Below are 57,671 nucleotides of genomic sequence, written 5' to 3' on the forward strand. Positions count from 1 at the left end.
TATTTCAACTGGAATCCTCCAAAGCTATCAAATTCCTGTGTTCTGAATCAGTATAAGTCCAGCCTCACTAACGTTACCTTTTGACGAAAGGTCGCTTTCAGAAATGAACCCCCCTTGATTTATATCACACATCCCTATCTATTCCAGTCTGGCCATTTTATTCCGCTTCGAACAACATAAGAGCAGCCCTGTGGACGCAGGCCATACAAACATGGTCAGACGTCAGCGCACCGGTCTCGGCTACGTAGCAAACCGAACCCGGCCTCCTACCAATAACAATGCCGACCTTGATGTCTTCTTGGGCCAAGCCGTCTCCAAATCCTCCGTGCCTATACGGTTTGATCTTGGAATATCGATCAATTCCTGATATATGATCAAACAATATAGTTGTACTGAGTCGATAAAATTCCCAATAACAGCTTGCAGTTCAGTTCAACTATGCTTCTTACGGTGGGCTTCGCCCCGTAAAAACTGTTATTCGTTAATGTCCCAAAAGGTGGTCGCAAATTGCGACCACCTTGAAAATCTGAAATATTCTAAGGCATTACCATACGCTTTTACCGAGCACGGCGCCATAATGGCCGCCAGCGTTCTAAACACCCCAAGAGCCATCGAAGTGAGCGTCTTTATCGTTCGTGCCTTCATCAAATTGCGCCAATTCATTGCGGGATAGAAGGAGTTGCAGCAGAAAATATCCCAGATCGAGAGGCGATTGACCGATCATGATGAACAAATTATCGAGTTGGTGAACCTTATAAAGCAATTGCTAAATCCAGAACCACCGCCAAAGAAAAGAAGAATCGGATTCTAATTTTCACCTTTTTTACAGACTCGTTAGATTCGTGACCGACTATCCGCTAACCATAGCTCATCAAATCAGGACATGAGCCTTTCCGTCTGTTTCGGACGGAAGCTTTTTCTGTAACGTGACCTTTTGATAAAATGTTAAATTCAAATTTGCTTAAACTTGTCCAAGGGATAGAGCACCACCTGGTGGGCTTGAGCGCACGCGTCACCGGGAAAAGTACGACTGGTGCAGTTATTTTTGTTGACTTACCATCTAAAATAGTATAATCACGATTATACTAATCACGATTATACCGGGCGGACATGGAGCGAACGTTTGTTAACAGGAATACTGAACTAAGGCAGTTGAACGACTGGTACGCGGAGCCATCCTTTTCGTTTATTCCAATCTATGGTCGTCGAAGGGTTGGCAAGACGCGTTTGGTGCAGGAGTTTATCAAAGACAAGCCCGCTGTCTTTTATCTATCGGACGCTCTTGCCGAAAAGGTGCAGCTCAAAAGTATCGGTCAGATCGTGGGAACAGCCTTCGATGACAGTATCCTGCGGGATAATGGATTTAAAGACTGGGAGCAACTTTTCACGTATTTGGCAAAAAGAGTCAAGACTCGGATGGTACTGGTTTTTGACGAATTTCCGTATCTAGTGAACGCCAACAAGGCTATATCCAGTGTTTTTCAAAAGGGAATCGATGAACACCTTAACAATACACCTATTTTTCTGATTCTTCTTGGGTCCAGCATAGGCATGATGGAGAGAGAGGTTCTGCTTCATAAGGCCCCGCTTTACGGGCGGAGAACCGGATCGCTCGAGGTGAAGGAAATGCCGTTTGAGGCCCTGACCGGATTTTTTCCGGAGAAGGCGTTCGACGATCTCGTGTATATATACGCGGTATGCGGCGCAATACCCGCATACCTGGAGAAACTGAATCCTTCCCTCGATATTTTCGGGAACATAGAAACCAATATCCTGCGCAAAGGAACCTTCCTTTATCAGGAAGTGGAATTCCTTGTACGGGAGGAATTGAGAGAGCCGAGAAACTATTTCGCCATACTAAGGGCCTTGTCTGAAGGGAAAAGAAAACCAGGGGAAATAATGGCAGCGTCCGGCTTTGAGAAGAGCATGGTGGCCCGGTATATCGATATCCTGCGCAGCCTCGGTATCGTCGAAAAAGAAGTACCGGTTACGGAGAAAAACCCTGAGAAAAGCAGGCTTGGTCTTTACAAGATAGGGGATCATTTCTTTTCTTTCTGGTTCCGGTATGTCTTTCCCAACCGTAGCCACCTTGAGATAGAGAACGTAAGGCCGGTTATGGAACAGATCAAGAAAGGATTTGGTTCATACCTTGGTTTCGCTTTCGAACGAGTCTGTCGCGAGGCGTGCCAGCGGCTCATGAAAGAAGGTCTCATCGAGTTCAACTCCATTGGCAGGTGGTGGGATAAGAACAACGAGATAGATATCGTAGCACTGGACGATAATAAAGAAACCATATACTTTGGCGAAGTGAAGTGGAATCCGAAGCCGCTGGGGCTCCCGATCCTCGAGAACCTGAAAGAGAAAGCCCCCAGGGTAAAGTGGGGTACACGCGATCGTGTCGAGCGTTTTATGATATTCTCAAAAAGCGGATTTTCTGAAAAGCTTAAAGAGGTGGCAAAGAAAGAAGATGTTATGCTTATCGACGTGGGGACATTTTTCCAGTAGTTTATCAGATCCAACAAATTTTTGAGGCGTGCAGGCCGGGTATAAATTGGCACGCCTCAAAGGCTTACGCTGCTTTTTCATCTTTTCCGTCGGATCCCTTGAGCGCCTTGCGAAGTTCCTCTACTCACAAGGTGTCTGCCGGGGCGGTTCAACGGGTTCTCAGACACAAGAATCTTGCCACAACGGAACGGTATATCAGAGCCTTGAACCGGGATTTAAAAGACACCTCGCGTTTACTTTCCAAAAGAAAAATACCCCAAGGGCATACCCCACAAAAAGAAAAGGACTTAGGGGCAAGCTCCTAAGTCCTTGATTTAATTTGGCGTCCCCAACCGGATTTGAACCGGTGTTGCCGGCGTGAAAGGCCGGTGTCCTGGACCTGACTAGACGATGGGGACGTGTTGCATTCTTCTGTTATTTACTGGTGGGCCGTGCTGGACTCGAACCAGCGACTCTCTGCTTAAAAGGCAGATACTCTACCACCTGAGTTAACGGCCCGCATTTGCAGGAAAGAGGCCGTATAGCTAACATACACAAAGCAACCTTGTCAAGGCCAAAAAAACTACATTACCAGACATTCGTAATTCAATCAACCTTTACTGCGCTTCGAGGCAGGACGCTTTGTGGCTTTTAATGTCCGCTTTTTTCCCTGAAGGCATATTTCTGCAGACATTTGCCCTGGATTCTTAAGAGACGGCTGACCGGTGGACTCAAGAACGCTAAGCCAGAGCCCGCCATTAGGATCAATTTGTTTCCGGCGGGCTATGGCGCTCTTCAGGGGGATATGGACATAGCGGTTGTTCCACAGGCTGACCAGCATGCCTGTTTTTCCCGCCATACCGGCATGGACGGCCATTTGACCCAGGAAGCCGCAGAATATACGGTCATTCACATTCGCCGGAACGCTGCGGATGATATAACTGGGATCAATATATCGTATGTTGACCGGCATTTTAATCCGATTAAAGTAGTCTTTGACCTGGTCGCGTAAGTACTTGCCTATATCACCTAATTTGATGTTACCGGAAGGATCGCGTTTAACCTCTTTATCCATCACATATTTTTGCCCGGCCCCTTCGGCTGCTACAATAACCGCGTGCTTGCGATCGATGAGCCGTTTTTGTAAGACATTCAAGAGGCCGTGTTCACCTTCAATATCAAAATCGATCTCAGGGATGAGCACCAAATTAACCTCTTTCAGGGCCAGGGCGGCATTGGCCGCAATAAATCCGGAGTGCCGGCCCATGAGCTTGACCAGGCCAACTCCGTTCGGCGCACCTATGGCCTCGGTATGCGCCGACCGGATGGCCTGGGCGGCCATTTCCACCGCCGTATCAAATCCGAACGATTTGGACACGAGGAAGATATCATTGTCGATAGTCTTTGGTATGCCGATAATGGATATCTTTTCCCCGCGCCGCGCCACCTCATCCGTTATGGAGGCAGCGGCATGAAGGGTCCCGTCGCCGCCGATGAGGAAGAGCAGGCCGATGTTCAGTCTTTCCAGGGCGTCGACAATTTCTTCTATGTCCTGATGGCCGCGGGAAGAGGCCAGAAACGTCCCTCCCATCTCATGGATATTGGCCACTACGGACGGGGTTAACTCCAGCATCTCATGGCCGTATCGGGGAATAAACCCCTGCAGTCCATAGCGTATGCCATAGATATGGCGTACGCCGTACGTATGGTAGAGAGCGAGGACTATAGAACGAATTACGTCATTGATACCCGGACACAGCCCCCCCGCAGTTACTATGGCGCATCTCAGTTTTTTCGGGTCGAAGTATATTTTCTTTCGCGGCCCGGCCAGCTCCAGCGTGACCGGATCTATTTTCTTTTCCAGGCAGTGGCGAAAGTATCTTTCTCTCTGGTAAAAGAGTATGCGATCGCTATCGGAAGCAAAGTTGATATATTCTCTCCCGATGTCAATATCCGGGATGGGGGAACCTATCTTAGCCGTCCCGAGTGTCTGTATGGCGGTCTCAATTTTTTCTTTGGTGTAATCGCTCTCTTTCATGGGGCGGCCCCTTTTCGTTTTAGTTGAATATGCATAGCGAGCGTATTCCCCCCTGCTTGCCATCCAGGTCCGACACTGGCGGCCTACGGGGAGCTTCAATCTTTGTCCCTGGCCAGCTATATCGGAATTTATGGAGAAGTTCTTAATATTATACCAAAAAATAGACGGGGAGGTTTCTATGCTTACACGAGAAATTTAAACTCGCCTTTCCCCAGCAGATCATGGAGATGGAGTATTCCCTTTATATTTTTTCGGGTGTCAACTATGGGCAACACCGTGATTTCGTGTTGTTGCATTATGCTTAATGCATCGGCGGCCAGCATATCAGCGCCGATGGTTTTAGGGTCAGCGGTCATAATTTCTTCAACCTTCATGCTGTCAAGACGGTCGTACCGTAAGATGACGCGTCTGAGATCACCGTCGGTAATGATACCGGCAAGCTTTTGTCTTTCTCTGGTTATAAGCACCGCCCCTATATTTTTCGTATTCAACTCTTTTATGGCCTCGGGAAGGTGGGCGCCTACGGGCACCACCGGGATCTTCTTACCTTTTAACATGACTTCACCGACCAGGACTTTCAGTCTGTCACCCAGGCTGCCGCCGGGATGGTAGCGATAAAAATCCCGCTCGTTGAAGTTGCGTTTATGGAGGAGGGTTACGGCCAGGGCATCACCCATAGCCAGTATAGCCGTAGTGCTGGCGGTAGGGGCCAGTCCCAGGGGGCAGGCCTCACGTTTTACACCGACGTCTATGGCTATGTCACTTTGTGCGGACAGTGTGGATTTAAGATTTCCGGTTAAGGCCACGACCTTGGCTCCCAGGCGCTTGATCTGCGGGATGAGGGCGGTTAATTCCCTTGTTTCTCCGCTGTTGGAGATGGCAATTACAATATCGTGTTTGCCTACCATGCCCAGATCACCGTGCATGGCCTCTACCGGATGCAGGAAAAGGGCGGCTGTGCCTGTACTACTCAAGGTGGCGGCAATTTTCCGGCCCACGATACCGGACTTGCCGATACCGGTGACAATGACCCTGCCTTTTATCTCGTAGATCAGCTCCACGGCCCTTACAAACTCGTTATCGAGCTTATCTATGAGTTTTAGAATGCCTTCGGCCTCGATCCGAAGGACTTCTTTGGCCCGCGCGAGTGTCATAATTATTTCAAGATTTTCCTTTTTCTAAACAGAACTTAGAGAATTCTTCTTCAAGCGGCAGGGGATAATTGCCGTCAAAGCAGGCCAGACAAAAACGGTTTTGCTCACCATTGACCGACTTCAGAAGTCCCTCCAGGCTAAGATAATGTAAGCTATCCAACCCGAGATAACGACGGATTTCTTCTACAGAGAACCTGGAGGCGATTAATTCTCCCAGATTGGAAAAATCTATGCCGTAATAGCAGGGAAAGCGATGGGGCGGGCAGCTTACCAGCATGTGCACCTCTCTGGCCCCGGCTCCCCTGATGGTGTGTACGCGGGTACGCGATGTCGTGCCCCTTATGATGGAGTCTTCAACGATTATCACACGTTTGTTTTTAAGCAGGCAACGGACCGGGTTCAGTTTTACCTTTACTCCAAAATCACGCATGGTTTGTGACGGCTGAATAAATGTCCGCCCCACATAATGATTGCGTATTACGCCTATCTCAAAGGGTATGCCTGAGGCCTGGGCCGCGCCCACCGCGGCATAATTACCTGAGTCAGGAAAGGGCATAACGAAATCGCCCTGGACTTGCGCCTCCCGGGCCAATAATTCTCCCATGCGTTTACGGGTCATATAAACGTTGGTGCCGAAAATATTGCTGTCCGGCCGGGCAAAATAGATCAACTCAAATATACAGAAAGAGGGCCTTACTTCAGGAAAAGGTTTTATAGAGCGGAGCCCGTTTTGATCGATGATTATTATCTCTCCCGGTTCTACATCGCGTATATATTGCGCTTCAATGAGGTCCAGGGCGCAGGTCTCAGAGGCTAATACGTAGCTCTCATTTAATTTACCCAGACAGAGAGGACGAAAGCCGCGGGGGTCGCGGATAGCGATTAACTTATCTTCCGTCAGCAGGACAATAGAGTAAGCCCCCTTTAACAGAGAAAAGGCGTCTATAACAGCTTCTTCCAGTCCCTTGTGTGCCGACTTGGCAATCAGGTGGAGAACGACCTCGCTGTCCATGGTGGATTGGAATATAGAGCCTTCATTTTCCAGCTTACTGCGGATGCTTCGGGCATTTATCAGATTGCCGTTGTGGGCGAGGGCCAGGGTCTTTCCCTTATGACAGACAGTAAAGGGCTGGGCATTTTTAAGGAGGGAAGAGCCGGTGGTAGAGTAACGCACATGCCCTACTGCCATGTGGCCGGGAAGGTTAGAGAGGATGGCCTCATTAAAGACATCGGGAACCAGCCCCATGGCCTTGTGTTCCCGGACTTTGGATCCATCTGAGGTTACAATACCGGCGCTTTCCTGCCCCCGATGTTGCAGGGCATAGAGACCAAAGTAGGTCAGCTTTGCCGCTTCCGGATGATTATATATGCCAAATACACCGCATTCTTCACGCGGCCGGTTAGGGATACACAGATTCATTTTTTACTCCGGGTTAATTCCTGTGCCGTCCAAACTTTGACTTTTTACGAGTTCATCAGTATTTAATCCGGCATTGCTTTGCAGACCATGATACTCCTGAACAGGGCTTACCCGCAACTTTTTTTGCAGCATGGCCTCAATGGCCGCGGCTATGGCCCTGGCCCCGGCTATGGTAGTAGTATAGGATATGCGGTAATCAAGCGTGGCCCGGCGGATTTTATAGGAATCCCGGGTAGTGCTGGCTCCCAGAGAGGTGTTGATTACCAACTGAATAGCGCCGTTTTTAATGTGATCCACCACATGGGGACGGCCCTCCGACACCTTATGGACAGTTTCGCAGGCAATCCCGTTGGAAGCCAGAAACGCGGCTGTGCCCCGGGTGGCCAGGGTTTTGAATCCAATATCGGCCAGTTTTCGGGCGACAGGGAGGACGGCCATTTTATCTTTGTCACGCACACTGATAAAAACCGTGCCGGATAGGGGGAGATTCTGGCCGGCGGCCAACTGTGATTTGGCAAAGGCCATGCCGAAACTCTCGTCAATGCCCATAACCTCCCCGGTGGACCTCATCTCCGGCCCGAGGAGGGTATCTACCCCTGGAAAGCGGTCAAACGGGAATACGGCCTCTTTCACCGCTATATGCCTTATTTCTTTTTCGGTGGTAAGCCCCAGCTCGCGGAGCGTTTTCCCGAGCATGACCTTTGTGGCCACCTTGGCCAGTGGAATGCCTGTGGCCTTGCTCACAAAAGGCACAGTGCGCGAGGCCCGCGGATTGACCTCCAGCACATAAATATCCTTATCCTTTATGGCGTACTGGACGTTCATGAGGCCGATGACGTTTAGTTCTCTGGCCATGGCCTTTGTGTCCTTTTTTATTCTATCGATTAAATCAGGGCTCAGGGTGTGAGGGGGAAGGACGCAGGCGCTGTCGCCGGAATGGATACCGGCCTCTTCAATATGCTCCATTATCCCGCCGATGATGGTCTCCTGACCATCGGAGACGGCATCTACATCGATCTCGATAGCGTCTTCCAGAAACTTGTCGATAAGCACCGGATGTTCGGAAGAGGCCCTAACCGCGGATTCGATGAAATCCTCCAGTTCCCGGTCATCATAAATAATGCGCATGGCCCGTCCGCCCAGGACGTAAGAAGGACGCATGACCACCGGGTAGCCGATGGACCGGGCCACGGCCAGGGCATCTTCCCTGGCGGTAGCCGTGCCGTTGGGCGGCTGCTTCAGGCCCAGCTTTTGCAGCACGGCCTGGAAACGCCTCCGGTCTTCCGCACGGTCGATACTGTCGGGGGATGTCCCCATTATCCTTACCCCGGTTTGGGACAGAGGTACGGCCAGATTGAGGGGTGTCTGTCCGCCGAATTGTACAATGACGCCCATTGGTTTTTCTTTAGCGATGATATTCAGGATGTCTTCTTTGGTCAGAGGCTCGAAATAGAGCTTATCTGACGTATCATAATCAGTGCTCACGGTCTCCGGGTTGCTGTTGACCATGATGCTCTCATAGCCTTCTTCGCGCAGGGCAAAAGAGGCGTGGACACAGCAGTAATCAAATTCTATCCCCTGGCCGATGCGGTTAGGCCCTCCGCCCAGGATCATCACCCTGGGGCGTTCGGAGAGACGGGATTCGTCCTCGACTTCGTAAGTGGAGTAATAATAAGGGGTATAGGCCTCAAACTCCGCCGCACAGGTGTCCACCAGTTTATAAACCGGTTTTATGCCTGCCTTCTCGCGCCGGCTGCGGATTTCATCCTCAGTCCGGCCGGTAAGGTAGCCCAGTTGATAATCGGAGAACCCTGTTTTCTTGGCCTGATGCAGAAGGTCTTCGGTAAGTTTTTTATCTGCGGACCGGATATTACGTTCCATATCCAGTATCTGCCGCATATTTTCCAGGAACCAGGGGTCTATCCCGGTCAATTCGTGGATTTTTTTGGTATCCAGACCGGCCAGCATGGCATAGCGTATATAGAAGATGCGCTGAGAATTGGGGATGCGGAGCTTTTCTTCTATTTCGGCCATAGGGGGAAGGCTCCGGCTGCGTTCGTAACCATCCTTCCCATCGGCTCCCCATCCGTAACGTCCGATCTCCAGGGAACGGAGCCCTTTTTGCAGGGCTTCCTTGAAGGTGCGTCCGATGGCCATAGTTTCACCCACAGACTTCATGGCCGTGGTAAGGTAGTCCTCAGCGCCCGGAAATTTCTCAAAGGTCCAGCGCGGGATTTTTACTACACAATAGTCGATGGTGGGTTCAAAGGAGGCCATGGTCTCCCTGGTAATATCATTCGGGATTTCATCCAGGGTATAGCCGACGGCCAGTTTGGCGGCAATCTTGGCGATGGGGAAGCCCGTAGCCTTGGAGGCCAAAGCGGAACTGCGTGAGACGCGCGGATTCATCTCAATGACCACCATCTCTCCGTTTTCCGGATTTACGGCGAACTGGATATTGGAACCGCCGGTCTCCACACCTATCTCGCGGATGATAGCGATGGCCGCATCGCGCATTATTTGATATTCCCGGTCGGTCAGGGTCTGGGCCGGGGCCACGGTTATGCTGTCTCCGGTGTGGACGCCCATGGGGTCGAAGTTCTCGATCGAACAGATAATGACCACATTATCTTTAACGTCGCGCATGACCTCAAGCTCGTATTCCTTCCAGCCGATGACCGATTCTTCCAGCATAACCTCATTTATCATGCTGAGATCAAGGCCCGAGGTCGCCATTTTTTCCAGGTCTTCCCGGTTATAGGCCACACCGCCCCCGGTGCCGCCTAGGGTAAAACTGGGCCGGACGATGAGCGGGTAGCCGATCTCAGCGGCAATGCGGCGTACGTCGTCCATATTACGGGCGATGCCGCTTTTGGGTATCCGGAGGCCGATATTGCGCATGGCCTCCCGGAAGAGATCCCGGTCTTCGGCCTTTCTGATTACTGTGGCAGAGGCCGCGATCATTTCTACGCCGAAGCGGTCCAGGACACCCATATCCGCTACTTTGATGGCCACGTTCAGACCCGTCTGCCCGCCCAGGGTGGGCAGTAAGGCATCCGGTCTTTCCTTTTCAATGACCATGGCCACCATCTCCGGGGTAATAGGCTCTATATAGGTGCGGTTGGCCGTCTCCGGGTCGGTCATGATGGTAGCCGGGTTGCTGTTTATCAGAATAACCTCGTAGCCTTCTTCCCTGAGGGCCTTGCAGGCCTGGGTCCCCGAGTAGTCAAACTCACAGGCCTGGCTGATAATGATAGGGCCGGAGCCTATGATCAGTATCTTTTTTATGTCATTTCTTCTGGGCAAGGTATTTAGCCTCTTTCTTTCATCAGGGCCACAAACTGATCGAAGAGATATGCGGCATCATGAGGGCCGGGGGCGTTTTCCGGGTGATATTGTACCGAGAAGACAGGATAATGCCGGTGTCGCATTCCCTCCAGGGTCTGGTCGTTCAGATTGACGTGGGTGACCTCTACCTCTTTTTCATCTAAAGAGCTTACGTCCACACAGAAGCCGTGATTCTGCGCCGTGATCTCTACTCGTCCGGTAAGCAGGTTCTTTACCGGCTGGTTCCCTCCCCGGTGGCCGAACTTGAGTTTATAGGTTTTGCCGCCAAAGGCCAGACCCAATAGCTGGTGGCCCAGACATATGCCAAAGATAGGCTTTTTGCCTATAAGATCGCGTATGGTCCCGACTACACCGGGTATGCCCGCCGGGTCACCCGGGCCATTGGAGAGAAAGATTCCGTCCGGTTCCAGGGCCAGCATATCACGGGCGCTCGCTGTGGCCGGGAGGACTATTACCTCACAGCCGCTGTTTTTCAGGCAGCGCAGGATGTTGAATTTTATGCCGTAATCCAGGGCTACCACCCGAAGGGCGTTTCCTTTTGGCGCGGACGCTCCTTCTACCGGGCAGTCTTCCCAGAGATAGGGGGCGGAGCAGGTAACTTCCCTGACCATATCCCGGCCCACCAGGCCGGGTGAATCTTTGGCTTTTTTTATCAGGGATGCCGGATCAAGGTCTTCCGTGGAAATTACCCCTTTCATGGCCCCGGCCAGCCGTATGTGCCTGGTGAGGGCGCGTGTATCCACGTCTTCGACGCCTAGCACATTATATCTTTCCAGAAAGTCTTTTAAGGTCTGAGCGGACCGCCAGTTACTGGGGACGCCCTGGTATTCTTTGACAATAAAGGCCTCGGTCTGAACTTGGCGCGACTCCATATCTTCGCTGTTTATGCCATAGTTGCCGATCAATGGGTAAGTCATGGTGACTATCTGACCTTTATAGGAGGGGTCGGTCAGGATCTCCTGATAGCCGGTCATGCTGGTATTAAAGACTATCTCGCCACAGACCTCCCCGCGGCCGGCAAAGGCCCGTCCGCTAAAAATCCTGCCGTCTTCGAGTGCGATCAATGCCTTCATGCTGCTTCCTTACGGCCAGCGCCTTCCAGTACTTCTTTGATGAGAAGGGCCTGTCTCTTTGCCGTTCCCTGATTGGCCTCCACGGCCTTTTTCCCTTGCATCCCGCGCGCCTGCAACTCGGCCGGATTTTCTAAAAACCAGACGGCTTTTCCGGCAAGATCGCGGGCATCCTGGACTTCCACGCCGGCCATAACCGATTCGAGAAGGATTTTAGCATCCAGAAAATCCTGCATGGACGGCCCGTAGAAGACCACTTTCCCCCAGATGGCGGCCTCCAGTATATTATGCCCTCCATACGGTATAAGACTGCCGCCGCAGAAGATAATCGTGCCTATGCTATAGAGATGGAACAAATCCCCTATCGAATCCACCAAGATGACGGATTGTCTTGTCTCAGAGGCAAGGTTACTCCATTTGGTATATCCCCATCCATTCTTCTTGAGCAGGGATTCGACTCCGGAGACCCTTTCTATATGCCGTGGGGCGAGGATCAGCAGCATACCCGGATATTTCCTTTGCAGGAATTGATAAGCCTGCAGGATGATCTCCTCTTCACCCGTATGGGTGCTTCCGGCTATAAAGACTATATCATCAGGCGTAATCCCCAGCCGTTTCCGCATAGCATCTTTAACTTCCGGTCCGGCCTGCCGGGATAGAAGGTCATATTTGGCATTGCCCTGGACCACGACCTTATGTCTCTCTGCCCCCAAGGCCAGGATACGTTTGGCATCGTCTTCCCGGATCATGCTTAAGTAATCAAATCTTTCCAGGATAGGCCGCATAAACGACCTGATTTTTTGATAACGGGCCAAGGAACGCGTCGATATACGTCCGTTAACCAGTATAATTTTGCTGCCCTGGCGGTGTGCCCGGTAAATAAAACCCGGCCAAAGCTCTGTTTCCAGGCAGATTACGGCCTCCGGGGAGACTAACCGCAAGGCCCGGCCTACTACCCAGCCGATGTCTATCGGGAAAAAGGTACAGAGGGCCTGATCCCCTAATTTTTCCCTGGCTATTTGTTGTCCCTGCTCAGTAACTGTGGAGAGGACAAATAATAAATCAGGAGGCAATATCTCCCTCAGAGAGGCTATTAAGGCAGCCGCTATCCTTACTTCACCCACGGAGACGGCGTGAATCCACAATCGACGGGGGCTCGCCTGTAGCTTTTTCTTTAAGGAAGCGGGGTAGAATCCCAGGCGTTGCCAAAGGCCCCGGCGGTGTTTGCCGGTAACCAGACTATAAACTAAAAAGAGGGGAAAGAAAGGAATGAAAAGTGCGCTGACTAAGACGTCATAAATTTTATATGCCCAGGGCATCTTTCCCCATAATTACATGCCTGAAATTTGTGAGGTAATATAATCAATCTCAGGCGTTAGTCAAGTCTTTTGCCGTAGTAGCGCAGGGCTTCAGGGAGGTGTTCCTTGATGTTTCGAATACGGGTCTCATCAGCAGGATGGGTGGACAGGAAGGCCGGGATCCTGTCTTTTTCCACCCGAGACAGGCGTTGCCAGAAGGCTATGGCCTCTCCGGGATCATACCCGGCCCGGGCCATCAGGATGAGGCCGATGCGGTCGGCCTCCAGCTCATGCGTGCGGCTGAAGGGCAGGATAAACCCAATCTGCGCCCCTACCCCGTAGGCCATGTTGGCGGCCTGTACGGCTACAGCGCTTTTCTCGCTTATGGCGATATTCATGGCCTCCTGTCCTATCTGGGCGATCAGGGTGGTGGTCATACGTTCGGCCCCGTGGCGGGCAATGGCGTGGGCCACCTCATGGCTTATCACGGTGGCCAGTCCGTTTTCGTCTTTAGTATAGGGCAGTATGCCCGTATAGATGGCGACTTTACCGCCGGGGAGACAGAAGGCATTCGCCGTCTTATCGTCCTCGATGACATTAAATTCCCATTCAAATTCAGGACGGTCTGCGGCCCCGGCAATACGTAGTCCGACACTCCTTACCCGGCTGACTAATTTTTCATCCCGGGATAAGTTAGACTCACTTATTATCTCTCGATAGGATTTAAGGCCGAGGGCCGTATCTTCTCCTTCGCCGATCAATATGAGCTGTGAACGTCCGGTAAACGGAGCGGTCGCGCACGCACAAAGCAGCATACAGAGACAAACATAGCATACGTTTCTCACTTGCCTGGACAGCCATAACTTTTGCACTGGTTTCATAAAAAATCACCCTCCTTCTGAGACCAAGATATGCCACGCCTGTAAGGTTTTTATATACCACAAGTTTCCCTCCTTGGACAACTAATTGTGCCGGCTGTTAAGACTCTTCCCTGTTTTTGGAACCCGGGCGACATCATGTGGCTCAGTTAAATTTTTCCTGTCGCGCGACCCGCATACGATACCACCCCTTTGCTTCATAATGCAACAAAGGGGTTACGACCGTAACATGTACATAGGCTTTTGTTATTACAAACAAAATAGGTTGTTTTCAAAAATCGGTTGCATTTTGTAACAAAAGGTCGCGGGTGAACAATTGAATAACATGTAATAATTACAGCTAGTTATTGCTTAAGCGCGATGTGGCACGGACCTTGCATTATCTTAGTCGATAAAACGGCGAGCGATTTCGCATCAAGCAAGGAGGAATATGGAAATGGGATTGAAGGAGACATTAGAAAAGGTGCTCTTAGCGGTAACATTTGCTGAGGCCGGGGAGTTCGATACGGCGAGGCCGCTTATGCGTAAGGAGAAGTATGTGTGGAATAAATTCCTGCAGAGATGGACGGACCGCGCGTGGAGGCCGTAAGCCCCAAGGAGAACAGTATCGCGCCTGACTATTCTTCAGCGAGGAGATAGGTATGAGTTCATTCGTCTTGAACGTTTTCTCGTGTGAAACGAGTGAATTTCGTAGTGAAATCTTTCCGGGAAGGGAGTGGTGTCTAAGTCCAGGGGAGATTTCATGGGGACAAAGTCGGAGATTACATCACGCTCGATATGCGCGACTCGATGAGGAAGCTATGGGATGGCATGGCTGCGGCCAGTTTTGCCGAAGCCGGAGAATTCGAAACAGCCGGGCAACCCATGGACAAGGAGAGGGATCAGTATAAGAAGGCCATTCTCACGGTTGAGGCCTCGCTGGCTTACCGAGGAGGCATTCACCCGTACAAATAACCTATGTGGCAGATTGAATGCGCTTATCGAGATACGCCACGTCATTGAGCCGGATAGTCCGGTCCTCCAAGGGAAGGCATCTTTCTTTCATCCCCGGCGGTCTCATAAAACAGAGTGTGGGGCCTCTTTCCTGCGTGTACATCCTTTTCTGCATGGCCTGCCTGACGACCTCGTGGCCCTGCTTCTCCAGGACATATTGTAAACTGCTCCAGGCAGTGGCTTCCGCGTCCGCCACTATAACGCGGTACTTTGTCCCGGACCTCAATGTTCGTTCGTACCGCCCCCTTGCATCATTCAAGACCATATTTCTTGAGCTTACGCCAGAGGGATACCCGGTCTATGCCGAGCACTTCTGCCGTTCTGCTTTTGTTGCCGTCCATCTGTTGAAGAATCCATTGAATATATTCTTTTTCCCTCTCTTTTAGAGTCAAGAGTTGGTTTTCACGTCTTCTGAAGGTATGGATTTCCATCTGTTGCAAATCAAAGGGCAGGTCTTTCAACTCGATCGTTTCCTGGCCGGCGAGGGCTACTGCTCGTTCCATGATATTCTCAAGCTCCCGCACGTTTCCCGGATAACTATAGCTAGTCAGGATTTCCAAGACATCAAGAGAGATATCCTTCGCTGCTTTATTACCGGCTCTCGCATATTTGTCCAAAAAATAGTACGTTAAGAGGGGAATATCTTCTTTCCTCTCCATCAAGGTCGGCATCTGCAGGGAGACGACATTCAGACGGTAGTAGAGATCCTGGCGAAAGGCTCCTTCCTCTATCGTTTTTTTGAGGTCCTTATTCGTAGCCGCAATAAACCTCACATCTATAGGGATGGGGTTTGTACCCCCAAGACGTATTACTTCTTTTTCCTGGATGACGCGCATCAGTTTGACCTGCATGGACGGGGGCATATCACCCACTTCGTCGAGGAAAACCGTTCCTCCGTTGGCGGTTTCCAGGAGCCCTATCTTGGTAGAGAGGGCTCCCGTAAAAGCCTCCTTTTCGTGGCCAAAGAGTTCATTGGCCAGGAGCTCTTCAGTGAATGCCCCACAATTGACAGCCACAAATCTCTTTGTGGCCCGCAAACTGTAATGGTGAATAGACTGGGCGACGAGTTCCTTGCCGGTTCCGCTTTCTCCGGTAATGATTACGTTACAATCGGAGGGGGCTATTTGCTGGATGAGACGTTTAATCTCCAGGATGCTCTTGCTTTTCCCGATGATCAAGGGCGCGTTGCCCTGGATGGTCAACTGGTGTTTGAGTTCCCTGTTTTCGTCCTGAAGCCGTTTCTTTTTTACCGCTCTCGCTACAACAAGACGTATCTCATCCAGTTTGAAGGGCTTGGCAACATAGTGGAAGGCTCCCTTTTTCATGGCCTCGATGGCGGAAGAGACCGTAGCGTAACCGGTGATCATGATCACCTCGGTATCCGGGTGGCGCTGTTTGACCTTCTCGAGGATCTCCATGCCGTCTACCTTTTTCATCTTGAGGTCTGTGAGGACCAGATCAAAGGGAGAAGCTTCGAGGTGTTTCAGTGCCTGCACCCCACTGGTCACGGCGGCAACCTCGTATCCCTCCTTTTTGAGGACATGTTCCAGGTTTTCGAGCGTAATCTCCTCGTCGTCGACGATCAGTATTCGGCTCTTGTCAGACAACCGCTTTCTCCATTTTTTTCTGTTCCAGGGGCAGTGCGATGGTGAAGATCGTGCCCTTGCCCTCTTTACTCTTTACCGTAAGGCGGCCCCCATGTTTTTTTACTATACCATAGCTTACCGAAAGGCCAAGTCCGGTACCTTGACCGACTTCCTTGGTGGTGAAAAACGGGTCAAATATCTTATTTAGGTTTTCCGGAGGAATGCCGACCCCCGTATCAGAGATATCAATAAACACCGTACCATCTTCGGTACGGGCCTTAACAGACAATGTTCCGCCGTCGGGCATGGCATGAATGGCATTCAGAATTATATTGAGAAAAGCCTGTTGCAGGCGGCTCCTGTCCACCATGGGATCGGGGATATCATCCGCGATCTGGACGCTGGTCTCCACATTACTGGAGAGATCACTCTGGACAAGCTCAAGGCTGTCTTCCACTAGTTCCCTTAATCGCACGCGATCGACTGCAAATACCTTCTCCCGGGAAAATTCCAGGAGATTCCGGACTAAATCTCTGGCCTTGTCCGCCTGGACACTGATATTCCGCAAGAGTTTGCGGAGATAATCCTTATCCGAAGAATCGAGCTCCTCGATAAGGATTTGACAGGACGTGGAGATGTTGTTTAAGGGATTGTTAATCTCATGGGCCACTCCGGAGGTCAGGGTGCCCAGAGAAGCCAGCTTTTTGGTCTGTACGAGCATGTCCTGGTTTTCCTTAAGCTCTTTGACCATGCGATTAAAGGTTTCTATGCAAGAGCCTACCTCATCGTGTGACTTGATCTCGGGTACAAAACTGAAATCTCCGTTGGCTATCTTGCGGGTTGTTGCCTCGATCTGGCCGAGCGGTTTTACGATGTGACGGCGAACCAGAGAGTAGGATACAGCGGCAAAGAATACAATAAATACTATAGCTCCGAGGGAGAGTTTTTGATATCGTTCCAATAACGAACTGATTTCCAGCCGTTCGAGGCGTGCCATGCCCTTCGTGAATTCATAAAGTCGCCGGCCTGTTGTCCTCAATTCATTAGCCTGCCCATTATTACGGGGATCTTCTCCGAGTAGATTTCCTACAATGTGTTCGTAGCTGTTCAGGTCTTGTTTAAAGGCTATAAACATCTTGTCTCCGGCCAGATCCATAATCTCTTTGCGCAGGTTATAGCTGAGGTCCTTAATACGATGGACATAATCCAGGGCCTCAACAAGACTTGCCTCGTCATGGTACAAAAAGTAATTTTTTTCAACCCTTCGCATCTCAAGTATATTCTTTGTAAGATCATCGGCCATCTCTACAAATTGCAGCCTTTTATCAAACCGCTGGAGGCTCCTGTATGCCGCGATTTCTATAGCAGAGATCATAAATATAATTACTGCCAGGAAACAGACTATCTTCTGACCCAGCTTGAGATTGATATGCACCAGCGGGCTACCTCAGATGGAATAATAGCAAAAACCGTTGGTTCATGCAATGGAGAGGGACCGATTTAATTTTAAGCAAACATTGGCGGGGAAGGGATAACGGCGCAGACTCATCCCCATGGACCCAATCCCATGATATTATAGGCAACGTCACTGGTCATTAGTCATCGGTCATTGGTTAACTGTCGAAGATTGCTCTCTTTTACCAGTGACAAATGACAATTGACTAATGACTCTCACTATCAGATGCCGGGGATTAAGGGATTACCGCACACTTTAGGGGGAAGGATGCTTTTATTCTTTCCAGAAGATACATTGGCCGGGGCAATTATCCATGGCCTCCTGAACCTTCTCTTCGGGGCAGTCAAAACCGGTTACCTCTGCATGTTCCATAGCCCCTTCCTCAAAACGAAAACAATCAGGACACAGCTCCGCACATGATCCGCAGGCCAAGCAGTCCTCGGCCGCAATGTAAAATTCCTTAGCCATCGTTGACCTCCTTTTGATTTTTGTATGCCATATCAGAGGCAAATTACACGCAAATTTTTTATGGCTCTATATCGCTTTTGATAGTCTAGGGACTATTTCAATGTAAAGTCAATAATAAATTTGGGGGTGGTGTAGCTGCTTATCGGCTTCAGTAGTTTTATTTGAGATCCAGGCCGGATGTGGTCATGGTTAATTGACTATGTTTAATGCCTTTAAGGGCGTTAATCTTATCCGCCAGTTGGCGTACCTTCTCCGCCTCACCCCGGACGATGATAACCTCCAGACAGTTATGGTGGTCGAGATGAATATGTTGCGACGAGATGATATGTTCATGGAAATCGTGCTGCAGGTCCGTCAGTTTATTCAGCAATTCCCGTTTGTGGTGGTCATAGACAGAGGTAATGGTTCCGATTACCTGTTTGCCTTTGATCTTCGCAGCCCATTCCCGTTGTACCAGTTTTTCACGTATCAGGTCGCGGATGGCCTCGGAACGGTTTGTATAATGGCGTTCCGCTATAAATTGATCGAAGGAGGCAATCAGATCGGCCGGGATGGATATTCCAAACCGGATGATATCGCTCATATTTGGATCCCTGTATCAGAAATTTTATAAAATAATAGCACGAAGCTATCTGTTGTCAATTGTTATTGATAGGCTGATAGGTATCGGCAGATGTAAGATAGTGCTCATCCGGCCCTAGGCCGACCGTAGGCCGGAAACTGCCGTTTCCGAATGAAAGCTCTCAGCAATCAGCAATCAGCCGTCAGCCGTCAGCAAGAGAATACGAGAAACACCCTCTTAAGCTGAATGCTGAGAGCTGACTGCTTAATTAAACGATGTTTTTTTGTTGGAATCGTTCAGGGAGGGTTTGGATGCCTCGTTAATATCTACTATCTTGATGCCTCCGGGGAACTCTTTGATGATATATCTGGTAATCCTGCTTATTTTTTGTGTCGTTTCAGCCATTTTATGTACTTGTTTGTAGATGGTGTTTATAGTCTGATAGTTTGGATTTTCCGGCGTTATCTTAAGCATTAAGAGTTCCGTTATCCCCAGAAGGGCGGTCATGGGCTGAGCCAGTTCATGGGCAGCAGCCCCGGCCATTTCTATTACAGCCTTTAATTTTTCCTGCTGAATCCTTATCTCTTCTTCTTTTTTTCTATGAGTTATATCTCGTATAATGGCCTGAAAACCGGTCTGGCTGCCATCTTTACATAGACAGCTTAACTTGACCTCGATATTCTGCTCGTTACCTTCTTTTGTCACCGCAACCAGGTTGAGAGGCTTTAAAAGGGTGCCCTGTTTTTTTAGAAGACCCAGACTTTTCAAAAAGTTATCCACGTCATGCACGGAAAACAGGTTCTGTAGGGATAGGGCGGCTATTTCTTCCCTGCTGTAGCCCGACATTTCAAAAAATTTCTTGTTTACTTCCAGCAGCTTTCCACCGGGATCCAGAATGGCTATGGCATCAGAGGCATTTTCAAAGAGTTGCCTGTATTTCTCTTCCGACTCCTGAACCCGGGCCGATTCGATAGCCAGCTTTTCCTGTTCCTGGTGAAGTTTTTTGACTAAGACATCATATTCTATGTTAATCTTTCCGAGCTTAGTATTCGCCTCCTGAAGTATCTGATAATAGTCCCTGATATCAGATGCATTGATCTCAAAAACATCGGCCAGGCCCTTGACCCTGGTTACAAAGGAATTCAGGAGTGAATTTATCTGATCCTGGGTGAACTTAAAGAAGCGGCTTGCTTCCCGGGAGAATTGGGCTGTTCTATGCCCGTTTTCTCCCCTGAATATCTCCAGCATAATATCCGAGAGATAGATGATACGACACAGTTTTTGGGCGTGGATGTGGTCACTGACCATCAGATCCGGATTATGGTGACACCTTATAGTAAGGCTCATGGCAGGAGGGAGGCACCAGTGCTCGGCGATGATTTCTCCCAACTCTGTATGATCGATGCCCAGAATTTCCTGCTCAATAGCCTTCATGGGCTGTCCGGATGCCTCTTTTTTTGCTAAGACCGTATCAAAGAGGTCAGGCTGATAGGTAGCCATGACCAGCACTCCGATATCGTGTAAGAGCCCGAGCACAAAGACCTCTTCCGGTTCCTGGCAACCACATTCGCGGGCAATCATATCTGCGGCTACTGCCGAACAAAAGGCATCGCGACAAAACCTCTTGTGATCAAATCTCCCCTTTTTCTTCAAGGCAAAGGCCTCGACGATGGAAATGCTCAGCACCAGATTACAGACCATCTTGAACCCCAGGAGGGCAATAGCGTGCTGGATGGTGGAAACCTTTTGTGAGAGGCCATAAAAGGGCGAGTTAACAAGGCGCAAGACCTTGGCCGTAAGGGCCGGCGATTCCAGGATGGCCTTGGCTAATTCCTGAGCGGTAGCCCCGTCCACGGCTATTTTCATCACTTTGGTGGCTGTACATGAGAGAACAGGTATGTCCTTTCCTGATTTAAGCCATTCGGTCAGTTGTTTCTTTACCATTATCTGGGACTCCTGTGTGCCGGCATTTGTTATGCTTATCGGCAGGGCGCAGCTTTACTATAGCGAAATTTTTTGCAGCTATCGGTCATCATCGGTCGGCAGTCGATAACCAAAAAAGGTTCGAAACGTTAGAGCGTTCGACACGTTCGAACGGCTCGAAGGCCGAAACCTGAAGTTGTGATGAGAAATGAGTGATAGGTAATGGGTTGCGAGTTGTGGGTTACGGGTTTCGGGTTGCAAGTTTTCTGACCCATTTTCATCCGGAAACTGCCGTTTCCGAATGAAAGCTCTCAGCGGTCAGCTTTCAGCCATCAGCAAAAATAAGACAAACAACATGTTAAGCTGACTGCTGATAGCTGATTGCTGACAGCTTACTTCCTAACCAGGCGCTTAACGGTTCGGGCTATAGAGACCGGATCCAATCCCTGCATACGGTATAAATCGTCCGGAACGCCCGATGCCCCATATCCGGTTACACCTAATTTTGCGAAATGCGCTTTTATACCTTCTTCAGCCAGGACATCTCCTGCGATTTTACCTAAGCCGGTATAGACATTATGGTCTTCTACGGTTACCAGGACCCCGGTTTGTGCAGCCCTGATCACGCTGCGCCGATCAAGGGGCTTGATAGAAGCCATATTGAGCAAGCTGACAGACAGGCCATATTTTTCCTGCAAGATGTCTGTTGCGGCCAGGGCACGGGGGATCATGGCCCCGTAGCTTATAATACAGCCGTCCTTACCCCTGCGCAGCCAGTCGGCCTTTCCCGGTTCAAACTTGTAATCGGGGCCAAAGAACGGTTTGCCCTTTTTATCGGTTATAACCGGTACCTTGGACCGCCCCATCCCGACAAAGTGATTCCCGGGATTAGCCGCCACATACCGGATAATCCGGTCGGTCTGGTTCGGGTCTGCGGGGAGAAAGATAGAAAAGTTAAAGAGATTGTAAAGAAGTCCAATATAATCAATGCACTGGTGGGTAGGCCCGTCTTCACCCACGTCCAGCCCCAGGTGGGTGCATACGAGTTTAAGGGAGGTCTCGTTTATGTCATTTAAGCGATGCTGGTTATATGTCTCTCCCACGCCAAAGACCCCGAAGGTGCTGAAGAAACTGATAAACCCTTCTCTGCTTATAGTCCCGGCAATGGATGCCGCATGGTGCTCCTGGATGCCGGCCTCAAAAAAGGCCTCCGGGCATAGGTCGCGGAACTTATCCATCTTGACCGATCCCTCCAGGTCACAGGAAAAGCCCAGAATTTTTGGGCAGCGGCCGCGGACATTGTTGGTCTTCGCCAGATCCAGTAAGGCGGCTCCATAGGCAGAACGGTTGTCGGTCATCTTCCCGGCCTCATAAGTTATGGGAGTGCTGCTATCAATCGACGGAAGGGGAGGCGTATAGTGGGTTGAGGGGGACAGGATTCGGTTTTTCTTTCTTTTTTCCATCCACAGGGAAGGATCGTCGGCAAAGCCCAGCTCGCCCAAGGCCTTTTGCGCCTCTTCTAATCCCAGAGTTTGTCCGTGGTACTTGCTGCGATTTTCCATAAAGGAGACGCCCTTGCCCATTGTGGTGCGGGCAATAATTGCAGTCGGCAGGTGGGGATTTTCTGTTTCGCTGTTTTTGATCTTCCGTAGTGCGGCAAAGATATCCTCCACATCATGACCGTCTTCCAGGTAAATGACATTCCATCCATTGGCCTTATATTCGGCACGAAGGTTTTGCGGCATGACCTCCTGGGTATCGCCGCCGATTTGTAGCCTGTTACGGTCAACAATAGCGATAAGGTTGGATAGTTGATATTTGAAGGCAAACCGTCTGGCCTCGCAGACCTGGCCCTTTTGTTGCTCACCATCACCCATAAGGCAGAAGACCAGATTGTCCTGCTTTTTGAGTTTAGAGGCCAGGGCCATGGCAGCGGCGGCGGAGAGCCCCTGTCCCAGATTCCCGGTATTCCACTCTATTCCCGGTACGCCTTGTTCCACATGTCCGGCAAAGGGCGACCCGGCTTTGCGGAATTCGAGTAAAAAGCGCTCCTCCGAAAAGTAGCCAAACTCACTTAAGACACTGTAGGCAGCGGGTGATATGTGGCCCATACTGATTACTACGCGATCCCGTTTAGGCCAGCGTGGATCAACGGGTTTATGTCTGATTACGGAATAAAGCATGATTAATAAATGCAGCGAGGAAAGAGACCCGCCCGGGTGTCCGCTGCCGGCCAAGGTTGTGCTCAGGATTATGCGCCGGGCGCAATTTCTCCACATAACTTCTAAAGATTTTTTTTCTTCTACGGTCAAGGCTTCCTTGTTGATATCCAGTTTAAATTTCACGATAACTCCCCCGTAATTGGTTAGTTTTCATCCGGAAACTGCCAAATCCCCCCACACCCCCCTTTGCTAAGGGGGGGAAACATTGGAATCCCCCTTTGGAAAAGGGGGATACAGGGGGATTTTCGGATGAAAACTAGTTATAAAAACTTGCAGTCTAATAACCTATTTTCAAATGGATATGCAAGGGAAAAAATGGGGGTATGACTGGTTAGATATTGTATTTTTTCATCTTGTATTGCAACAGGCTTTTGGTAATTCCCAGCATGGCAGCGGCATGGGCCTGCACATTTCCGGCGCGGGCCAGCGCCCTTTTTATCATCTTGGCCTCCACGTCTTCCAAGGCCTCGTTTAGTTTGACCTGCATGGGGATAAAACGGTCTATGTCCAGGTCGATATTTTCTGCTTCCTGTGATTCTGAAGCCATATCGGCCGGTGTTATCTCGTGGCCGGAGGCCAGAATAACCGCCCGTTCGATGACATGCTCCAGTTCGCGCACATTGCCCGGCCAGGATCTGGCGTAGAGTTGACGCATGGCTGCCGGAAGTATTTCCAGATGACTCTTACCGACTGCCTGACCGTATTTATTCAGGAAATGTGCGGCGAGGAGAGGAATATCACCGGGTCTTTCCCGCAAAGGGGGTAAATGCAGGCGTACCACGTTGAGGCGATAATAGAGATCTTCCCTCAGGTTACCTGTTTCGACCTCTTTTTTGAGGTCTTTGTTGGAGGCGGCAATAACCCGTACATCTATTTTGAGCGTTTTTGTCCCCCCTACGCGTTCAAACTCCATCTCCTGCAGGGCCCTCAGCAGTTTGGCCTGTAAGGCTGCCGGCATCTCGGCTATTTCATCCAGAAAAATAGTGCCTCCGTCCGCCAGTTCAAAACGCCCCTTACGCATCGCGATAGCGCCGGTAAAAGAGCCTTTTTCGTGGCCGAAAAGCTCGCTTTCCAGGAGGGTTTCCGGGATGGCGGCACAGTTTACAGAGACAAAGGCATTATTTTTACGCGGGCTATTATAATGGACAGCCTTGGCTACCAGTTCCTTACCGGTGCCGGTTTCACCGGTGATGAGCACGGTAGCCTTGGTGTCAGCTACCTTTTCAATCATCTCATAGAGTTTAAGCATAGCCGGGCTCTTGCCTATGATATTCCCGAATTGATATTTGCGGCTTACTTCGTGTCTGAGGTTCAGATTCTCGCGTTTCAGCTTATAGAGGTCGATTGCCTTGCGGACGGTTATCTTCAACTCCTCATTCTGAAAAGGCTTGGTGACGTAATCAAACGCCCCTTTCTTCATGGCCTTGACCGCCTTTTCTACCGTGGCATAGGCGGTCATGACAATTACCGGGATTTCGCTGTTAACAGACCGGATGTTTTCCAGGAGTTCTATGCCATCCATGTTGGGCATCTTCATGTCCGTCAGCACCAGATCAAAGTCGGATTCCTTAAATATTTCCAACGCCTGTGGGGCATTTTCGGCGGTTACGACCTCATAATTTTCTTCGGATAGCAGTTCTTTTAGCACAATTAAATAGTTTTTTTCGTCATCCACGATCAGTATGCTTTCCATGGTTTCTCAACTCTCGTCCAGGGCCTGGCGGACCATTTTGGTTAATTCGTCGATCTTGTAAGGCTTCTGGATAAATCCTTTAGCGCCTTTTTGGACTACGGCTTGATAGTGCCCGTCTGAGCTATAACCGCTGGAGACGATAACTTTGACTGCCGGGTTGACGGCTTGAAGCCGTTCAAAGGTCTCGATACCACCCATCCTGGGCATGATCATGTCCAGAATAATCAAGTCAATTTCGTCTTTTTGTTTCTCATAGATACTAACGGCTTCGATGCCGTCAGCCGCCGGTATAACCTTATATCCGTAGCTCTCAAGGACTTCCCTGCCCAGGTCCCTTACTACCTCCTCATCATCTACCAAGAGGATATTTTCATGCCCGCCCCTTGATTCCTTTACTGATGCGGCTGAGTCTGATGGGGCAGCTATGTTAGTTGACGCCGGGATATAGATCTCAAGGGTTGTGCCCTTCATGGGTTCGCTTTTGAGGTTGATGAACCCCCCATGATTTTTGATCACGCCATAGACTACGGATAACCCCAGGCCCGTTCCCTTCCCCTTGTCCTTGGTGCTAAAAAATGGATCGAATATCTTGTGCTGGATATCCCTGGCTATCCCGGTGCCGGTATCGGAAATGGTAATCCTGACGTAATTGCCTGTGGCTGTCTCCGGGTAATCGGCCAGGGGTTCGTCGTTAAGCGTTACATTTTCCGTCTTGATCGTTAGGATGCCCCCGGTGGGCATGGCATCCCGGGCATTTATGCAGATGTTGAGGAGAACCTGTTCCATCTGAGAGGGGTCTGCGTCTATGGCCCATATATCCGGCGAGAATTCCTTATGGATCTGGATGCTTCTATCGATAGTTCTTTCCAGGATTTGAAGGGTTTCCTCGGCAATCTTATTTATATTTACAGGTTCTGTACGGGATTTATCCCCACGACTGAAGGTCAGTAATTGCCGGGTCAAACGGGCGGCCTTGACCGCTGATTGCTCAATGGTATCGGCATATCTATATAAAGAATCTCCCTCCCGGGTCCTGGTTTTAAGGAGCGAGGCATAACCCAGTATCCCGGAGAGCAGGTTATTAAAATCATGGGCAATCCCTCCGGCCAGGACCCCTACGGTTTCCATCTTCTGGGCCTGCAAAAGCTGCTGTTCCAACTGCTTTCTTTCTGTAACATCACGGGAATACTCTACCACCTGTATTATCCGGTCTTCATGGTCGAATATGGGGAAGGTAAATACGTCGGCGCTGACTACCGTCCCGTTGCTTCTGGTCCGCTCCCGTGTTTTAAAGTATGTTTTGCCAGTTTTAAAGGTCTCCTCAACCACACAACCCTCGCACGGCTTTTGACGTTTGTAGAAGATTTCGTAACACTTGCGCCCAATCATGTCCTGCACGGGTATGCCACGCTGTCTGGCCATGCCTTCATTGGCCTTGATAACGTTGTAATCTCTGTCCACGACGTCTATGCCATCGGTGATGCTGTTAAAGAGCACCTGAAGTTCATCCCTGGTGCGGGACACATCCTCTTCCAGTTTCCTTCGTTCGGTCACATCCCTGGCGATGCCCAGTATCCCGGCGCCGGCCTTGCCTTCCTTCAGTACGGAAATATGCATTTCTATGATTTTTTCGGTACGGGTCTTATCTATTAAGCGGAAAGCGATTCCCACTGTTGCGGCCTTACCGGCAATGACTCTTTCGATCTTATTCCTTACCAGATCGCGTTCATCGGGATGGACGATGTCCAGGAGATGCATTTTTCCTGTCATATCTTCCCGGGAATATCCGGTTAGATTTTCTCCGTAGCTGTTGATAGAGGTAAAGATATAATTTCTGTCTATCGTGAAAAAGGCGTCATTGGCTATCTCGAAGAGGTTAGTATAGCGCATCTCTGTAGCCAGAAGCCGTTCGGTCCGTTCTTTAACCAACTCTTCCAGATTTTTGGAGTAATTATAGAGACTCTTCTGCGCCTCATTCAGGGCCTCAGTCTTGGCCTGGATACTTTCCGTCATACGATTGAAAGAGGAGGCCAGCATCCCGACTTCGTCCGGACTTTCTATGATAGCCCGTCTGGTGTAGTCGCCTTCGGCAATTTTCTCTGTAGCAACAGCAAGTTCTTTTATGGGTCGTACTATCTTCTTGGAGACAAATATAGAGATCAGCACCCCAAAGGGGGTAATACCTATGACGAAGAGAACGATCTGGGTAAATAGCTCATCCTTTAACCCGACGTAAGGCGATTCCAGCGTCCCTACGTAGAGTACGCCGATGATCTTTTTATCAAGGTCATAGATAGGCTCATAGGCTGTGATGTACCAATCTTGGACTACAAAGGCCCGGCCGATCCAGCGCTCACCTTTTTCCAGGCAGGCCTCGCCGACCTCGGCCGATATACAGGTGCCGATGGCCCGCCGGCCATCCCTTGTCTGGACATTGGTCGAAATCCTCACTTCGCCCTGGAAGATAGTCGAGGTGCCCACCATGCGGCCCTTATAGAGCCGATCCCGGTAAACCGTATCTCTGGTTTTATCAACAATGTCAAAATTGTGATTAAGGAGTTGTGCAGTATAGAGCGTTCCTGCTACCTTGCCGTCGGCCATAACCGGTTGAGCCGCCGCCAGCACCATGCCGCTGCCGAGGCGCTTTGGTCTGGACTTCGGTTTGGCCCGTGGTGTGGGAATTATCTCAATGCAAGCCCGTTCTGCCAGGTCTCCTCTCTCCCGGGCCAGTCTTTCTAAGGGGAGGAGGTCTGTGGCATAAACACACTGTCCCTTCAGCGCCCTTGATATCAGTTTATCTGTGGAGAGGTCATCACCCTGTACCTCTGAGATTCCAGCCCGGGCCACTACCCGTCCTTTATTGTCGGTGGCCAGGAGGATATCAACCTTTTCCAGGTCCTTTAACTTATCCAGTTCCTTTTTCAAGGGTCCCGGTTTGCCGCTAAATATTTCATTAGTTATGGAAGTCCGCAGGGATTGATAGAGTATTAACCTGGACAGGTGATAAAGCTCGCCGTTATAAATAACGCGGGCAGAATTGAGGTCAAACTCCACTTTTTCCTGGGCCTGTTTTAGCGCGGTCTTATCAATAAAGTTCAGGCTCCAGGGGATGAAGATAAGGACAGAAAGGGCCGGGACTGTCAATATACCCAGAAGGATCCGGTTACGTATGGACTTTTTGAAAAAGCCTGTTTTCACGTGAAAATACCTCTTATCTGTCATTCCGTGCCTGACCCCGTATCAAGTACGGGGCAGGCTACGGAATATAGGGTTTCCGGATGAGCACTAAACTACCTCTATTACCTTTCGGCATAACGGTAATTTTTGTTTATAGCATAGATCGAGGATGGATTAAAACTTTTTTCACAAGTGAAATTTTTTGTAATTGTGAGGGATTGTTAACTATTGGCCTCCCCTAACCGTGACAAATAGCCATTAACAAGTAGCACTTATTTTCTACCGGCTTTCCGGGGGCCTGTGCAACCTTGCTCCCAGAATGTGGCCCAGAATAAAAAATACGGTAACGGCCGGCAAGTAGTAAAGTGAGAGTCCCATCGCCCTCCGTATGAGATAAAGAGCGGGGATGGGGATGTGAATGGAGAGGAACCAGGCCAGAGAATATTTACGGGTTTTATCCCGCCAATAACCAAATGGTGCGCTGATTAAGAGGGTCAGGGTAATTAGCTGGATGAATTTGATGGTCAATTAGAAACCTACAGGCTGCGGGTTACGAGTTGCGGGTTGCGAGTTAGACAGGACCCGCAACTCGTAACAAAACACAATTACTTTACCTCTTCGAACTCTGCTTCCACCACCTCTTCTTCACCCTTTTTGGCCTGCTCTTCGCCGCTCGCAGCCCCCGGGCCGCCGGCGCCGGCCGCTTCAGCCTGAGCTGTTTTGGCATAGAGCGCCTCGGCCAGCTTATGGGAGGCCTTGGTCAACTCCTCTGAAAGGCGCTTAATCTCTTCTGCGTCGTTCCCTTCCATGGCCTTTTTCAGACGGGTAACGGCATCCTCGACATTGCTCCTGGTGGTTGCATCAACTTTATCCCCTAAATCGGCCATAGATTTCTCAGTGGCGTATATAAGAGTGTCGGCGTGGTTTCGCGCCTCAGCCAGGGCCTTTTTCTTATGGTCCTCTTCGGCATGGGCCTCTGCATCCCGGACCATTTTCCTGATCTCTTCCTCGGACAGGCCGCTTGAGGCAGTAATTTTTATGGACTGCTCGCGTCCTGTCCCTAAATCCTTGGCGGAGACATGAAGGATACCGTTGGCGTCAATGTCAAAGGCAACCTCAACCTGGGGCACTCCGCGCGGGGCCGGGGGGATGCCGACGAGTTCAAAACGGCCGATGGTCTTATTATCTGCCGCCATATCACGTTCGCCCTGCAGGACGTGGATAGATACGGCCGGCTGACTATCTGCGGCGGTGGAAAAAATCTGGCTCCGCCGGGTAGGGATGGTAGTATTCTTCTCGATGAGCTTTGTAAGCACCCCCCCGAGCGTCTCAATCCCCAGGGAGAGCGGAGTCACGTCCAGGAGCAGGACGTCCTTTACCTCGCCTTTAAGGACACCGGCCTGAATGGCGGCTCCCACGGCCACTACCTCGTCCGGATTGACGCCCTTATGCGGCTCTTTCTCGAAGATCTCCCGTACCTTTTGCTGCACACTGGGCATACGCGTCATGCCGCCGACCAGGATTGCCTCATTTATATCCGAAGGCTTAAGCCCGGCGTCTTTCAGGGCCATCCGGCATGGTCCTTCCACTTTATTGATAAGGTCTTCCACTAATGATTCCAGCTTGGCGCGGGTAAGTTTCATGCCCAGATGTTTGGGGCCGCTGGCGTCAGCCGTGATGAAGGGAAGATTTATATCCGTCTCCAGGGAGGTGGAAAGTTCCATCTTGGCCTTTTCTGCGGCCTCTTTCAGCCTCTGTAAGGCCATCTTGTCCTGCCTGAGATCAATTCCCTGATCCTTTTTAAATTCATCGGCCAGGTAATGAACGACGCGCAGATCGAAATCTTCACCACCCAGAAAGGTATCCCCGTTGGTGGATTTAACCTCAAAGACGCCTTCGCCTATTTCCAGGATGGAGATATCAAAGGTACCGCCCCCGAGGTCAAAGACGGCGATCTTTTCTTCCTTTTTCTTGTCCAGGCCGTAGGCCAGCGAGGCCGCTGTCGGCTCGTTTATGATCCGGAGGACATTCAGGCCTGCAATGCGGCCGGCATCCTTGGTGGCCTGGCGCTGACTGTCATTAAAATATGCCGGGACTGTAACTACAGCGTCGGTGACCTTTTCCCCGAGATATTCTTCCGCAGTCTGCTTCATCTTCTGCAGGATCATGGCCGATATTTCTGCCGGGCTATAGTCCTTATCCTTGATCTGTACGTAGGCGTCTCCATCTGTTCCTTCCACGATTTTGTATGGGAGGACCTTAATAGCCTTCTGGACCTCCGCGTCCCTATATTTGCGGCCTATGAGTCGCTTAATGGCAAAAACAGTGTTAGTCGGATTAGTAATAGACTGCCTTTTGGCAATCTGGCCGGCCAATCGCTCACCGCTTTCCGTAAAAGCCACTATAGATGGAGTGGTTCGACCGCCTTCAACGTTAGCTATTACTTTAGGCTCGTTTCCCTCCATGATAGCTACACAAGAGTTGGTCGTTCCCAAATCGATACCAATAACTTTACCCATTTTATCCTCCTTATATAAATAGACGTATTATCGGGATATTAACCACAGAGGACACAGAGTTTTAAAAATTTAAAATTATTTTTCCCCATGTTCTCTGTGATAAAATTCTTTTGCCTTTTTCTCAAAATCGTCTCAGAAACTGCTTTGGAAAACACAGAGATTACAACAGCACCTGTATTGGTTATTGGTTATTCGATTAACGATTAACAAATAACTGCCTTCCTTGAACAATATTTAGTTTTCTCTGTGTTCTCTGTGGTTAATTGTGTCGATGTTAAACATTTTCCGGGGTACTAACCGGCCGTCTGGAAACCACCACCATAGCCGGCCTTAAGAGGCGATCTTTAAATATATACCCCTTTTGAAGCTCATTAAGTATGGTATTGTCCTCTACGCTATCATTTTCTTCTACCATAACCGCTTCATGATATTGCGGGTCAAAGACCTGGCCACAAGCATCTACAGCCTTGAGGCCAGACTTTTCCATTACATTAATAAATTCCATCAAGACCATCTCTACGCCGGCCAGAAGGGCCTGCTTATCCGTATCATCATTTTTAGCGTGCTCCACCGCCCGTTCCAGATTGTCGAGTATGGACAGGAGTTCCTTGGCAAGGGACTCATTTGCATACTTAATATGCTCTGCTTTTTCCCTCTCCGCCCTTTTTTTGTAATTTTCCAGTTCCGCTGCCATACGCAACATCCGGTCATAATGGGCGATGGCCTCTTGTTCTTTTTCTTTAATCAGGGCTGCTAATTCTTCAACACTTTTTTCCGTAAGAGGTCTTTTCTGTGTTTCCAAGGCCTCTTTGCTTATTTCAACCTTAACATCTTCCGTTTTATTTTCAGTCGCTTTATCGTCAATTGACATGACCCGTCCTTTATCGGAGCTTAAGGTTGATGAATTCGCAAAAAAGCTTTTTCACCGCTGAGCACGCAGAGTCCGCAGAGAAAAACTGTAAGCTATTAAATATGTTATCTCAGCGTTCTCTGCGGTAAAAATTTACTTTTTACGAAGCCATCAAGGTTGAGATTCCAGATTTCGGCTTTCAGCTTATCCGGAACGCTCTTTAATCAATTCACCCAGGAGGTCAGCGGTGTATCTGACTAACGGGATGAGCCTTGCGTAATTCATGCGCATCGGACCAATTACCCCCAGGGCTCCCAGTACATTTCCCCCGGTGACGTAAGGTGAGGCCACAATGCTGCATCCTTCCATGGCATTATATTCACTCTCTGAGCCGATAAAGATTTGCACTCCCTGCGCGGTTATACATTTGTCCAATAGCTTGATGAGGATACCCTTTTCCTCGAAGGTCTCGAAAATAGCCTTCATTTTATCAATTTCGCAGAGCTCCGGGTATCTTAAGATGTTGGTCTTGCCTTCGATATATACCGCTTCTTCGCCATCCGGAAGATTTTTTTCACTCATCTCCAGGGCGCTGGAGAGCAACCGGTTAAACAGGTCCTTTTCCGCCTGCATCTCACGCAAGATTTTTTTCTTTGCCTCTTCTATGGTCATTTCGCTTAGCAATTCAGTCAGATAGCGGGACAATCTATCCAGCCTGGCCTGGTCAAGGTTTTCTTCCACTTCTATGATCTTGTTTTGAACGATGCCGGCGGGAGAAACACAAATTACAAGCACAACACCTTTACGCAGCCGGATGAATTCAATATGCTTGAATACCGCTTGTGTGAAACGGGGAGCGGATACAATAGCTGTATGGCCGGAAATGGATGATAAGGCCCGTGAAGTATCCTTTAGTACCTCCCCGGCAGGCAACTTTCTTTTGAGGCTGCCGGCGACCAAGGCCTTTTCCGCTTCAGAAAGAGGGGTGACCTCCAGTATGCTGTCTATATAAAAGCGCCACCCGCTTTCGGTCGGTATGCGGCCGGCCGAGGCGTGGGGTTGAAACAGAAACCCCATTTCTTCCATATCGGCCATAATATTGCGGACGGTGGCCGGGCTTACGTCAAAACTGTATTTGTGACAGACGCGACGTGAGCCTACCGGTTCTGCTGTCGCGATATACTCCTGAATTACAGCTTGCAGGACTTTGCGCTGCCTTTGTATATCAGATTTTACCATTGGCTTAACCTGTTAGCACTCTTGGCGTTACATTGCTAACGATAATAATCGTGGGGATATTTGTCAAGAGACAAACCGGGGTTACGGTGGAGATAGCCGAAATGCACTTAACAAGTGCTCAAGGCTCAAGACGCAAGTGAATGTCAAAGCTCAAAACGTCACTCGTCACTGGTCATTGGTTAAGTTGGGGGAAAGATAGACCCCTTTTACCAGTGACAAATGACTATTGACTAATGACTTCTACTTTAGTTATTTGGATTTCATTTGTACTTTGGATTTTGTAATTTGAACCCTTGCCCCTGGGGTCTATTTTACCATTTTCAAGATTTTTGTCTTTTGTTCTTCAAATGATTTCTGCCCTTCCTCTATGGCCCCAAGCAATTTTTTCTTCACATCTTCGGTCAGGTCCTTCCCGTGGCCGACGACATCGGACAATAATTCGCCTACGTCATAAATCACGTTCTTGACCGTATGGGCCGCATCTTCGGCCACATCTTCCGCCCGACGTTTGGCCTTGGTAGCAATGCGGGCGATATCTTCCCGCGTCCTTTTGCCTGATTGAGGGGCAAGCAAAAGGGCCAGACCGGCGCCAACAATTCCGCCCAGCAAAAAGGCGCCAATTATTTTTATGTCTTCTTTTTCGTTAGGCATAAGTTTTTAACCTCCCTGCACACTCAGCATCTATTAAATAAAATTGTCATGTTTTAAGGTGGAAAAGTCAATACAAATCTGGTCCAAGCCTCCTATTTTTTGTTTGACTTTTGGGGTTTGTAGTGTATAAATTCACAGAATGAATGGCCATTCATTGGCTTGGCGTTTGACGGCAAATCAAATGAAGGAGGTGGTTATGTCTGGAATACACAAGAAAAAAACTGGAACAAGGAGGTTATGCACAATCCGATTCATGTCGCTGGTGACTTTTTGGGTCATAAGCACCCTTATGTCGAGTGTCCCGGCCCTGGCTGAGGAACCCAAGCTTTCGGACCTATTACTTGAGGTCAAAAAGCTGCGCGAAGAGGTGCAGGAACTGCGAGGAAAAGTGGCCGAGTTTGAGAAGAAAGAGGTCACGACCCAGGAAAAGGTAACACAGGTTGAGAAGAAGGCCGAGGCGGCCAAAGAGGTCAGCGACAAGGTGGCCAAAAAAGTCGGTCGTGACCGGATCAACTGGGGCGGTGAGTTTCGGGTGCGTATGGTATCCGAGCGGGCGGAGACGACGCAGGGTTTTTACGGAGCCGGACAGCCTACCAGCGACAAAAAATACAAGAATGAGACCGGGTTTCCGATGCGTCTGCGTCTGAATTTTGATGCCCAGGTGGTACCGGATATGGTGGACCTTTACGGCCGTCTGACTATCAACAAAAGGTTCGGCACTTACGCCACGTGGCCGGATCAGGACCCCCTGGACAGCGTCAATTCCTTCCATTCCGGTATCGGCAGCGATGTATCCACGCGTGTAGAACATATCTACGCGAAGTTTAACGTCCCCAAAATAAACTCCAATTTCTATGCCGGGCGTCTGGCCGGTATGGATGGCCCACCATCACGCCAGAATGCCCCGTTCCCCCGTGTTTTTATAGATTCTGAAGTAGATGGGGTCATGTGGGAGTACAAACTTCCCGACACCACCTTGGACAAATGTTACTCGCCTCTGGCTATACCGTCAGAGGGGACAGAGAAATTTCCGGTGGGCAAGGGACCTCTGGGCTCCTATGGAAAGAAAGTCAAGGAAGGTAACAGCCTGATTTTGTCCTATGCGAAGTATCGTGACATGGGTTTTACAAATCCCAAGGGTTCAAGCACCGGGAGAGATCTGCTCGGTTTGGAAGGGCAGGGGCCGGATACGGATGTTTATATCGCCCAAGGGCAGTTAAAACTGGCCAGGGATACTGTGGTTGTAGTCAGCGGTCTCTATATGCCTGACTGGTATATGCCGAGGTATTCCTTTGACACCGCCGGTTCTTATAAATGGAGTGAGACCTATACCAGTTCCGACGGGCTAAAAAGGTTATTTATCCCTTATTTTACTACCTATTATTCCCTGGCCGGCGCTTATCTGGATACCCAGATCTGGAAGTTTCAGGTCTATGGGGCGACTTACTTTAATGAATTTAGTTGTCCGCCTCACTCCTGGCGGACACAGACGAAAGATCCGGCTACGGACGTCTGGACAACTACGGCAACGAATTACTATTCAGGCGAGAAATTTAACGGCTATGCCTGGTGGGTAGGGATGAATACCGGCGATGCCATTGCCCCCAACCAGCAGTTATGCGTGGAATTTTTCCGGGGTGATGACAACTGGATCAACCCCTTAAACTACAGGGGATTCAGACGTAAGGGGTCCGTTAACAACGCGGCCAACAATTACTATTACAATCCATCTTTTATGACAGATACAGTGGTCGTGGGCTTCTACCCTGTAAATGCCCGGATATGGGATATCTATTATGATTACTACCTGACCACTAATTGCCGGTTCCGTCTGGGTTATATGGACTTTAAATTCGACACCCCCGACAAGACTTCACCTATCGGAGCCTCGGGCTATGAACGCCATTATTGGCCGTACATCGAAGTTAATTTAAGTTTTTAGATCTGAACATGCATAGAGCGCATTCCCCGCTGTTGGCAGCGGGGGGTTAGCGAGCGAATACGATACATTTTACCTTGCATACGGAGATTCCCCGCAGCAAGCTGCGGGGAGCTTCACTCACCCATAGTTCTCTTAACGAACCGCTCCGCCTGTCCCGGCCGGGCGGTTCTTTTTTGTGGCGGTCGTTGATAAATTTCCCTTTTGGTGTTATGTAGAAAATCCGACTCGTAACTTTATTCAGCCACTAAGACACAAAGGCCCTAAGATCACAAAATAGTTTTCTTAATACTGAAACTCTTTTCAGCAATAAATTAACATTCTTCCTTCGTGTCTTGGTGACTTTGTGGCTGAATATCTACAAAAAGTGAGGAATTTTTGCGTATGCATTTATCTGTAGCCGAGAAGATCGTAAAACGTCACCTGGTAGATGGGGACTTGACGCCAGGGGAGGAGATAAGCCTGCGTATCGACCAGACACTGACCCAGGACTCCACCGGAACTATGGCCTATCTACAGTTTGAGGCCATTGGCCTCCCCAGGGTCAAAACGGAACTTTCCGTAAGTTATGTCGATCATAACACCCTGCAGGTCGGTTTTGAGAATGCCGATGATCATCGCTTCCTGCAGAGCATAGCGGCCCGGTATGGTTTGTACTTCTCGCGGCCCGGCAACGGCATCTGCCATCAAGTCCATCTGGAACGCTTTGGCGTACCCGGAAAGACGCTCCTCGGTTCGGACAGTCACACGCCGACCGGCGGCGGTCTGGGGATGCTGGCTATCGGCGCGGGCGGCCTGGATGTGGCCCTGGCCATGGCCGGATATCCCTTTCACCTGGTTATGCCCCGGGTTGTACTGGTCAGACTGACCGGGGAAATGGCTCCGTGGGTCACAGCCAAAGATATTGTCCTGGAATTGCTCCGGCGGGTCACGGTCAAGGGCGGCGTGGGAAGGATATTCGAATACGGCGGTGACGGCATAGCACAGCTATCCGTACCGGAACGGGCCACGATCACCAATATGGGCGCAGAGACCGGGGCTACTACCTCCGTCTTCCCAAGTGATGAAGTCACCCGGACGTTTCTGAGGGCGCAGGGGAGGGGCGGTTCCTTTGCTCCGCTGGTAGCTGATGAAGGCGCAGTCTATGATGAGGTCGTAGAGATAGACTTAAGCCGGCTGGTTCCTTTAGTGGCCCGGCCGCACATGCCGGATCAGGTGTGCCCGGTTTCAGATTTGCAGGGACTGAAAGTTGACCAGGTGGCCATCGGCAGTTGCACCAATTCATCTTATAAAGACCTGGCCACGGCGGCAGCAATATTAAAGGGTAAAACCATCCATCCAAACGTAAGTCTGGTCATCTCGCCGGGCTCCCGGCAGGTCTTGGCCATACTGGCCAGGAAGGGCTATTTGAGTGACCTTATTGCCTCCGGCGCCCGGATTCTGGAGAATACCTGTGGCCCCTGCATCGGTATGGGACAGGCCCCGCCCACCGGTGGGGTAAGCCTTCGCACCTTTAATCGCAACTTTGAAGGGCGTTGCGGGACAAAGACCGCCTCTGTCTATCTGGCCAGTCCGGAGGTGGCCGCGGCTACGGCCTTAACCGGAGTTCTCACTGACCCCCGGACCCTGGGTGAGCCGGTCAGGGTAGCTCTCCCACGACGCTACATGATAAATGACAGGCTTATTATCCCACCCCTGGAGCCTTCCAGGGCTGAGGGAGTAGAGATTATCCGCGGGCCTAATATCCAGGCCCTGCCCGGACGGGAGGCCCTGCCCTCTGAATTGACCGGGCCGGTCTTGATTAAACTGGGCCATGATGTTACCACCGACCACATCCTCCCGGCCGGGGCCAGTATTACCGCGCTTCGCTCCAATATTCCGGCTATTTCCCGCTATATCTTCAGCCAGGTCGATCCCACCTTTTATGACCGGGCAAGGGAGGCCGGCGGCGGGTTCATTGTCGGGGGCATGAATTACGGCCAGGGCTCCAGCCGCGAGCATGCCGCCCTGGGGCCCATGTACCTCGGCATAAAGGCCGTGCTGGCCCTGTCCTTCGCCCGCATACACCGGAGCAACCTGATTAACTTTGGCATATTGCCCCTGGTGTTCCTGAAAAAGGAGGATTATGATTCCATTCAGGCGGATGATCGTTTGGCTATCCCGGATATCAGGAAGCAGCTCCTTTCTGAACAACCGGTCCGTATTATTAACGAGACACAGGGGCACCATTTTATGGTCAACCTGACTGTCCAGAAACGGGAGAGGGATGTCCTTCTGGCCGGGGGGCTGCTCAATTACGTCCGTGAGACACTGTAGGGAGGAAAGGTTATATGCTCGACTTTATGCGTAGGCACACCCGTGCCTGGCTTATCAAGATCATCCTGGTGGCTGTCATCCTGGTCTTTATATTTTGGGGTGTGGGCACCATACGCGCCCGGCGCGCCGACATGGTGGCGGAAGTAAACGGCCTGATTATAACCAGGGCTGATTACCAGAGGGCCTATAATAACGCCCTGAAAAACTATCAGCAGATCTACGGGGACGCCCTGCCCGGGGACCTGCTTAAGAAGATGAACCTGGATAAAGTGGTTCTGGACGGTATTATAAAGGATGTCCTGGCGCAGGAAGGCGCGGCAGGTCTGGGTATCCGGGTGAGCGATGAAGAGATCAACGAGTATATCCACAGCATGCCGGTATTCAATGAAGGGGGCCGGTTTAGCGAGGAAAGGTACCGGGGTATTCTGGAAAATGCACGCCTGACCCCGGCTGCCTTTGAAGAGGATTTGCGTAAGGAGCTTCTCTGGGCCAAGGTGGCAGATACGCTGGGCCGGTTGGCCAAGGTATCCGATGACGAGGTCTGGAATGCTTTTCAGTACGCCAATCGCCGGATAAATCTGGCCTATATCCCGTTTACGGCGGCAGCCTTTAAGAACCAGGTCAAAGTAGAGGAGCCTGCCCTCCGGCAGTATTTTACCGGCCATCAGGAGGATTATCGTGTGCCGGCCCGGGTGCGGGTGCGGCTGGCCCGTTTTCTTTTCAAGGACTATGCGCCTAAGGTCAATGTGTCGCCGGCAGCGGTAGAGAACTACTATAAAAGTAATACAGAGGCATTTAGAGAACCGGAAAGGCGAAGGGTAAGCCATATCTTTTTTTCCCTGAAGCCTGAAGCGACGGGTGAAGAGGTAACCGGAGCCCAAGCCAGGGCCGAAGAGGCGCTCAGGAAGGCCGGATCCGGCGAGGATTTTGTCGCGCTGGCCAGGCAGGTTTCCGAAGACAAAAGCGCCCTCAGAGGTGGAGACCTCGGATACTTACGGCAGGGGACTACGGATTCCTCTTTGGAGAAGGTGGTCTTTTCCCTGGAAAAGGGAGGCATCAGCCCGGTGGTGAGAAGTAAGGCCGGGCTGCATATTATCAAGGTGACCGAGGTCGTCACCTCCGCGGTAAAACCCCTGGCCGCAGTGGCTGCGGATATCAAAAAGTTCCTGACCGAAAATAAGGTTCGGGAATTCGCAATGGCCGGGGCGGCAAGGACATATGAGCAGATTATACGCGCAGGCGGTCTCGATAGATACGCAAGGGCGCAAAACCTTCCTCTGACAGAGACCGGTTTTTTTTCTGAACAGGATGAAGTGGATGGAGTAGGCCGCGAGGCGGGCTTTAACCGCGCCGCCCTGGCCCTGAAAAAGGGAGAGGTAAGCTCTTTGATTAAACTGCCACAGGGTTATTTTGTCTGTGAGGTTATCGAAAGAAAGGAGTCATTCATACCAAAGTTTGAGGAGATTGAAGTAAAGGTAAAGGCGGACTTCACGGAGAATCAGGCCGCAAAACTGGCCGAATCAGAGGCCAATAAATTTATATCCGGACTTAAGGGCGGGCAACAATTTTCTGATCTGATTCGCAAATACGGATTTTCGGCGCGAGAGACCGGGTATATAGCCTCAACCGCCCTTTCCGGTAACGAGTTTCCGTTTGCAAGGTCAGCGCAGGAACTGTCCATACTGACACCGGCCCATCCGTATATCCAACAACCGGTTAGAGCAGGGGACGCCTTTTATGTTGTGAGCCTGGCCGGCACTAAAGAGGCCCCGAAGGAGCTTTACGAGACGCAGAAAGACGCCATAAAGGAAAAACTCCTCCTTATGCAAAGGGACGTCATCTTAAAAGGGTGGCTGGACGGGTTAAAGAAGAAGGCTGAGATCGGGTATGGCGAGGAATTTGAGAAGTACCGGTAAGACTGCCAGGGGATTTTAACCCGGGGCGTGCCCCTTTCTGACCGTGTCCAATACCCTGCCCAGTTCTTCTATTTTGTAGGGTTTGGCTACGATACCGCTGAACCCGTAGCTTCTGAAGTCAGCCATAATCGGGTCGTTGGAATAGCCGCTGGATACAACCGCCTTGACGGAAGGATTTATCTCCCGTAATCTTTTGATAGCTTCCTTGCCACCCATACCTCCCGGTATGGTCAAATCCATGATGACTACATCAAAAGGCCTGCCTGACGACCTCGCTTTTATATACAGGTCTATCGCCCCGACGCCGTCTTTGGCAAATTCCACCGTGTATCCCATGTGTTTCAACATCTCTCCGGCCACATCTCTGACCACCTCTTCGTCGTCCATCAGGAGCACCGTTCCTTCTCCTCCGATTATCTCCTCCTTTGGCTTTCCTCCAGCCACCATCCTTTCAGCAGAAGCAGGCAGATAGATAGAGAATCTCGTCCCAACCCCCAACTCAGATTCTACATCAATATATCCACCATGTTGTCTGACAATAGAATAGGTAATGGCGAGCCCCAGGCCGCTGCCTTTTTGTTTGGTAGTGAAATAGGGATCAAATATCTTCTGAAGATGCGCCTTTGATATGCCGATCCCCTCATCTTCAATAGATATTTTTACATATTCTCCTTCTTTGAGTGGCAGGCCCTGTCCGGCGCCCACGATTATATTTTCCGCCCCTACTTTAATTGTCCCGCCTTCCGGCATGGCCTGAAGGGCATTGACAATCAGGTTATTGATAACCTGATTTATCTGCCCTTCATCCACGTCAAGCGGCCGGAGGTCGGCCGGGATGGAAAATTCACACTGGACATTGGAACCGGTCAGCGCAAACATGACAGAATCCCTCAACAGTTCTGTAATCGAGGCTGCCTTCTTGACCGGCGCTCCGCCCCTGGAAAAGGTGAGCAGGTGTTGGGTCAGATCCCTAGCCTGGAGGGCCGCTTTTTCCGCTGCGGTTAACCTCTTAAAGGTTATGTCTTCAGATTGCATATGTATCATAGCCAGACCGATATTGCCTAGAATTCCGGTCAAGATGTTATTGAAATCATGGGCAATACCACCCGCCAGAATGCCCACTGATTCAAGCTTCTGGGCCTTCAGGAGATTTTCTTCCATTTTTTTGCGCTCGGTGATATCTCTGGCGGTAGAGACTATATGTATGGTCTTACCCTCCCTGTCCTTTCTTACCGAGGCGCTGATAAGAACGGGGATCTCTTTGCCGTCTTTGGCCTTATAAAGCGTCTCACAATTCCTTAATTCACCTTTAGCGATGAGTTCATTCAATCCTTCTCCCTTGAGGGGTGCGTCTCCCGCGAGAATCTTATCTGCGGGCCACCCAATTATCTCATCTGCGCTGTACCCCAACATATCCAAAGTGGCCCTGTTTACCGTCTCTATCACTCCTTGCGCATCGATTACGATTAGGGCATCAACGATGGATCTTATAATATTGTCCGTATAGCCCTTGGCCTCTATCAATTCGTCTCTGGAGTTTTTCAGATTGGTGGACATCTGATTGAAAGCAGAGGCCAGTTCGCCTATCTCGTCCCGGGATATGACCTCTATTCTTGTGTCAAAGCGGCCGCCGGCGATCTCATGGGCTGCCTCCTTTAATTTAATAATGGGTTTTACCAACTGTCTGCTGTAAAGTATTTTGAAAAGGATCCCGACGATTATGCCGCCCATGGTTATCAGGATTATCTGCCTGCTGCCTTTCGCTGTGGAGACCTCTATACTTTTTAAAGAATAACCGACCCGGGCCACTCCAGCCACCTCTGATCCTACCCTGACCGGTACGCCTATGTCATATAAACGGCCTTCTGTGCCGGAATCGGTGATCCTGATATACGGTTTGCCTGTGGCAATGACATTATCCAGAACAGGGTCTGCGTCCTTAATTACCTTGCCGACCCTGTTAAGATCGTTATGGACCCTTACCCGGCCTTCCCTGTCCATGACCATGGCATAGACTACGTAATCCTGCCTGGAGATGGTATCGATGTAGTCCATAGTGTGAACAAACTTATCTATAATAAAGGCCTCCGTACTTTCCTCGGCCAGGGTATTGGCCAGAATGAGTCCCTGTTTTTTCAGCTCTTCTTTAAAAGTATCGGACTCGCGCCGGATGGACAGGAAGGCAATGGTCCCGGTGACAGCAATTATTATTACTGTAAAGGCGAGGGCTAATTTTGTCCTAAGCTTCATATCTTGTGCCGGAAGTCGGTCCTGGGTAGCTAATGAGGCACACTATGTTTTTGAACCAACCTTCCGTTTTCTTATTGGCTTTCATTAATCTCCGGTTTTTCATTACACGGGTCCACCGGGCTGATATCACCGTACGGGTATCGAATACTTACGAACCAGGTTGTCGATGCGTGACAGTTCCTTGCCGTTAACGGCTATAAATCCGCTCCATTCGCTCTCTTTCAGGACTTCCTCAGCCAGGGGGCTTTGCGGTCCTATTTTTAATAAGGCATTCCTGACCTTTTCCACCACCTTCCTGTCCACATCCTTCGAGGCCGCCAGCATCCAGCTCGGTAAGGGTACGGTATCGGCCACAATCCTCAGGTCAGTTTTAAAGTTGAACTTCTTCTTACCCTCCGGCCCCTCCGCAAAATCTTTACATACTGCGCCGGCATCGTATTCCCCTAAAAATACGGACATGGCGTTATCGTCACAGTCCCCGCCGAACTCATAGCCTTTCAGGTCACGGTTGGGGTCGATCCCGGCCCCTTTCAGGGTTATATATGCCCCGGCGAACTTTGGCGTATTATGCGGGGCGCCAAACAAAAATGTCTTGCCTTTTAAATCGCTTAAGCCCTTAATAGAGCTATCCGCTCTGACGATGATTACCCCCCTTTCTTCAGTCTCCCCATCTTCCGAAACGGCAATCGCCAAGGGATCAAAAGCAGCGCTCTTTTTGTTGTGCGCGTATATGGAAAAGGCGTCCTGCAGGGTAAATGCCGCTGTATCCAATGCCTCATGAAAATCTTCTTCTGTTTCCAGGATAACCAGCTTTATATTCAGTCCGGTCTCCCTTGATAGATAATCTGCCAGCGGCGTAAACATGGTAAATGTATCCGGGGGACTCCAGCAGGGCTGGACGGCCAGTCTGAATACCGCTCTTTTGTCTCCCGCCGTTTCTGAGGCCGCTTTTTTCCCGATGGCCGTCTCTTCGTTTTTAGTACACCCGCCGGCCGTTAAGATTCCAATGAAAAAAAATATAAAAAAGCCTGTTATTGCCCTGGCCATCTCCATGCCTTCCCTATACCGTTTTTGTCCGATTTTTCTCTCCTGCATGAGGTGGGGCCCCTTTGGCCGGCTTATTGTTCCGGTTAGTCAATAACAATTCTACTGTTTAATTATCAGGCATGAGGCTGTAAATTGTCAACGAAAATTGACCCCTTCGTGTCCAACGAAATTTGGACATACGACCCTGCAAAAGTTGGACTTTTATTTAATTCAACTTTAAAAGATGCTCTTGCAAAAGTCTTCACACCGGTGAAAACCGGTGTCCAGGAGTGTCTTAATCTGATTGGAGTCATTGGATTCCGGCGCCTGCCCCGACCCCTAATCCGGGGTTCGCCGGAATGACCAATCCGATCATAAGAATTTTGCAAGAGGCTCAAAAGGAGTAATACAAGCATGGCTCTATCCGGAAGCCGATTGCCTTCTTCACATGACTTTTCAGGGAGTAATAAGCATCCATATATCCGTTCACTGAAGCCGGAAATATCCTTGACCATCCGTTTGATTTCATGATATTTCTTTCTCACTCTTTTTGCGCTATCAGCTTTCTTTGCTTTTTGGGTTAAAGGACATGGAATGATAAGTCAACGTATCAACAACGTATCCAAGATTCACAAGATTCAAGATTTCCAAGATTCTTAGAGAGCCTCAAAATAATGGAGGTGAAATAATGATCATCTCACGAACGATCCTTAAAAACTGGCGGAACTTCCGATCAGTCGACGTCCGTATGGGGAGGAGGGTATTCCTGGTCGGTCCAAACGCCTCGGGGAAATCCAACTTCCTTGATGTCTTTCGATTTCTCCGGGATATTGCCAAACCCGGAGGTGGATTGCAGAAGGCAGTGAGTGATCGAGGCGGCATATCCAAAATAAGGTGCCTTGCGGCCCGCAAGGATCCCCAGGTGGAAATAGAAGTGCACCTTGCGGAAGGTAATGGCAATGATCCCGTGTGGCGGTATGCGATTGGCATCTTACAGGAAAGCAGGGGCTATCGCCAGCCGTATCTCAAGTATGAGAAGGTTTGGAAAGGCGCAGAACTGATTCTCAACAGGCCGGATTCTCATGACCGAGAGGATAAGCTGCGCCTGACACAGACCCATATCGAGCAGATCAACGCCAATTTTTTGTTCAGAGATGTGGCCGAGTTCTTCCAGACCATCGGCTATTCACATCTGGTGCCGCAACTGCTGAGATATCCGGATGCTTTTGCGGGACCGGCGCCGGCTGGTTTTGAAGACCCGTTCGGCCGCACTTTCCTGGAACAGGTAGTGCAGACGCCGGAAAAGACCCGCAAGGCACGTCTCAGGAAAATTGAGAAGGCATTACGGCTGGCGGTTCCTCAGCTCAAGCAGCTCACCGATACCAAAGATGAAAGAGGTATTCCCCATTTAGAGGCGGTCTATGAGCATTGGCGTCCCCACGCCGGGAAACAGACGGAGGAGCAGTTCTCGGATGGGACATTGCGTCTTATTGGCTTTCTCTGGTCCATGCTGGAAGGAGATTCCCTATTGCTTCTAGAGGAGCCCGAGTTGTCGCTTCATGCCGCGATAATACGTAAACTTCCTGGGCTTATATGGCGGATGCAGAGTAAGAAAAAGAGACAGATCGTAATAAGCACGCACAGCTATGATCTCCTGTCCGACAAGGGCATTGGTGGAGAAGAGGTGTTGCTGCTTACGCCCGGTGTAGAAGGGACTAAAGTCGAGCCGGCTGCCGAAATAGCTGAGGTGCATCAATTACTGGAAAGCGGTTTCAGCGTGGCCGAAGCCGCCCTGCCAAGGACAGAACCCAAAGACATTGGACAATTAAGCCTATTCAATGACTGAAATCGTTCCCATACACCTCGCTGTCGAGGACGATCTGAGTGAAGCAGTCATGCGGCGCATTCTCCAGCAATGCGGTCGCTCCTATTACATAGGGAGCTGCTATAGTCAGCGAGGCTTCGGCTACTTGAAAAGAAATGTCAAAGGTTTCAACAATGCGGCCAAAGGAACGCCTTTCCTTATTTTGACCGACCTCGACAGATCGGAATGTGCACCGACCCTGATTAGTGAGTGGATTTCGGCTCCTATCCAGAAGAACCTGCTATTCCGGGTAGCGGTAAGGACAGTAGAAGCCTGGCTGCTTGCGGATCGAACAACTTTTGCACGTTTCATGGGTCTCTCGGAAAAGAATCTCCCAGAGAACCCAGACGAACTCGAAGCCCCTAAGCAGTTTCTTGTCGAACTGGCCCAAAAATGCCGGAAACGGCAATTGCGTCAAGCTCTTGCGCCTCCGGCTGGGAGCACTGCAAAGGTAGGTCCGGACTATAACGGCAAGCTGATTGCTTTTGTTCAAGAGCTATGGAGTCCAAACAAAGCTGCAAAGCATTCACCGAGCTTGTATCGAACTGTAAAGGCAGTGTCATCATTTCAGCCCGTTTATGGGGATTCAAGGAAGTGAAAGCGGGATGCCCTTAAGATTCTGAGTTGACAATGTATAAGGTATAAACATAGTATCTGCTCGCTATGCATGTTCAATAACTTAACATCGACAGGCGGGAAGAGGGGAGATGACCATAAAATTCTTCCCGGCCAGGGAGGATAATTCAAAATGAAAACCAAGGAAGAAATTCTCAAAATGTTAGCGGCATTGAACCCCGAACTTCAATCCCGGTACAAGATCAAAGAAATTGGGGTGTTTGGCTCCTTGGTTCGGGGCGAACAGACGGCGGCAAGTGATGTTGACCTCTTGGTGGATTTCAGCGAAGATGCCGATCTTTTTGACCTGGTGGGGCTATCGCTTTTCCTCGAAGAAAAACTTCGCTGCAAAGTCGATGTGGTTACCAAAAGAGCTCTCAGACCGGAGATTCGCGATGCGGTGCTAAGGGAGGTCGCCGCCATATGAGAGACTATAAGCTCTACCTGAAAGATATCCTGGAAGCAATGACCAGTATTGAAACGTTCGTAGAAGGGATGGATTTTGAGTCATTCCGTGCGGATGACAAAACATCAAGTGCCGTGATACGGAAGTTTGAGATTATTGGTGAAGCAGCGAAGAAAGTTCCTGACGAAATACGGCAGGATTATCCTTCGGTGCCCTGGAAGGAGATGGCAGGTATGCGAGACAAGCTTATTCATTTTTACGCTGGGGTTGATTATCCTCTGGTCTGGAAAACTATAACAAGGCGCTTGCCCGAAGTAAAGTTGCATATTCAGAAGATTGTAGAGGAAAGGCAATAAAGACAGGGCACCAGAAATTAGAGAAGGAGTATGCTCAGTAATTCAATAACTCAACATCGACGTCATATACTTGCATCCCTCATGACCATGCCAGAAACAGCCATGGATGAAAATAACCGTCTTATATTTTGGGAAAATCAGGTCAGGCTTGCCCGGCACAACGAAAGGAATATCCGAAAGAACGGACGCTACACTTTTCTGTACCTTTTTAAGCAAATCTTTTTCTGAAACAAAAGTCAAGTAGTTTCATATTTCTTTTGATATTCTCCAACCAATCTGGAGAAGAAGCATAATAGGTTAATTCAGGTATTTTTGTCAAGAATCACTAAAATATGGCGGGGAATTTGAGAGGTACCGGTAAGATTTAATTATTCACCGCAAAGGACGCAGAGAAATATGGGTTTTAAAAGATAAGAGATAAAAGGTGCTTTCTTTGCGTACCTGGCGTCTTTGCGGTGGGCGCTACCTGGATTTACCCAGTACCGTGTCCTTGATGCTGGAATATATCTTCTGGAAGTTTTCCTCAAAAGAGGTAGGTGAGACACGGCCGGTCTCGATGAATTTTATGACTATCTCTTTGGCGGCCCGGAGGATGATCTCATCGTCTGCCGTTAATTTTTCATATTTTTTTTCTTTTTGATCCTTACTCATATCCGGACCCGGTCAAGTAATAAAGCCTCTGCTGTTTTGGAAGAAGGCGGTTACTTTCAGCAGAGGCTTTTATCATGGCAGGAAAAACCGTTTGGCAGCCTTCCCTGAACCCAAAATTTGGTGGAGCTGATCGGGATCGAACCGACGACCTCTTGAATGCCATTCAAGCGCTCTCCCAGCTGAGCTACAGCCCCACATCGAGCAATGTGTTTCAAGTAGTTTCTAATTAACACTGACAAAACTTTCCTGTCAAGAGGTTTATATCAAATCTAGGGACAGTTCAGCCTGGCCTGACACCGGGCGTTTTTCGCTTGACAAGCTACCTTGTTGTGATAGCTTTACAACCCTATCTGATTGTTGTGTTTTTTGCGGGGGGATACATGGACTACCGGGAGACGCTTAATCTGCCGCAGACTGATTTTGCCATGAAGGCCAATCTTACCGAACGTGAGCCGGCCGTGATTGAGAAATGGGAGGCGACCAGACTTTACGAACGCATACGCATGGCGTCGGGCGGGAGACCCCGGTATATACTCCATGACGGACCGCCTTATGCCAACGGCCACATCCACATGGGTACGGCCTTTAATAAGATACTGAAAGACATAGTCTTAAAGTCCAGGCAGATGGCCGGGGCTGATTGTCCCTACGTGCCGGGCTGGGACTGCCACGGACTGCCCATCGAACACCAGGTGGACAGGGAGCTGGGGGCCAGGAAGAAAGGCTTATCCAAACTTGAACTCCGGCGGCATTGCCGGAAGTACGCCGAAAAATTCATTGATATCCAGCGGGCCGAGTTCAGGCGTTTAGGCGTCCTGGGGGACTGGGATAATCCTTATCTGACCATGAGTTATGAATACGAGGCAACGATTGCCCGCGAGTTTGGCCGGCTTTTTCTGAACGGCAGCATATATAAGAGCAAAAAGCCGGTTTATTGGTGCACTTCGTGCAGGACGGCACTGGCCGAGGCCGAGGTTGAGTATTATCCGCACCGTTCGCCGTCCATCTATGTCAAATTCCCGCTGGCTTCGGATTTGACCTCCCGCCTGCCGTCCCTGGCCGGCAGGAATGTATTCATGCTGATATGGACTACTACTCCCTGGACCCTTCCGGCCAACCTGGCCGTGGCCCTGAACCCCGGATTTGATTATGTGGCCGTACAGGTAGAAGATGAGGTATGGATCGTGGCCGAAGGGCTGCTTCTTTCACTGCTGGGAGCCCTGGGTATTGAGGGATATAAGATATTGGAGCGTTTCCCGGCACGGCGCCTGGAGGGGCTGAAGTGCCGGCATCCTTTTTATGAGCGCGATTCTGCCGTCATTATGGCCTCCTATGTAACCATGGACACCGGCACCGGGTGTGTACATACCGCGCCGGGCCATGGCCGTGAGGATTATGAGAGTGGTTCGGCCTACGGGCTGGACATCTATTCGCCGGTGGACGCCGGGGGTAAGTTCACGGATGAGGTCGGCTACTTTGCCGGAGAGGATATATTCAAGGCCAATAGGGCCATTATTAATCTTCTCAAGGAGAAGGGGCGTTTGATAGGGAGTGAAGAGATCGAGCATAGCTATCCACATTGCTGGCGTTGCAAAAGGCCGGTCATTTTCCGGGCTACCGAACAGTGGTTTGTCTCCATGGAGAAAAACGGCCTCCGGGAAAAGACGCTGGATTGGGTGGACAAGGTCAAATGGGTGCCTAAGTGGGGCCGGGACCGGATCCACAACATGCTGGCCAGCCGGTCGGATTGGTGTATATCGCGGCAACGTTCCTGGGGTGTGCCCCTGACCATTTTTTATTGTCGCGGCTGTGGCGAGGCGCTCATGAATGCGGAGATCATGGGAAAAGTGGTTAATAAATTCCGCGAAGGCGGGGCGGATACGTGGTTTGAGCTTGAATCCGGGGAATTTATCCCGGAAGGAACCACATGCCCCAAATGTAAGGGCACGGAATTTGAGAAAGAAACGGACATCCTGGATGTCTGGTTTGATTCCGGGGTCAGTTTTGCCGCTGTCTTGGAAGGCCGGAAAGAACTGGGCTTCCCGGCTGACCTGTACCTGGAGGGGAGCGATCAGCACCGCGGCTGGTTCCACAGCTCGCTGTTGGCGGCGGTGGGTACCCGGGGACAGGCCCCTTATCGCTCGGTGCTTACCCATGGCTTTGTAGTCGATGGCGAAGGAAAGAAGATGTCCAAATCCCTGGGCAATGTTATTGCCCCGGAGGAGATCATAAAAAAACATGGGGCGGAGATCCTGCGCCTCTGGGTATCAGCCGAAGATTATCGCGATGATATCAAGATTTCTCCGGAGATCCTGCAGCGGTTGACCGAGGCCTACCGGAAGATCAGAAACACGGCGCGCTACATACTGGGCAACCTGTATGACTTTTCACCGGAGAAAGATGTCATTTCTTACAGTGAGATGGTGGAGATAGACCGTTTTGCGCTGCATCAACTTGTGCAAATAACAGATAAGATACGCTCGGCCTACGAGGAATTTGAACTTCATACCGTTTATCACACCCTCTACCAGTTTTGCGCCGTGGATTTGAGCGCCTTTTACCTGGATGTCCTTAAAGACAGACTTTACACCAGCGGCAAGGAATCAAAAGACCGGCGCTCGGCCCAGACCGCCATGTTTTACATCCTGGATACCCTGGTGCGTCTGATGGCTCCTATTCTTTCATTTACCGCTGATGAGATATGGCAGTATATGCCTGAGACGGCGGGCCGGGAAGAGGGCATTCACCTGGCCGGTTTCGCATCCCTCCCGCCGGAGTTTAAGGATGCGGCGCTCGCCGCGAAATGGGAAAAGCTGCTTGCCGTCCGGGCCGGGGCGACCAAGGCCCTGGAACTGGCCCGCAGGGACAAGGTGATCGGACATACCCTCAGCGCGGCGCTCAAGGTTTATCCTGCCTCTGAAGATTATTCGTTTTTGAGCGAAAATGCAGAGCAATTACGCGCCATACTGATCGTATCGCAATTCGGGGTTGCCGAAGGGCCAGCGCCGGCCGGCGCCTACGTGGCTGAAGAGATAAGCGGGCTTTCTATTGTGGTATCTCCGGCTAAAGGGACCAAATGTGAACGCTGCTGGACGGTATCTGAGAGTGTGGGCGCTTTTACCGATCATTCGACTATCTGTGCCCGATGCCGGGAGGTGGTTACGGCAAGCGGGAGTAAAGGATAATAAAAGTAGTATGGATACTCTATCAGAAACAGAAAAAAAATCTTTAAAGCCGGCGGACGACCTCTCTCAGAAGAGACTGTGGTATTTATTCCTGGGCATGGCTTTTGGTGTTTTCGCCCTGGATCAACTGACCAAGGGACATATACAATACCATTTTGGCCTGTATGAGAGCCGGGCCGTCGTCCCGGGTTTTTTTAACCTGACATATATAACGAATTCCGGCGTGGCTTTTGGGCTGATGAGCGGAGAGCCGGATACCTGGAAGCGGTTATTTTTTCTTTCGGTAACACTGTTAGCCGTAGGGTTTATCTTTTATCTCTTCGGACACTTCAGGTCAAAGGGCCGGGGAGCGGTCATCGCTATGGGGATGATACTGGGCGGCGCCATCGGAAATATGGCAGACCGGGTGCGCATGGGCAAGGTGATCGACTTTCTCGATTTTTATATCGGCGGCTGCCATTGGCCGGCTTTTAATGTGGCTGATGCCGCCATAAGCTGCGGCGTGCTGTATCTGGCGCTTACGCTTTATAGACAACAGGGGTAATCTATGCATCCGATACTCTTTCGCATAGGCGGGCTTACTATCCACACCTATGGTCTGTTTGTGGCCATGGGGTTTATGGCAGGCATGGCCCTTGCCGTCCGGGAGGCCAGGCGCGCGGCTCTGGATACCGAGAAGATTTCCAACCTTTTTTTCTGGATCATAATTTCGGCGATCATCGGTTCGAGGCTTCTTTATGTCATAGCAGAGGCCCCGGGGCTTATAATGTCTCCCTTCGAGATCTTTAAGATATGGAAAGGCGGCCTGGTCTTTTACGGCGGGGTTATCCTGGCGATGGCAGTTACGATTTTTTATATAAGGCATAACAAGCTGCCGCTCTGGACAACCATGGATATCCTGGCCCCGCCCCTGGCCCTTGGCCTGGCCTTTGGCCGCCTCGGATGTTTTTCTGCCGGTTGCTGCTATGGCCGGCCTGCCGATGTCCCGTGGGCGGTTACGTTTACCAATCCGGATTCGCTGGCGCCGCTTTATATTCCCCTCCATCCTACCCAGCTTTATGAGGCCGGCACGGCGCTTATTATTTTTGCCATTCTTATGCTTACACGCCGGGCGAAGCGGTTTGAAGGCCAGATGATGTGGACATTCTTTTTTCTATACGCTGTGGCGCGCTTTATCATCGAAAATTACCGTGGCGACCCCCGTGGGGCGGTATGGGGCGATCTCCTCTCTACCAGTCAATTTATAAGCTTACTTTCGGCTGTTGCTGCGCTGGCGGGTTTCTTTTATTTTCTGAGGAAGCAAGGCGCAAGGCAAGGGGGCACGTAATAAAAAATCTTGCAAAAGGGGCAAACTTCATTATTATTAGGCCCGAATTTTTGGGGCGTAGGATTTAGGCCCGCTGTTATTGATCTTTATGGCTGCTTGGAGGTGCGTATGCTTATTCTGGAAGATCTTAAATATACTGAAGAACATATATGGGCCAGACACGATGGGGGTAAAAAGATTACCATAGGCATTACTGATTATGCGCAGAAGAAATTTGGTGATGTTGTTTATATTGAATTGCCGGAGGAAGGGGAAGCGGTCATTAGCGATGATCCGTTCGGCAGTATAGAATCTTCTGAATCTGTTTCCGATCTGTACGCTCCTTTGAGCGGAGAGGTAATCGAAATTAATGAAGAGCGCATCGATTCCCCGGAGATAGTCAATGATGACCCTTATGAAGAAGGCTGGCTTATACGTATAAAGGTTCCTTCCCTTAAGGAATATAATGAGCTTATGAGTGCGGACGAGTACAGGGAATACGTGCAGCAGGAGGAGATGGAGGAGGAAGAAGAAGAGGAAGAAGAAGAGGAAGAGGAAGCAGAAGCAGATTAGAGAAGGAAAAATTTTATTTGCAGACCTGAACATGCATAGCGAGCGCATTCCCCTCTGCTTGCAGCGGGGTTAGCGAGCGAATACGATGCATTTCACCTTGCATACGGAGATTCCTCGCAGCTTGCTGCGGGGAGCTTCAATTGGAAAGGGATTTGATTTTGTGAAAAAAGTAGCTTTTTTATTCCCCGGCCAGGGGTCTCAGTACGTGGGCATGGGGAAGGATCTTTATCTGAAAAGGTCAGAGGTAAAGAAGATTTTCGACACAGCCTCTGCCATTACCGGCCTTGATCTGGCCTCTCTCTGTTTTGACGGCCCCTTAGAAAGATTGACGGAAACGGTCAACGTCCAGCCGGCCATTACCGCCGTTAATCTGTCCTGCCTAGCCGTGTTACAGGAAAATGGACTGGCCCCGGATATGGTGGCCGGACATAGCCTTGGAGAATATTCGGCGCTCTATGCCGCAGGGGTTATAGGTCTGGCGGATGCCTTTCGCCTGGTAGCGGAGAGGGGCAGACTAATGCAGCAGGAGGCGGAAAAGAATCCCGGGGGCATGATAGCGGCTATTGGCTTGGATATAGATGTCATAAAAGGATTGGTTGAAGATGTCCGGGGAACAGGCGTGGGCGTGGTTTCTATTGCCAACCACAATACACATGAGCAGATCGTACTTACGGGACAGAAAGAGGCGTTAAATAGATTGTCGGCTAAGGTGAGCGCCGCCGGCGGGAAGGCCATCCCCTTAAAGGTCAGCGGGCCCTGGCATAGTTCCCTTTTAAGGGATGCAGTCAACTATTATAAGGAATTTATGGAAGGGATCACGTTCCATAATCCCTCTGTCCCTGTATTGTTCAATGTCACCGCCGAGTTCGCGGAAGAGCCGGGAGAGATCCGTAAGATCATGTCCCGGCAGATATGTTCACCCGTACTCTGGTATGATATAATGCAAAAGATGCTGGCCGGGGGTGTCTCTATTTTTGTTGAGGCCGGCCCTAAAAAGGTTTTATCCGGTTTATTGAAAAAGACCTTGCCGACTGATGATCGCTTCGAAATCTATCAGGCCGACGATCTGGAAGGCCTTTTGGCCGTTGCTGAAAGGTTGGCCGGAAATTGAACATGCATAGCGAGCGAATACGATGCATTTTACCTTGCATACGGAGATTCCCCGCAGCTTGCTGCGGGGAGCTTCAAAGCTTCAAAGCTCATAGCTGATCGCTTTAAGATGCCAAAACTAGTCCTGTATAAAGACCGGTGTAAAGGATGCGCCCTTTGCACCCTGGCCTGCCCCAAACACCTCCTTGAGATCAGCACGGAGATCAATAGACAGGGATATTATGTAATTTCTCTGGCCTCGTCCGGGAAATGCGATGGCTGCGGCCTGTGTGCGGAGATGTGTCCGGATATGGCGATAGAGGTCTGGCGTTAAAAATGCGGAAGACAGAAGCGGTTTCTAACCGGAAGCTGGTTAAAGGGAACGAGGCCATTGCCTTGGGCGCTATTGCGGCCGGATGTCGTTTTTATGCCGGCTATCCGATTACTCCGCAGAACGAAATCCCGGAATTCATGGCCGGCCGGATGCCTGCCGTGGGCGGGACATTCATTCAGGCGGAAAGTGAGATAGCGGCTGTCAGTATGGTGATGGGGGCTGCCGCCACAGGGGCGAGGGCCATGACCTCTTCTTCCAGCCCGGGCATATCTCTGAAGCAAGAGGCCATCTCCTATATGGCCGGGTCAGAGATCCCGTGTGTAGTGGTCAATGTATGCCGTAGCGGTCCGGGGTTGGGCGGGATAAGCGCCTCCCAGGGCGACTATTTTCAGGCCACCCGGGGCGGCGGTCACGGTGACTATCGCACCTTTGTCCTGGCGCCCCATTCTGTGCAGGAGAGTTATGACCTGACTATGCTGGCCTTTGATATTGCAGACCGGTACCGGACACCGGTTCTGGTTTTGAGCGATGCAGTCCTGGGACAGATGAAAGAGCCTGTTTACCTCCGGGGTTATAAGGGGCGGGAGATAAGAAAACCCTGGGCGCTTACCGGCGCAAAGGGACGCAAGGCCCGGTATCTGAAAAGTCTGTATTTGAACGAAGGTGAACTCACGGCGCGCAACTGGAAACTTTTCAGGAAATACAGACGCATGGAGAAGGAAATTCGTTACGAAATGTACCTTACAGAGGATGCCGAGGCCATAGTCGTGGCCTTTGGGTGCACAGCCAGAATTCTCAAGACCTCCATACAGATGGCCCGCATGAAAGGGATGCGGGTCGGGATGTTTCGTCCCATAAGCCTTTTCCCGTTTCCTTCGCAGGCGCTCGCCGCTATCTCGAACCGGGTGAACCGGTTCCTGGTTTGTGAATTGAATACCGGCCAGATGGTCGAAGACGTGCGCTTAGCGGTTAAGCCGGGCGCCACTGTGGAGTCCTGTCTATGTCCGGGTTATATCCCGACCCCGAATGAGCTTTTTAAACAAATTAAAAGAAGGGTATCACTTTAGTCTTTTGAAAATGCCACAAAACCCAAGACCAAATCCCCCCTCGCCCCCCTTTCCGAAAGGGGGGAAATACGTTTCCCCCTTTGAAAAAGGGGGATTAAGGGGGATTCCCGAGACGCTGTTTTCTGGACGACTAGCTCTTTTCAAACAGCTAAGGTGTTACAAAAAAAGTTTTATCCAATAGTCCTTAAGATGAAGCCGGTATTTAAGAGACCAAAAAGCCTTTATGACGTCCCTTTTCATTATTGCCCCGGGTGCCATCACGGCATAGCCCATCGTCTGATCGCCGAGGCTATAGATGCTTTGGGCATTCAGGAACGGGTTGTTGCCGTGGCTTCTATCGGCTGTTCGGTCTTTCTTTATGATTATTTTGCCGTTGATGTGCTGGAGGCCCCCCATGGCCGGGCCCCGGCAGTGGGTACCGGTATAAAGAGGGCGCGGCCCGAAAGCATAGTCTTTACCTACCAGGGCGATGGGGACCTGGCCGCCATTGGCCTGGCAGAGACTATCCATGCCGCTAACCGGGGAGAACAGTTGGCGGTATTTTTTATCAATAACACTATCTATGGGATGACCGGGGGACAGATGGCCCCTACCACCTTGCCCGGCCAGAAGACTACGACGACGCCTTCAGGCCGCCGGGTTATTGGCGAAGGGGCCCCCCTTAAGATGGCCGAGATGATTGCGGCGCTGAAGCCTCCGGCCTTTGTGGCCAGAGTGGCCGTTAACAATCCCAGAAATATTCTCCAGGCCAAGAAGGCGGTTCAAAAGGCCTTCCGCATACAAGTGGAAGGGAAGGGCTATGCCTTTGTCGAATTCCTCTCTGCCTGTCCGACCAACTGGAAGATGACCCCGTGCGAGGCCAATCGCTATGTAAGTGAGACGCTGATTCCGGAATTTCCGCTGGGGGTGTTTAAAGGCGACTTATAAGGATTAAATTAGGACGCAGATTTTCGCCGATATGCGCAGAAAAGTTTTTTTACCGCTGAGGACGCAGAGTCCGCAGAGAAAGATTGTGAGACAGACAATATGTTATCTCAGCGTTTTCCGCGATCTCTGCGGTAAATATGAAGCTGCTAATATCCTGGTAATCTGCGTTCATCTGCGTCCAACATAGAGAAGATAATGTATTTTGACGTGATCATATCCGGATTCGGCGGGCAGGGCATACTGTTTATGGGCAATCTTCTGGCCCATGCCGCTATGCTCGAAGGGAAAAATGTGACCTATATGCCTGCTTATGGGCCGGAAATGCGGGGAGGGGCGGCTAATTGCACCGTGGTTGTGGCGGATGAGGAAATCGGTTCTCCGGTCATTTATCACCCGCATACCGCTATCGTCATGAACAGGCCGTCTCTATATAAATTCGGCCCGCGCCTCCTGCGCAGCGGTTTGCTGGTGGTCAACGCTTCTCTTGTTGATCCTGCGGAGGTTGTCTATAAGGGTATCAACCTGTTGTTTGTCCCGGCTAATGACCTGGCCCGGGAGACCGGGGATGATCGCCTGGGAAACATGGCGGCCTTGGGGGCATTGATAACAAAGACCGGGGTTGTGCGTTTACAGAGCCTTGTTGATGCGTTATCAGAGATTATACAGGAAAGATATCGTGACCTGCTGCCGGTAAACGTCAGGTGTCTGGAAAAGGGCGCCATCTACGTAAGAAATCTCAAATCTCAAATTTGATTAACTCGTAAAAAGTTCAAAATATCACGCAAAGCCGCTAAGGACGCAAAAATAATAAAATTTGGAACTCAGGAACTCATGAAGAAAAATGCATTCCTGATTTCTTGATTTCCAGATTTTCGTTTTTTCTTTGCGGTCTTTGCGCCTTTGCGTGAGAAATTGCCTTCTTAGGCATCGAGGGCTTTTCGCACTGCGGTTAGAAACTCTGCCACCTGAAACGGTTTCCTGATAAAGCCCTTAAGTTCAGGGCGCATAGCCTCTTTCCCATGGCCATTTAAGCTGTAGCCGCTGGTCAATATTACTTTGACCCCCGGGTTGATCCCCAATAACTTATCCAGGCATTCCATCCCGCCCATCTGGGGCATAATCAGGTCGAGGATGACCATATCGATATCCTGCTGTTGTTTCTGATACAGACCCAGGGCCTCCCGCGGGTTTGATACGGGTATCACCTTGTAGCCAAAGTCTTCCAGGATGTTTTGGGCCACGTTGAGTACCAGAGGTTCGTCATCAATAATAAGGACGGTTTCATCCCCTGTAGGCAGGTTTTTAATTTTTTCTTCCATTTCCTGCCTCGTTTCTCCACCGGCCGGCAGATATATCTTAAACATGGTGCCGCGGCCGATTTCACTATAGACGTTTATGAATCCCCGGTGATTTTTGACGATGGCATAAACCACCGACAGCCCCAGGCCCGTACCCTTGCCCAGTCCTTTGGTAGTAAAGAAGGGCTCAAAGATACGCTCTGTGACCTCCCTGGGCATCCCGATGCCGGTGTCCGAGATCGCTATGCAGACATAGCGTCCGGGGAGAACACCGTGGTGGTTGTTGCAATAGGTCTCATCCAGGCCGGCGTTGATGGTTTCAATGATCAGCCTGCCGCCGTTGGGCATGGCATCACGGGCATTGATACAGATGTTCATGACCACCTGCTGGATCTGCACCGGGTCGGCCTCTGTGATGGAAAGGCCGGGATCAAGATAAGTCTCGATAACTATACTTTTAGGTATAGTGCGTAAAAGCAGGCTTCGGGTCTCCTCTATCAGCGAGTTTAATTGAAAAGGTTTCGGGTTGGTGGGCACCTTGCGGCCAAAGGTCAGGAGCTGCTGGATAAGTTCAGCCGCCCGCCCTCCGGCCTGATCAATGTTTGCAACGTAAGTATATTCAGGTCTGTCTTTATCCAGTTTATTCAAGAGGAGAGATGCATATCCGGTTATGCCGGTAAGCAGGTTATTAAAGTCATGGGCGACGCCGCCGGCCAGAAGCCCGATGGATTCCATCTTCTGGGCCTGGAAGAACTGGGTTTCCAACTTCTTATACTGGGTTATGTCGTCCATAATAAGGAGGGCCATCTCTTTTTCTCCCCGCTGCAGAGATAAGACGGTAAAAAGGATAGTTTTTTCTGCCTCCTCGCCATCCGCCTCTTTTTTTAGGGACATTTCCTTACGTACGGTCTCTTCTCCGCGGGTGAAAAGGGCAATTAATGCCAGCCGGAGCGGACAGTTGCGGCATGCCGGGTGTGTCTGGCAGCGGAAGCAGTCCGGCCTGTCGCCGCATTCCCGGCCTTTCCGGTAAATGCATCCAAAATGGCAGAGGCCCCATTTACCCAGCATTTCCTCCACCGGCCGGTTGAAGAATTGCCCGGCGTGGTCGCTGACGAAGGAGAGCCTGAAATCCGGCTCAATGACGCATATAAAAGAAGGAATGGCATGCACCATCCGCGTATTAAACTCTTCCAGCTCATAGCGTGCCTCTTCGGCCTTTTTGCGTGTGGTGATATCGCTTACGATAGCCTCCGCGCCGATTATTTGGCCGGTTTCGTTTCTTAGGGCGTGGGCGTTCAGGCTGACCCATATTATAGTCCCATCTTTTTTCTTAAAGATTGTTTCGAAGTTTTTTACAGACCCATCCTTAATCAAGTTTTGCAAATAACGATCTCTGTCGGATGCCGATGCGTAAATATCTTTTGGGATATTGAGCGCCAACAGTTCCTCCACGGATTCGTAATCCAGCATAGCTACCAGGGCCGGATTGGCCACAATAAACGTTCCGTCCAGGGTGCTGCGGCA

General features: G+C 50.4%; 45 protein-coding genes and 3 tRNA genes (1 of these 48 only partly in view). 19 read left to right on the forward strand and 29 right to left on the reverse strand.

Annotated features, from left to right (window positions below):
* Window positions 1-157: 157 nt before the first annotated feature.
* Window positions 158-307, reverse strand: coding sequence for a hypothetical protein (locus PHT49_03025; GenBank protein MDD5450853.1), 150 nt, complete (start codon window positions 305-307; stop codon window positions 158-160).
* An 803-nt stretch (window positions 308-1,110) separates the two neighbouring features.
* Here PHT49_03025 and PHT49_03030 point away from each other — a divergent pair.
* A complete protein-coding gene (locus PHT49_03030) occupies window positions 1,111-2,505 on the forward strand; it encodes an ATP-binding protein (protein ID MDD5450854.1) in 1,395 nt (464 codons plus the stop codon).
* Window positions 2,506-2,825: 320 nt separating this feature from the next.
* Here the strand turns inward: PHT49_03030 and PHT49_03035 are convergent.
* The 9 genes from PHT49_03035 to PHT49_03075 form a co-directional block, all read right to left on the reverse strand.
* Window positions 2,826-2,903, reverse strand: a tRNA-Glu gene (locus PHT49_03035).
* Between the two features lie 24 nt (window positions 2,904-2,927).
* Window positions 2,928-3,003: transfer RNA gene (locus tag PHT49_03040), tRNA-Lys, on the reverse strand.
* A 91-nt stretch (window positions 3,004-3,094) separates the two neighbouring features.
* A complete protein-coding gene (locus PHT49_03045) occupies window positions 3,095-4,522 on the reverse strand; it encodes an ATP-dependent 6-phosphofructokinase (protein MDD5450855.1) in 1,428 nt (475 codons plus the stop codon).
* 182 nt (window positions 4,523-4,704) lie between these two features.
* Window positions 4,705-5,676: a KpsF/GutQ family sugar-phosphate isomerase gene (locus PHT49_03050; protein ID MDD5450856.1), complete on the reverse strand. Its 972-nt coding sequence runs from the start codon at window positions 5,674-5,676 to the stop codon at window positions 4,705-4,707.
* Between the two features lie 7 nt (window positions 5,677-5,683).
* Window positions 5,684-7,096, reverse strand: coding sequence for an amidophosphoribosyltransferase (gene purF / locus PHT49_03055; protein MDD5450857.1), 1,413 nt, complete (start codon window positions 7,094-7,096; stop codon window positions 5,684-5,686).
* Between the two features lie 3 nt (window positions 7,097-7,099).
* On the reverse strand, window positions 7,100-10,402 hold the full coding sequence (gene carB, locus PHT49_03060; protein MDD5450858.1) for a carbamoyl-phosphate synthase large subunit: 3,303 nt from the start codon (window positions 10,400-10,402) through the stop codon (window positions 7,100-7,102).
* Window positions 10,403-10,407: 5 nt separating this feature from the next.
* Window positions 10,408-11,517: a glutamine-hydrolyzing carbamoyl-phosphate synthase small subunit gene (gene carA / locus PHT49_03065; protein MDD5450859.1), complete on the reverse strand. Its 1,110-nt coding sequence runs from the start codon at window positions 11,515-11,517 to the stop codon at window positions 10,408-10,410.
* Complete coding sequence (locus tag PHT49_03070; protein MDD5450860.1) at window positions 11,514-12,833, reverse strand: 3-deoxy-D-manno-octulosonic acid transferase; 1,320 nt, start codon at window positions 12,831-12,833, stop codon at window positions 11,514-11,516. Before PHT49_03070 ends, carA begins: the two co-directional genes overlap by 4 nt.
* Before the next feature lie 56 nt (window positions 12,834-12,889).
* On the reverse strand, window positions 12,890-13,693 hold the full coding sequence (locus PHT49_03075; protein MDD5450861.1) for a M48 family metallopeptidase: 804 nt from the start codon (window positions 13,691-13,693) through the stop codon (window positions 12,890-12,892).
* A gap of 433 nt (window positions 13,694-14,126) precedes the next feature.
* On the opposite strand from PHT49_03075, the gene PHT49_03080 reads away from it, so the two are divergent.
* Together PHT49_03080 and PHT49_03085 are read left to right on the forward strand one after the other, a co-directional pair.
* The gene (locus PHT49_03080) at window positions 14,127-14,279 is read left to right on the forward strand and encodes a hypothetical protein (protein ID MDD5450862.1); all 153 of its coding nucleotides are present in this window, start codon (window positions 14,127-14,129) and stop codon (window positions 14,277-14,279) included.
* Window positions 14,280-14,467: 188 nt separating this feature from the next.
* Window positions 14,468-14,644 (forward strand): hypothetical protein, encoded by a 177-nt coding sequence (locus PHT49_03085; protein MDD5450863.1) that lies wholly within the window; start codon window positions 14,468-14,470, stop codon window positions 14,642-14,644.
* Between the two features lies 1 nt (window position 14,645).
* On the opposite strand, the gene PHT49_03090 is transcribed toward PHT49_03085, so the two are convergent.
* The 13 genes from PHT49_03090 to PHT49_03150 all read right to left on the reverse strand — a co-directional run bounded on the left by PHT49_03090 (window position 14,646) and on the right by PHT49_03150 (window position 33,029).
* Window positions 14,646-14,942 (reverse strand): hypothetical protein, encoded by a 297-nt coding sequence (locus PHT49_03090; protein MDD5450864.1) that lies wholly within the window; start codon window positions 14,940-14,942, stop codon window positions 14,646-14,648.
* On the reverse strand, window positions 14,935-16,290 hold the full coding sequence (locus tag PHT49_03095; protein MDD5450865.1) for a sigma-54 dependent transcriptional regulator: 1,356 nt from the start codon (window positions 16,288-16,290) through the stop codon (window positions 14,935-14,937). Before PHT49_03095 ends, PHT49_03090 begins: the two co-directional genes overlap by 8 nt.
* Complete coding sequence (locus PHT49_03100; protein MDD5450866.1) at window positions 16,283-17,704, reverse strand: ATP-binding protein; 1,422 nt, start codon at window positions 17,702-17,704, stop codon at window positions 16,283-16,285. The genes PHT49_03095 and PHT49_03100 overlap by 8 nt, the downstream gene beginning before the upstream one ends.
* 294 nt (window positions 17,705-17,998) lie before the next feature.
* Window positions 17,999-18,193, reverse strand: coding sequence for a ferredoxin (locus PHT49_03105; GenBank protein ID MDD5450867.1), 195 nt, complete (start codon window positions 18,191-18,193; stop codon window positions 17,999-18,001).
* A gap of 157 nt (window positions 18,194-18,350) precedes the next feature.
* Complete coding sequence (nikR, locus tag PHT49_03110) at window positions 18,351-18,776, reverse strand: nickel-responsive transcriptional regulator NikR (protein MDD5450868.1); 426 nt, start codon at window positions 18,774-18,776, stop codon at window positions 18,351-18,353.
* Between the two features lie 243 nt (window positions 18,777-19,019).
* Entirely contained in the window at window positions 19,020-20,699 is a 1,680-nt protein-coding gene (locus PHT49_03115; protein MDD5450869.1) for an HDOD domain-containing protein, read from the reverse strand.
* A gap of 371 nt (window positions 20,700-21,070) precedes the next feature.
* The gene (locus tag PHT49_03120) at window positions 21,071-23,023 is read right to left on the reverse strand and encodes a transketolase (protein ID MDD5450870.1); all 1,953 of its coding nucleotides are present in this window, start codon (window positions 23,021-23,023) and stop codon (window positions 21,071-21,073) included.
* A gap of 208 nt (window positions 23,024-23,231) precedes the next feature.
* Complete coding sequence (locus PHT49_03125) at window positions 23,232-24,593, reverse strand: sigma-54 dependent transcriptional regulator (GenBank protein MDD5450871.1); 1,362 nt, start codon at window positions 24,591-24,593, stop codon at window positions 23,232-23,234.
* A 6-nt stretch (window positions 24,594-24,599) separates the two neighbouring features.
* A complete protein-coding gene (locus tag PHT49_03130) occupies window positions 24,600-27,791 on the reverse strand; it encodes a PAS domain S-box protein (GenBank protein MDD5450872.1) in 3,192 nt (1,063 codons plus the stop codon).
* A 584-nt stretch (window positions 27,792-28,375) separates the two neighbouring features.
* On the reverse strand, window positions 28,376-30,289 hold the full coding sequence (gene dnaK, locus PHT49_03135) for a molecular chaperone DnaK (GenBank protein MDD5450873.1): 1,914 nt from the start codon (window positions 30,287-30,289) through the stop codon (window positions 28,376-28,378).
* Between the two features lie 274 nt (window positions 30,290-30,563).
* Window positions 30,564-31,160, reverse strand: a complete 597-nt coding sequence (gene grpE / locus PHT49_03140; protein ID MDD5450874.1) for a nucleotide exchange factor GrpE — start codon at window positions 31,158-31,160, stop codon at window positions 30,564-30,566.
* A gap of 183 nt (window positions 31,161-31,343) precedes the next feature.
* Window positions 31,344-32,378 carry a heat-inducible transcriptional repressor HrcA gene (gene hrcA, locus PHT49_03145; protein MDD5450875.1) on the reverse strand — a complete coding sequence of 345 codons (1,035 nt, stop codon included), beginning with the start codon at window positions 32,376-32,378 and terminating at the stop codon, window positions 31,344-31,346.
* A gap of 306 nt (window positions 32,379-32,684) precedes the next feature.
* Entirely contained in the window at window positions 32,685-33,029 is a 345-nt protein-coding gene (locus PHT49_03150; GenBank protein MDD5450876.1) for a YtxH domain-containing protein, read from the reverse strand.
* Window positions 33,030-33,282: 253 nt separating this feature from the next.
* Here PHT49_03150 and PHT49_03155 point away from each other — a divergent pair, with 253 nt between their 5' ends.
* The 3 genes from PHT49_03155 to PHT49_03165 all read left to right on the forward strand — a co-directional run bounded on the left by PHT49_03155 (window position 33,283) and on the right by PHT49_03165 (window position 39,200).
* Complete coding sequence (locus PHT49_03155) at window positions 33,283-34,971, forward strand: hypothetical protein (GenBank protein ID MDD5450877.1); 1,689 nt, start codon at window positions 33,283-33,285, stop codon at window positions 34,969-34,971.
* A 381-nt stretch (window positions 34,972-35,352) separates the two neighbouring features.
* Entirely contained in the window at window positions 35,353-37,284 is a 1,932-nt protein-coding gene (locus PHT49_03160; protein MDD5450878.1) for an aconitate hydratase, read from the forward strand.
* A gap of 14 nt (window positions 37,285-37,298) precedes the next feature.
* The gene (locus PHT49_03165; protein MDD5450879.1) at window positions 37,299-39,200 is read left to right on the forward strand and encodes a SurA N-terminal domain-containing protein; all 1,902 of its coding nucleotides are present in this window, start codon (window positions 37,299-37,301) and stop codon (window positions 39,198-39,200) included.
* A 15-nt stretch (window positions 39,201-39,215) separates the two neighbouring features.
* Here the strand turns inward: PHT49_03165 and PHT49_03170 are convergent, their stop codons facing one another.
* Entirely contained in the window at window positions 39,216-41,450 is a 2,235-nt protein-coding gene (locus tag PHT49_03170; protein MDD5450880.1) for an ATP-binding protein, read from the reverse strand.
* A 126-nt stretch (window positions 41,451-41,576) separates the two neighbouring features.
* Window positions 41,577-42,545, reverse strand: coding sequence for a phosphate/phosphite/phosphonate ABC transporter substrate-binding protein (locus tag PHT49_03175; GenBank protein ID MDD5450881.1), 969 nt, complete (start codon window positions 42,543-42,545; stop codon window positions 41,577-41,579).
* A gap of 679 nt (window positions 42,546-43,224) precedes the next feature.
* On the opposite strand from PHT49_03175, the gene PHT49_03180 reads away from it, so the two are divergent.
* From PHT49_03180 to PHT49_03195, 4 genes are all read left to right on the forward strand, one after another.
* Window positions 43,225-44,322 carry an ATP-binding protein gene (locus PHT49_03180; protein MDD5450882.1) on the forward strand — a complete coding sequence of 366 codons (1,098 nt, stop codon included), beginning with the start codon at window positions 43,225-43,227 and terminating at the stop codon, window positions 44,320-44,322.
* Entirely contained in the window at window positions 44,315-44,938 is a 624-nt protein-coding gene (locus tag PHT49_03185; GenBank protein ID MDD5450883.1) for a DUF4276 family protein, read from the forward strand. Before PHT49_03180 ends, PHT49_03185 begins: the two co-directional genes overlap by 8 nt.
* A gap of 150 nt (window positions 44,939-45,088) precedes the next feature.
* A complete protein-coding gene (locus tag PHT49_03190; protein MDD5450884.1) occupies window positions 45,089-45,382 on the forward strand; it encodes a nucleotidyltransferase family protein in 294 nt (97 codons plus the stop codon).
* Window positions 45,379-45,717, forward strand: a complete 339-nt coding sequence (locus PHT49_03195; GenBank protein MDD5450885.1) for a DUF86 domain-containing protein — start codon at window positions 45,379-45,381, stop codon at window positions 45,715-45,717. The genes PHT49_03190 and PHT49_03195 overlap by 4 nt, the downstream gene beginning before the upstream one ends.
* Before the next feature lie 42 nt (window positions 45,718-45,759).
* On the opposite strand, the gene PHT49_03200 is transcribed toward PHT49_03195, so the two are convergent.
* The 3 genes from PHT49_03200 to PHT49_03210 form a co-directional block, all read right to left on the reverse strand.
* On the reverse strand, window positions 45,760-45,876 hold the full coding sequence (locus PHT49_03200; GenBank protein MDD5450886.1) for a hypothetical protein: 117 nt from the start codon (window positions 45,874-45,876) through the stop codon (window positions 45,760-45,762).
* Window positions 45,877-46,179: 303 nt separating this feature from the next.
* Window positions 46,180-46,368, reverse strand: coding sequence for a hypothetical protein (locus PHT49_03205; protein ID MDD5450887.1), 189 nt, complete (start codon window positions 46,366-46,368; stop codon window positions 46,180-46,182).
* A gap of 118 nt (window positions 46,369-46,486) precedes the next feature.
* Window positions 46,487-46,562 (reverse strand) — tRNA-Ala (locus tag PHT49_03210).
* A 186-nt stretch (window positions 46,563-46,748) separates the two neighbouring features.
* On the opposite strand from PHT49_03210, the gene ileS reads away from it, so the two are divergent.
* The 9 genes from ileS (at window position 46,749) to PHT49_03255 (ending at window position 55,602) form a co-directional block, all read left to right on the forward strand.
* Window positions 46,749-49,553, forward strand: a complete 2,805-nt coding sequence (ileS, locus tag PHT49_03215) for an isoleucine--tRNA ligase (protein ID MDD5450888.1) — start codon at window positions 46,749-46,751, stop codon at window positions 49,551-49,553.
* A gap of 10 nt (window positions 49,554-49,563) precedes the next feature.
* Window positions 49,564-50,097, forward strand: coding sequence for a signal peptidase II (lspA, locus tag PHT49_03220; GenBank protein MDD5450889.1), 534 nt, complete (start codon window positions 49,564-49,566; stop codon window positions 50,095-50,097).
* 3 nt (window positions 50,098-50,100) lie between these two features.
* Entirely contained in the window at window positions 50,101-50,880 is a 780-nt protein-coding gene (gene lgt, locus PHT49_03225; protein MDD5450890.1) for a prolipoprotein diacylglyceryl transferase, read from the forward strand.
* Between the two features lie 108 nt (window positions 50,881-50,988).
* Window positions 50,989-51,432: a glycine cleavage system protein GcvH gene (gene gcvH, locus PHT49_03230; protein ID MDD5450891.1), complete on the forward strand. Its 444-nt coding sequence runs from the start codon at window positions 50,989-50,991 to the stop codon at window positions 51,430-51,432.
* Between the two features lie 160 nt (window positions 51,433-51,592).
* Window positions 51,593-52,543: an ACP S-malonyltransferase gene (fabD, locus tag PHT49_03235; GenBank protein MDD5450892.1), complete on the forward strand. Its 951-nt coding sequence runs from the start codon at window positions 51,593-51,595 to the stop codon at window positions 52,541-52,543.
* Between the two features lie 108 nt (window positions 52,544-52,651).
* The gene (locus PHT49_03240; GenBank protein MDD5450893.1) at window positions 52,652-52,855 is read left to right on the forward strand and encodes a 4Fe-4S binding protein; all 204 of its coding nucleotides are present in this window, start codon (window positions 52,652-52,654) and stop codon (window positions 52,853-52,855) included.
* A gap of 2 nt (window positions 52,856-52,857) precedes the next feature.
* Window positions 52,858-53,922 carry a 3-methyl-2-oxobutanoate dehydrogenase subunit VorB gene (vorB, locus tag PHT49_03245; GenBank protein ID MDD5450894.1) on the forward strand — a complete coding sequence of 355 codons (1,065 nt, stop codon included), beginning with the start codon at window positions 52,858-52,860 and terminating at the stop codon, window positions 53,920-53,922.
* Between the two features lie 189 nt (window positions 53,923-54,111).
* Window positions 54,112-54,849, forward strand: coding sequence for a thiamine pyrophosphate-dependent enzyme (locus PHT49_03250; protein MDD5450895.1), 738 nt, complete (start codon window positions 54,112-54,114; stop codon window positions 54,847-54,849).
* Window positions 54,850-55,044: 195 nt separating this feature from the next.
* Entirely contained in the window at window positions 55,045-55,602 is a 558-nt protein-coding gene (locus PHT49_03255; protein MDD5450896.1) for a 2-oxoacid:acceptor oxidoreductase family protein, read from the forward strand.
* Window positions 55,603-55,769: 167 nt separating this feature from the next.
* Here PHT49_03255 and PHT49_03260 read toward each other — a convergent pair whose 3' ends face one another.
* Window positions 55,770-57,671: the 3' portion of a response regulator gene (locus PHT49_03260; GenBank protein MDD5450897.1), read on the reverse strand. The gene runs 1,203 nt beyond the window's last position; 1,902 of the gene's 3,105 nt are visible here — the last part of the coding sequence; the start codon falls outside the window, past its right edge; the stop codon is at window positions 55,770-55,772.

Source organism: Desulfovibrionales bacterium (assembly GCA_028715605.1).
GTDB lineage: Bacteria > Desulfobacterota > QYQD01 > QYQD01 > QYQD01 > QYQD01.

Excerpts from the sequence above, each read along its gene's own strand:
- PHT49_03050 (MDD5450856.1), bottom strand. The coding sequence starts at position 5,676 with ATGACACTCGCGCGGGCCAAAGAAGTCCTTCGGATCGAGGCCGAAGGC.
- dnaK (MDD5450873.1), bottom strand. The coding sequence starts at position 30,289 with ATGGGTAAAGTTATTGGTATCGATTTGGGAACGACCAACTCTTGTGTA.
- PHT49_03250 (MDD5450895.1), top strand. The coding sequence starts at position 54,112 with ATGAAGCCGGTATTTAAGAGACCAAAAAGCCTTTATGACGTCCCTTTT.
- PHT49_03255 (MDD5450896.1), top strand. The coding sequence starts at position 55,045 with ATGTATTTTGACGTGATCATATCCGGATTCGGCGGGCAGGGCATACTG.
- PHT49_03160 (MDD5450878.1), top strand. The coding sequence starts at position 35,353 with ATGCATTTATCTGTAGCCGAGAAGATCGTAAAACGTCACCTGGTAGAT.
- purF (MDD5450857.1), bottom strand. The coding sequence starts at position 7,096 with ATGAATCTGTGTATCCCTAACCGGCCGCGTGAAGAATGCGGTGTATTT.
- hrcA (MDD5450875.1), bottom strand. The coding sequence starts at position 32,378 with ATGGTAAAATCTGATATACAAAGGCAGCGCAAAGTCCTGCAAGCTGTA.
- PHT49_03170 (MDD5450880.1), bottom strand. The coding sequence starts at position 41,450 with ATGAAGCTTAGGACAAAATTAGCCCTCGCCTTTACAGTAATAATAATT.
- PHT49_03190 (MDD5450884.1), top strand. The coding sequence starts at position 45,089 with ATGAAAACCAAGGAAGAAATTCTCAAAATGTTAGCGGCATTGAACCCC.
- PHT49_03105 (MDD5450867.1), bottom strand. The coding sequence starts at position 18,193 with ATGGCTAAGGAATTTTACATTGCGGCCGAGGACTGCTTGGCCTGCGGA.
- gcvH (MDD5450891.1), top strand. The coding sequence starts at position 50,989 with ATGCTTATTCTGGAAGATCTTAAATATACTGAAGAACATATATGGGCC.
- PHT49_03175 (MDD5450881.1), bottom strand. The coding sequence starts at position 42,545 with ATGCAGGAGAGAAAAATCGGACAAAAACGGTATAGGGAAGGCATGGAG.
- PHT49_03075 (MDD5450861.1), bottom strand. The coding sequence starts at position 13,693 with ATGAAACCAGTGCAAAAGTTATGGCTGTCCAGGCAAGTGAGAAACGTA.
- grpE (MDD5450874.1), bottom strand. The coding sequence starts at position 31,160 with ATGTCAATTGACGATAAAGCGACTGAAAATAAAACGGAAGATGTTAAG.
- lgt (MDD5450890.1), top strand. The coding sequence starts at position 50,101 with ATGCATCCGATACTCTTTCGCATAGGCGGGCTTACTATCCACACCTAT.
- carA (MDD5450859.1), bottom strand. The coding sequence starts at position 11,517 with ATGAAGGCATTGATCGCACTCGAAGACGGCAGGATTTTTAGCGGACGG.
- PHT49_03155 (MDD5450877.1), top strand. The coding sequence starts at position 33,283 with ATGTCGCTGGTGACTTTTTGGGTCATAAGCACCCTTATGTCGAGTGTC.
- PHT49_03125 (MDD5450871.1), bottom strand. The coding sequence starts at position 24,593 with ATGGAAAGCATACTGATCGTGGATGACGAAAAAAACTATTTAATTGTG.
- PHT49_03030 (MDD5450854.1), top strand. The coding sequence starts at position 1,111 with ATGGAGCGAACGTTTGTTAACAGGAATACTGAACTAAGGCAGTTGAAC.
- PHT49_03085 (MDD5450863.1), top strand. The coding sequence starts at position 14,468 with ATGCGCGACTCGATGAGGAAGCTATGGGATGGCATGGCTGCGGCCAGT.
- PHT49_03150 (MDD5450876.1), bottom strand. The coding sequence starts at position 33,029 with ATGCCTAACGAAAAAGAAGACATAAAAATAATTGGCGCCTTTTTGCTG.
- PHT49_03045 (MDD5450855.1), bottom strand. The coding sequence starts at position 4,522 with ATGAAAGAGAGCGATTACACCAAAGAAAAAATTGAGACCGCCATACAG.
- PHT49_03180 (MDD5450882.1), top strand. The coding sequence starts at position 43,225 with ATGGGGAGGAGGGTATTCCTGGTCGGTCCAAACGCCTCGGGGAAATCC.
- PHT49_03080 (MDD5450862.1), top strand. The coding sequence starts at position 14,127 with ATGGGATTGAAGGAGACATTAGAAAAGGTGCTCTTAGCGGTAACATTT.
- PHT49_03115 (MDD5450869.1), bottom strand. The coding sequence starts at position 20,699 with ATGGTAAAGAAACAACTGACCGAATGGCTTAAATCAGGAAAGGACATA.
- vorB (MDD5450894.1), top strand. The coding sequence starts at position 52,858 with ATGCGGAAGACAGAAGCGGTTTCTAACCGGAAGCTGGTTAAAGGGAAC.
- PHT49_03165 (MDD5450879.1), top strand. The coding sequence starts at position 37,299 with ATGCTCGACTTTATGCGTAGGCACACCCGTGCCTGGCTTATCAAGATC.
- ileS (MDD5450888.1), top strand. The coding sequence starts at position 46,749 with ATGGACTACCGGGAGACGCTTAATCTGCCGCAGACTGATTTTGCCATG.
- nikR (MDD5450868.1), bottom strand. The coding sequence starts at position 18,776 with ATGAGCGATATCATCCGGTTTGGAATATCCATCCCGGCCGATCTGATT.
- PHT49_03195 (MDD5450885.1), top strand. The coding sequence starts at position 45,379 with ATGAGAGACTATAAGCTCTACCTGAAAGATATCCTGGAAGCAATGACC.
- PHT49_03240 (MDD5450893.1), top strand. The coding sequence starts at position 52,652 with ATGCCAAAACTAGTCCTGTATAAAGACCGGTGTAAAGGATGCGCCCTT.
- lspA (MDD5450889.1), top strand. The coding sequence starts at position 49,564 with ATGGATACTCTATCAGAAACAGAAAAAAAATCTTTAAAGCCGGCGGAC.
- PHT49_03185 (MDD5450883.1), top strand. The coding sequence starts at position 44,315 with ATGACTGAAATCGTTCCCATACACCTCGCTGTCGAGGACGATCTGAGT.
- PHT49_03205 (MDD5450887.1), bottom strand. The coding sequence starts at position 46,368 with ATGAGTAAGGATCAAAAAGAAAAAAAATATGAAAAATTAACGGCAGAC.
- PHT49_03070 (MDD5450860.1), bottom strand. The coding sequence starts at position 12,833 with ATGCCCTGGGCATATAAAATTTATGACGTCTTAGTCAGCGCACTTTTC.